Source organism: Brachyspira hampsonii, assembly GCF_001746205.1.
GTDB classification, from domain to species: Bacteria; Spirochaetota; Brachyspiria; order Brachyspirales; family Brachyspiraceae; genus Brachyspira; species Brachyspira hampsonii_B.
The window spans coordinates 468871-526541 of record NZ_MDCO01000001.1 but is presented as its reverse complement, the minus strand read 5'-3'; the positions used below and the strand labels follow the sequence as shown (position 1 = coordinate 526541).

Genomic DNA, 57671 nt, shown 5'->3' with positions numbered 1-57671 from the left:
AAATTTTCTCTATATTGGTTTTATTATTTTCTCTATTTACCTGAAGTTTATAAATTTTATACGAAGAATTTTGAAAATCTTCTCTATAATGAGCCCCCCTGCTTTCATCTCTCTCAAGCATACTCAAAGCAATCATCTTCACACTTTCAATAATCAAATAAATTTCTATAGAACCATCTTCAATATTTTCTTTTATACTATAATTGCCTCTAATCTCATCAATCTTACTTAAGAAATTTTCTATTTTTTCCCTGCTTCTTATAATAGATAAATTTTCACTTACTAATTCTCTTATTTTTATAAGAACTTCATTTTTTTTCAAAGTGTTTTCTTTATCACCTTTTGAAATATCATTAATCCAATCATTAAATTCTTTTTCTATAATATTTAATTTTTTATCATTATTATCAAATTTACTATTTTTAATATATTTATAAGCATCTTTTACAGCATTATTTCCAAATACCAAAGCACCTCCCACAGAATTTCCACCAAGCCTATTAGCACCCTCTATCGCAGATGATAATTCACCAATAGCATAAAGCCCAGCAACACCTGTAAATCCATTGCTGTCTATTTTAATGCCTCCATTACAGCTATGAGCAAAATGAGTTATTAAAGTCTCATCTTTAAGTAAATCAATATTCATTTCCATTTTAAGCCAATCTAAATAGACAGTATAAAACTCTTCTTTATCCTTGTATAAATCTTCAGAATATTTTAGTCTTACTCCGCTATAAGGTATTTTTAAATCTATTTCACTGCTTTCAAAATCTGTACTGAAAGGGGCATAACTGCTTCTTTCAATCCATAATAAGCAGGTATGAATTGAATAAACTCCATATTTTGTGCATAAGCTCCTGCATCTAATGCCGCAATATGACAACTGCCATTAATTTTTTTAGGATATAAACTATTTTTATAATTTCCTGCTATTCCTCCAGCAGCTAAAATTATTACTTTAGATTTTATAAAGAAAAATTTATCTTTATTTTGAAATATGGCTCCTTCAATTTTATCATTATTCTTTATAATCCTTATTAAAGAACTTCCTTCAAATATTTTCAATCTTTTATTTTTTCTAAAAATTTTATTTGCTCTTTTTCTAGCTTCATTCCAATCATTAATCAAAAAAATATTTCTTGAGTATTTAGCAAAACAAGCAGGTCTTGAATCTTTTCTAAGCCAAGGTTTAAAACCAATCCTTTTTAGAAGATAAACATCTTTTTTAATATTTTTTATATAAGTCTTTATAAGTTCAGGATTTTCAACACCTTTTCCCATATTAGTTATATCTTCATAATATTTATTATAATCATTTTTATCTTTTGTTACCTGTATACCTAATGTAGCTTTTAAAGGAAAATAAGAAGCTCCAGAACAAATCTTGGCAGAATCAATAATACATACTTTCTTAAAACTTTTTAATGCTCGTTCAGCAGCAATAAGTCCAGCTATTCCTCCGCCTACAATTAATACATCGCAATCAAACTCTTTGTTTATATTCATAGCAACACTCTTATAAAATAATCATTCTGTAATTAAAATATCGGCACTTCTATTTTTATATAATGCCAAAGAAACTATCAAAGTAAATACTTCGCTTATAGGCAAAACCAAAACCAAACCTATAAACCCAAAAATATTTGGAAGTGTTAATACCAATACAATAGGCAAAATCATACTTCTTAAAGCAGCAACAATTGCAGAAGCTCCTGCCTTTTGAACAGAAGTATAATATGCACTCATTATAATATTGATTCCAACTCCTATAAATGTAGGTATAGAAGTTCTCACGAAAAATAAAGCATCATCAAAAGTCTGATTATCTACTTCTTTTAAAAGAGTATTAACAAGCAGACTAGGATTAATCAAAAGTATAATGGAACTTAACACTGATATAAAAGTAATTAAAAATACTGATATCTTTAAAAAATCTTTCATTCTATTTTTATTTCCAGAACCATAAGAAACACTAACCAAAGGTTCTAATGCCTCACCTATTGAATATGCCAGCATTATAAAAAACATTATTGCATAATTAGCAACTGAATATACTAGTATGCCTCTGTTTCCTGAAATATTATATGCTGTTATATTAAAAAGCCAAGGAATGAGTCCTGATGAAAAATTGCTTAAAAACTCAGAAAATCCATTAAATGCCGCTTTTAATATATATATCCAGCCTCCGTAAACTTTTATTATCTTCAATCTGCAATTTGGTTTTAAAAAATATGATAAGCCCATTAAAAAAGCTGTTATCTGTGATATTGCAGTAGCCCAAGCAGCCCCAGAAATACCTAAATCAAATACTATAATAAAAATAGGATCTAAAATCATATTAGCTAAAGATGATATTATAAACATTGAAGAAGCAAATCTCGGAGAACCATTTAGCCTTACAAATTGACTTAAAACATAAGCCATTCCCCAAAAAAATGTAGCAAAAAGTACACCCTCTACATAATCCAATGATAATTCATAAACCTCACTATGTGCACCAAAAAAAGGAAGAAGGCTCTCTCTAAATATATATGCTATAACTAATGGAAAACTTGCTATAGTAAGAACTACAATCAAAGTTTGAGTAAATATTAAATTAGCCCGTCTTATATTGTTTTGTCCTATACATTTTCCGGCAAGGGCAACAGAGCCTATAGTAAGCATTACATAAATACCGAAAGATAAAGCTGTTATAGGCCACACTATATTGATTGCAGTAAAAGCCTCTGCAGATATGAAATGTGCTACAAAAAAACCGTCCACAAATACAGCAGTACTTCCCATTATCATACCCAATATACTAGGTATTGCAAATTTGGAAAATAAATTTATACTGCTGTTTTCTATTAAAGTTTTATTATTAAGTTCCATTTATTATTCCTTAAAAAAAGAAAATATATAAAAACTATAAAAACATATACTAAAGAAGATTATTAAGACATAAAAAATAAATAACAAATTATTAATAGTGTGTTTTTTGACTAAATATATTATAGTCATATTATAATTTTATGTCAATATTGAAAGTTAACATTAAATAATAATATTTTAATTAATATATAATAATGTATAATAATTCAATATTACTAAAAGGAATCAAAAATGAAAATAATCAAATACAATATAAAATATATTAAAGAAATTATAAAAATATGGAATGACACTATAAAAGAAGGAATATATTTTCCTCAAATAGAAACATTAACTAATGAAGAAGAAGCTAATAAATATTTTAGCTCTCAAGACTATACAGGTGTAGCTATAGATAATGATAAAGTTTTTGGTGTGTATATACTTCATCCGAATAATATAGGAAGATGCGGACATATATCTAATGCCTCTTATGCTGTAAGTAAGGAGTCAAGAGGAAAAGGAATAGGAGAAGCATTAGTAAGAGATTCTATGGAACAAGGCAAGAAATTAGGATATAAAATACTTCAATTTAATGCTGTTGTAATATCAAATATCAATGCAAATAAATTATATGAAAAAATAGGGTTCAATAAAATAGGGATAGTTAAAAAAGGATATATGAATAAAAATAATGAATATGAAGATATTGTTCTTTATTATATAGATTTATAAAATAAAAAACAAGGAAGATAATTATTAATTATCAACCTTGTTTCATAATTTTTAATTTTATGCTTTTTTTAAAGGTACAGGAAGGCTTTTTACTGAATTTACTCTTTCATCAGTAATAGCTTTAGTAGGACATTTAGCTATACTATCATTTGTAACAACATAATCATCATAATTAACTATAGCAAGATAATTGTCAACTTTCATACCGCCTTCTTTTGTATTTTTAACACATATATTACAGCCTATACATGCTCTATCGCAAGCTTTCTTAGCTATAGGCCCTTTATCTTTGGATTTACAATAAACATGTATATCTTGAGAAACAGGGTGAATCTCAATAAGTTTCTGAGGACAAGCTTTAACACAAGCATTGCATGAAACACATTTATCTTCAACGATAACAGGCATTCCTGTTTCTTCGTCTCTGATAATTGCCCCGAATTCGCAAACGTTCATACAATCATAAAAACCAACACAGCCATAAGAACATTCTTTATTTCCTCCCGCCATAACAGCAGATACACAAGTTTCAGCACCAGTGTAAACTTTATTAGTCTTAGCTATGCCATTATGTCCATGACAGAAAATATATGCTCTTGTTCTCTCTTTTTGAGGAGGAGCAACTTTACCTAAAAAATCAGCTACCATTGCAGCAGTATCAGCACCGCCTACAGAACAGCCGTCTACAGGAGCCTTATCATCAACTAAAGCCTTAGCAAATTGAGCACAACCAGGGAAGCCGCATCCTCCGCAGTTAGCACCAGGAAGTTTTGCTGTAAGTTCTGTTACTCTCTCATCAACTTCAACTCTGAAAATTTTTGAAGAAAATATTAATAAAACAGCCAATATCAAAGCAATTACGCCTGAAGATATTGAAGCTACTAAAACAGATGTCATCATTTTTATTATCCTTATAAAATACTTCTAACACTCAAAAATCATATTTTTATTATTCCGGAGAAACCATAGAAAATAAGTGCAAGTATACCTGCTGTGATAAAAGGCATAGCAGGACCTTTGAAAGCTTCCGGTATATCTGCAGTCATTAAACGCTCTCTTATACTAGCCATTATAACTAAAGCTAATGTGAATCCAACTCCTGCACCTAAAGCGAATACTATATTTTGTATAAAATTATATTTATATAAAACTCCGAATAAAGCTAATCCTAATACACAACAGTTAGTAGTAATAAGAGGGAGAAATATACCTAAAGCTAAATATAAACTTTCGCTTGTTTTTCTTACAACCATCTCTACAAATTGTACCAAAGCGGCAATTACTATAATGAAAAGTATAGTTTGTAAAAATTCTATTTTGAAAGGTACTAATATATAATATTGTATCATCCAACTAACAGCAGCCGTTAGAACTAATACGAAAGTAACAGCAATACCCATACTAACTGCTGAATCTAACTTATTAGATACTCCTAAAAACGGACATATTCCCAAAAATTTAGTTAAAACGAAATTATTAACTAAAACAGTTGCTACAAATAATAAAATTAAATTAACCATTAGCTTTTCCTCCTCTAGCATCTATAGCTCTTTTAATAGCAATTAAAGTTCCTAAAGTGAAGAAAGCACCAGGAGCCATAATCATAACAACCCAAGGAGTAGTAATTTCATTATATGCATTCAAAGCAAAAGGCATAGCAGACTCAAAGAAACCTCTTAAAGTACCAACTATATCAAATCCGAGCCAAGAACCATTACCTAAAATCTCTCTAATAGAAGCAAGTAATGTTAAAGCAATAAAGAAACCTACACCATTACCTAAAGCATCAAAAATACTAGGTATAATTCCATTTTTATTAGCAAAAGCCTCTGCCCTTCCTAATATGATACAGTTTACAACTATAAGAGGAATATACGGACCTAATGCCAAAGATAATGTATAAAACTTAGCTTTCATAACAATATCTGTCAAAGTAACGAAAGCTGCTATAACCACTATGTATCCCATAATTCTAACTTCATTAGCATAAATCTTCTTAATAAGAGAGATTAAAGCAGAAGAACAAACCAAAACGAATATAGTAGCTACAGACATACCTATAGCATTCATTACGCTGCTTGTAACTGCCAAACTAGGACACATACCAAGAACCTGAACGAAGGTAGGATTATTTTTCCAAACACCTTCCATAAATACCTGAGAATTTTTCATAATAATTTAACCTTGATTTAATTAAGATTACACTACTACATTGTATCACAAATCATAATTTTTTCAAGTAAAATTATGATTTACAAGCTATTAATTATATATAAATTTCAACAAAATTTGATATTAAAAACTATATTTTTATATATTTTCTCACTTAACATCATCTCTGATTTTGAAAAATGACATAGCTTCTTCCAATTTTATAGATAATTCCTCTAATTCTTCAGAAATTTCACTTACATCTTCTGCTAATTCAGTATTACTTCTTGAAGTATCTTCCATATTTAATATATGAGAACTAATGGAATCTATACCATCTTTCTGCAGTTTTAAAGCACTGCTGAAATTGGAAAGTAAAGAATAGGCTTTTTCTAGCTTTCCTTTCATATCATTGAATAATTCCTTAGATTGATTTGTAGATTTAGCTGCTAATTCTATACGCTTCTGGCTCTCCTCTATAAGAGAGGATATGTCTTTAACTGAACCTGATGTACTTTGGGCTAAATTTCTAACTTCATTTGCTACAACTGAAAAACCTCTTCCATTTTCACCAGCCCTTGCTGCTTCAACAGAGGCATTCAAAGCTAATATGTTTGTTTGAAAAGCTATATTTTCTATAACCTTTGTAATATCTTTTATTTTATTACTAGCTTCACTTACTGAATTAGCATTATCTGCAGCTTCAGAAATACTGCTGTCAGCCATATCTATGGAATTATTAGCATCTTTCATTATATCAATAAGTTCATTAGCATAATTAGTAGTTTCTAATACAGAATTCCCTATATTATTAGTTATGTTTGAAGTTTCCTGCATTTTATAAGAATTATTTTCTGTTTCGGCATGCAGCTTATTATTCTTTGATGATATCTCTCCAGCTTTATTCTTCGTATCTGCAGCAATACTATTGGCAGTATTAACTGCATTCATTAATGCTAATTTCATATTATAAAAGCTGCACATAAGTACGCCTATTTCATCTTTTCGAGTACTGCATGAAATATTATTATTATTAGCTATATGACCATTAGATATATTATCAGGTTCATCTACAACCATATTTAAAGGTAAAATTATAGATCTCGCTATCAATCTACCAATAAAACAAATTATAACAGACATAACTATTGCTATAATTATAACTATTTTGGTAAGTTTGTTCTTATCTCCGTAAATTTCATCTTGACTGTAGCTTACTATAAGATACCAAGGAGTATTATTTATAGGATTAAATAAAGATATTTCTGATACATTACTATCATCTACATATTCCAAAATACCCTCCTTATTATCTAAAACATATTGAAAAAATTTATCCTCTCTTTCTCTTATAGTTTCAGCCTTTCTCTCATAAGCAGATGCACCTATTATATTACTTTCATATATATAGAGTTTATTTGTATCATTATGTGCTATTATGTTTTTATTCTTATCTATAATGATTATGGAACCTGTTCTTCCAATTGACTTGGAGTAATATAATCTGATATAAACTTCATCCAATTAATAGAACTATTCAAAACGCCTACAACTTTTCCATTTTCATCTTTAACGCCTTTCCATATAACACATATAGCATTAAGCGGATTGGCTGAAGATGGCTGAATTAAATCTCTCCCAGCAAAATCATATCCTGTGTCTCTGAATCTAGTCCAATCAGATGAATTTTTTCCATAGTTTATATGAAGCAGTTTTCCGCCTATAGAATCAAGTATTATATTAGCATCAAAATTTACAAGAGAATAATTATAAAAAACCTGTGTATCTGAAACCTCTCTAGTAAATTCTTTTAATGATCCTTCCGCTGCCAATTTATTTTCTTCTGTTGGATTGACTAAATATCTTGAAAGATTGGGATCTTTAGAATATAAATCAATCATATCAGAATACGACTTAGCTGCAACTCTAAGACCTTTTATCGCCGTATCTTCTATAGAATTAGAACTTACTATTGTAATTATAAGAACTATAATAAACATACATAATATAAAAGTAATTGAAATTATAAAAGGTATTCTAAAGGAAAGATTATTTATTTTCATAATACATAAACCGCATAAAAATAAACTAAAAAAAATTTAGATATTTTTTAAAAACTAATTATTTTTTATAGAACATAATATAGTCAAAAAATATAAAAAAATCAAATTTATAATACAAAATTATAATAATAAAATATAAATGTAATGTAAATAATAAAATTTCATTACTTAAATATGTAATTGAGAAAAATGATATAAATATATATAAAATTTGGGCGGGCTTCTATAATTTCTAAATAAAGCATTAAGAAAATATTAAGCAAAATATTAAAAATAAGTAAAAAATCTAAAGGGCGGGGAATGAAAATAGATTAAAAATTTATTTACACACCCCATAAATTTAAAAATTTTTTCTGATTTTAATAGCATATTATTTTTTAAAAATCAATTTATAAATGGCACACCCACCCAAGTTTTATTTAAATTCATAACTTCCATAACGCACGCAGAGCAAAGTTATAAATATATATTAATTATAAATTCTAATTTTTATTATATTTGAAATTTTGCTAACCGTGCGTGTAGAAAATTTTTAAATTTAAAAAAATCTAGGGCTGGCTTCTATAACTTCCAAGTAAAGCATTAAGAAAATATTAAGCAAAATATTAAAAATAAGTAAAAAATCTAAAGGGCGGGCAATTATAAAAAGTAAAAAATCACTTGCTGTATTTTTCTAATATGCTTTTTATTTCATCATCGAAGATTATTAACGACTTTATATATTCATTATTAATAGATAAATCAGCCCCATTTTTTAGTAAAAGTTCAAATATGTAAGCATTTTTCTTTTGAGCTGCTATAACTAATGCCGTATTTTTAAAATGGTCTGTTATGTTAATATCAGCATTATTTTTTATAAAAAACTCTGTAAGTTCTACATGTTCCTTCTTAATAGCAACCATTAGAGGAGTATATCCATCTTTTCCTATTTTATTAATATCTGCATTATTATCTAATAGCATTTTTGCAATTTCTATATTTTCAACAAGAGTTAAAGCTGTATATCCATAATCATCTTGAAAGTTAACATCTATTCCTTTTGATATATATTTTGATACTTTTTCAGTTTCTCCATATGAAACACTATTAAGAAATTTGGAGTTTCTCTTATATTCTTTATCATGATAACTTTTAAAAATGTTAAACATATCATAATTTTCATTTTTACTCGCATAATATAATGCTCTTCTTCCATAAGCATCTCTCGCAAATACATCAGCTTTATTTTCTATTAAAATTTTTACTATATTAATATGATTATACACAGCAGCAAGAATTAAAGCACTAGAACCTAATTTAGTTTGAATATTAATATCAGCATTACTTGCTATTAATAAGTTTAATATTTTTTTAGCATTATAAGAAGCAGCACACATTAAAGGAGTAATGCCGTCATTATCCATAGCATTTACATCTGCTCCTCTTTTTATAAACTCTTCTGCTATATCAAAATCATTGTCATTATTAGAAATATATTCTAAAGCTGTATTATTTAAATAATTTCTAAAATTAACATCAGCATTATGTTCTAGTAATATTTTTATTATTTCTTTATAATGACTGCGTGAAGCTAAAAGTAATGCATTAAATCCGTATTCCCCGTATACAGCATTATTAATATCAACTCCTTCAGAAATATATTTCAAAACATCATCTATTTTATTTTCAATAACTGCATATAAAAATTTTATTTCTTTAGATGAAGCATCTAGTATTAATTTTACCATTTTCTCTTGATAAAGATTTTTATTATATGCTATATCTAATGCAGTTTTTTCATAGTTATTTTTTAATGTCAAATCAGGATTATATTTCAAAAGAAGCTCAGCAATCTCTATATTATGTCCATTTACGCTATACATCAGAGGAGTTTCTTTTCTATGATCTGATAAATTAATATCAGCATTATGCTCTAACAATATTTTTGCTATATCATAAGAACGATAATCACATGCAATTATCAAAGGAGTTCTGCCCCATTTATCTTGTACATTCGGACTTGCATTATATTCAAGTAAAGCTTTAACCATATCAATATTTATACTTTCACATGCATATATTAAGGCGGTATTTTCTTCATCATTATTTTTTATTTCTGTATCAGCATTATTCTCTAATAAAGCTCTTACAAAATCAGTTTTTCCAGCATAAGAAGTCCATATTAATGCTGTAAAACCTCTATTATCCTTTGCGTTTATATCTGCTCCATACTCTAATAATATTTTTATTATTTCTCTACTAGCTTTATTATTTTCCATTAAGGCATAATATATTAATGCCGTTTCTCCTTTTTGATTTTTATAATTAGGATCATAGCCGTTTTCAAGTAATATTCTCACTATTTCAGCATGATTTCCGCTGCAAGCTATCATCAATGCAGTTAAATAATTATTTTCTAATGTAGTCTCTATATACATATCAGCTTTGTGTTCAAGAAGAATTTTAACTACATCTGCATTACCATAAATACATGCATATATCAAAGCAGTATAATTATAATTGTTAGTCATATCTACAGAAGCATTACACTCCAATAAAAGTTTTACTATATCAGCATTTCCTTTGTAAGAAGCAATCATTAAAGGAGTATATCCGTCTTTATTCTTAAAGTCAATTTCAACATCTTTTTCTGAAGCAGCATTTTTATTATTTTTATTTTCAATTAGTATTTTTGCTATTCCAAAAATATTTATATTTATATAATTATTTTTGTTTAATAAATATTTTATATGCTGAATATTGCCTTCTTCTACAGCATTGAAAAATTCAACTTTTTCTTTATTTGTAAACATCATAAACCTCTAATATTTTTTATTTAGTGAAGTATATCAAAAATTATATAGTTAATCAATCTAAAATTAAGATATGTTCTTAAGCACACTAAAAGCAAGTTTTAATTAAATTAATAATTTCCGCACCGCACGCAGAGAAAAGTTATAAATATATGTTAATCATAAATTCTAATTTCTATTATATTTTAAATTTTGCTAACCGTGCGTAAATTAGATTCTAAAATTAAAAAAAATCTAGGGCGGGCATCTATAATTTCTTGATAAAACATTAAAAAAATTTAATCAAAAATTTCTAAATAAATAAAAAATCTAAAGGGCGGGAAATTAGAATAGATTTAAAACCTATTTACATACCCCACCCTTTTATACTTAATGCTGCAATTTGTAATAATGGCTTTCACATATTTCTTAGCTTCATTAGAAATTATAGCACCCACCCAAGTTTTTATTAAATATGAGAATTTTATTAACCGCACGATAAATAAATAGTAGTTAAATGATAAATTAAGAAGTAAAATTCATTTAATTATAGGATTATACTCTGCGTGCGTTAAATATAATATATATGTAATAAATTAAATTTTAACTCGTAAAATATTAACATAACTATATTAACATAATATTAGCATATATTTTTTAATAAAACTGAAGAAAAAAATTTTTATTTAACTAAAAAAAATTAATAATTAAAAAGCTATAACCGATAATAAATATGTGTTCAGGGAAGAACACATATAAATAATTCATGGAGGAACCATATGGTTATCAACAATAATATAAGTGCTATAAACGCACAACGCACTTTAAAATTCCGCCAAGTAGATCTTAAAAAAGATGCAGCTCAAATTTCTAGCGGTATGAGAATTAATCAAGCTGGAGATGATGCTAGTGGATTAGCAGTATCAGAAAAAATGAGAACTCAGATCCGCGGTTTGCGTATGGCTGAAAGAAATACTCAAGACGGTATATCTTTCATTCAAACTACTGAAGGATACTTAGAAGAAACTACTAACATTCTTCAAAGAATTCGTGAATTAGCTATACAAGCAGCTAATGGTATCTATACTGATGAAGACAGACTTTATGTACAAATCGAAGTTTCTCAGTTAGTAGACGAAATCGACAGAGTTGCTTCACAAGCTCAATTCAACAAGCTTAACATGTTAACTGGAAGATTCGCTAGATCTACAGGTGAAAACACTCCTACAGCTTCTATGTGGTTACACATCGGTGCTAATATGGACGAAAGAAAACGCGTTTATATCGGTACTATGAACAGCCAAGCTCTTGGACTTAAAAACCCAGTAGGTCCTGCTGTTACAGCTACATTCATCAGCGTTTCTAGCCCAGCTAAAGCTAACTCTGTAATTGGTATGGTAGATGAAGCTCTTCTTAAAGTATTAAAACAAAGATCTGACTTAGGTGCTTATCAAAACAGATTAGAAATGACAGCTCAAGGCTTAATGGTTGGATACGAAAACATGCAGGCTTCTGAAAGCAGAATTCGTGATACAGATATGGCTGAAGCATCAGTTAAACTTGCTAAAGACCAAATTCTTAACCAAGCTAACTTGTCTATGCTTGCTCAAGCTAATCAGTTACCACAAGGTGCTCTTAGATTATTACAATAATTAATTTTCAATTAGTTTTGTAGTATTAACCATATAGGGGACATTCTTAATTGAATGTCCCCTTTTTTATACTCTAATTAATGATCAAATTTCTTAATTATATATTTATTACCATATTAAACTGTTTTGATATCTCTCTTTTTATAGCACTTAAATATTGAGATACTGCCGACTGAGTTACATTAAGTGATTTTGCCAGCTCCTCCTGACTTCTCCCCTCTGCAAATAATTTCATTATTCTTTTTTGTTTTGGTGTAAGTATGGCTATTATTAAATTTGAAACCCTGCTGTATTCACTATCAGTTAAAGCATTCGTATAAAGTATATTATCCAGATCATCGTTCGTTAATATGCTCTCCCTACTGTCTGTCCTATCTAAATTAACTTTCCTAGTACCTAAACTCTTATTAATCTCTTTTAACACATCATTACAAAGCTTTTTACAAGTATCATATTTAGAACATAAGTTACACATTATATTAATACTCCTCTAAAATACATAATATTTTATCAAGAACTTCAGGCTTATAATTTTCTGCATCAATATCTTCTAACTGTCTAATGGCATTCTTTATATCAACACGCATTATAACCCATTCCTCCCAATTAGTTTTTTTGTTGTAAAAATAATCATCCTCCTTAATATTATCTAATATGTTTTTTATGAGTTTTTTGTAATAGATGTTTTTTTGAAAAGTTTTCATATCGTACTCCTATTACAGTATTTTTCTATACTGTATAATAATACTATATATTAAACACCAATTTATTACAACTATCTATATTATATTTTTATATATTATATTTAAATTTATTATATAAAATATCATAATATATTACATTTCATACATATAACTTAAAATTTCTATTATATAATTAAAAATGGTTTCAAAATTAAATTGATTAATACTTAGTTGTTATAATTTAATATTATTTATATATCAAAAAATAGGTTTAAAAAGTTATTTACATACCCCGCCCTTTATACTTTTTGTATTAATTTGAATTTTTTGGCTTTATTTATACTAGATACTTAAACAAAAAAAGCATGCCCGCCCAAGTTTTTTATTTAATTTATGAATTTATACATGAAAAAAGGAGGCTTAAAAAATGCCTCCTTTGAAATTTTTTAGTTTAGATATTAAGAATCAAGAAAATCTTTTAATTCTTTTTTCTTTGACTGAGCCCTTAATCTTCTTATAGCCTTAGCTTCTATCTGACGAATACGCTCTCTAGTAACTTTGAATACATATCCCACTTCTTCAAGAGTATGAGAATAACCATCAACAAGACCAAAACGCATTCTTATAACCTTTTGTTCTCTGTCAGGGAGGCTATCAAGTATTGAGTCTATTTGCTTTCTTAAGATTTTGAAAGTAGTAATATTTTGAGGACTTTCAAATTCTTTATCCTCTATTAACTCACCCAAAATAGTATCTTCTTCATCACCTATAGGAGCGTTTAGAGAAACAGGATCTTTAGCAACATTTCTTACACTTTTAACCCTGCTTTCAGGCCAGCTTAAAGCCTTTGCTATTTCCTGAATAGAAGGCTCTCTGCCATGCTGCTGCATATACTGCCTTAACACCCTTTGAACTTTGTTAATTTGTTCTATCATATGAACAGGAACCCTTATAGTCCTAGCCTGATCACTTATAGAACGAGTAATAGCCTGACGAATCCACCAAGTAGCATAAGTAGAAAATTTATATCCTTTTTTGTATTCAAATTTATCTACAGCCTTGATAAGTCCGATATTACCTTCCTGAACTAAATCAAAGAAATGAAGCCCTCTATTAACATACTTTTTTGCTATTGCTATAACAAGTCTTAAATTAGCTTTAACAATATGATCTTTAGCCTGAGCGATCTTTCTTCTTGATGAATCTATTTTACGAACCCATTCAACCAAAGTTTCTTTATCAATACGAACTTCATCATAAATATCAGCCATACGAACCTGTGCTTTATGAAAGCTAGTTATAACAGCCTCTATAGCTTCAGGAGTAATATTAAAGTCATCTACAAGTCTTATGTATATATCTTTATTACCAGCTTCTATCTCTTTATAATAATTTTCAAAGTCAGATATTTCTTTATAGTATCTTTTTTTAAGTTTTTCAAAATACTCTTCTATCTGATTTATTCTATGCAAATAGAACTTTAACTTTTCAGCTATTCTGTCTATTTCCATTCTGTTTAATCTTACTTTACTTAAAAGTTTTACTATACTATCTTTAACTTCCTGCTGTTCCTTAGTAAGAGCTTTAATAGTCTTTTGAGTTGTAATTTTCTTTATTCTCTTATCCAAAGCAATGTATTTTTCAGCTAATAATACATACTCTTTTTCAAAGTTTTTATACTTTCTCTCTAATTTTCTCTTTTCCTGAGTAGAAACATTATATATCCTAGGAGGTTCTAATATTTCATGTATAGAAACTTTTCCTATCTGTACATTTTTAATAGTATTCAATACTTCCCCTACTACAAGATGAGTATTTAAGATTATATTTTCAATTTCAGATTCTCCTGATTCAATCTTCTTTGAATAATCTACCTCGTCATCATGAGTAAGCAGACTAACCTTTCCAATTTCTTTAAGATAAAGCCTTATAGGATCATCATTATTTCCAACCTTATCCTCAACATGTATGAATTTAGCAGCATCATCAATTTTATTTTGATTTTTAGAAAGGCTTTCAAACTCTCTTTTGTCTTCAACGATAACAATTTTTCTTGCAGCTAATAATTGAAAAAGTATATCCATTACATCAGTATCCATATTATCAATGGCACCGTTAATCTCTTTAAATGTAAGATATTTATTTGCATTTCCTTTTTCAAGTAATTTTCTAATCTTTTCATTATTTTTAATCAAAAGATCGCAATCTTCTTCTGTCATCATAAATCACTTCCTTGATGTAATTTTTCTTTTTGCTTATTAAGTAAACTTATTCTGCGAGCTGCCTCATAAATATTATCTAAATTATCCAAATTGATACTATTTTGTACTTCTTTTTTTTCGGAGTCTATGCAGCCGCTTTTAATTTTAATAATAAGCTCCTCCAGTTTTTCATATATATTTTCACTATATAATTTTTGCTTGCTCAAAATCTGCTTGGCTATATGCTCATTTCCTAATACATTAAGAGCATCTTCAACACTTGCATCTTTATTAAGAGTTAAGAGTCTTATATAAAATTCTCTTGTTATATCTTTTTTAATAAGATCTACACTAATTTCTCTTTCAGCCTCTTTAATTAAAGAAGGATTCAGAGCAAGTAAATATATTAAACTATTTTCATAATAAAATTTATTATCTACATTTTTTACTTTTTTGTCATCTTTTATAACGGAAGCATGCTGATTTGCATTATATGTATTTAAATAGTCCTTATTAAAAGCTTCTCTATCAACATTAAGTTTAGAAGCTATATATGAAATTATCATTTGTTTCTCTGTTTCACTTTTTACAGCATCTAAATATTTATAAAAACCATTAATAATATCTAATTTTTCTGCTATAGATAAGGAAAGAATATCTTTTTTTATCTCACTATCTATAACAAAATCATACCAATTTAGTTTATTATTATGTAATATATCAAACCGGCTTCTGCTATAAACTGTAAAAAATTCATCTAAATCTTTAGTTTCTTTTACACATAAAATAGTCAATTTTAAATCAGACTTTAACAATGTAATTACAGCAGATTTAGCAGCTTTTATACCAGCTTCATCGCTATCTAAAGCAAGTACCACATTTTTAGTGTATTTTTTTATTTCTCTTGCATGCTCCTCTGTAATTGCCGTACCCAAAGTACCAACAACATTTTTTATCCCCATTTTATGGCATGCTATAGTATCCATATAGCCTTCAACTAATATTACTTCATCTTGCTTCATTATGTATGATTTAGCAATATTTATTCCATATAATGAAGATTTCTTTTTAAATATTAGGCTTTCTTTAGAATTAAGGTATTTAGGCTCTTTACCATCTATACTTCTTCCTCCGAAACCTACTATCTCCTCTCGTTCATTTATTATAGGAAACATTATTCTATTAACAAATGTATCATAATAATGATTAGGGTTATTCTTGCTTACGCTAACCAAACCCAATATATTCATATTATTTACTGTAATTTTATTCTCTATTAATGCATTCATCAAAGCATTCCAACTAGGAGGTGCATACCCTATTCTAAACTCTTTTATAATAGAGAATGGTATCTTTCTTGATTTCAAGTATTTTTCAGCATCTTTATAGAAATAATTACCATTCTTATCTTTTAAAAACAGGTTTTTCCCAAAAAAGTTGCATGCTATTCTGTTAATTCTTCTGCTTTCTAAATATATTTTATCTTTTTGTGTAGTTTTTGCAGAAAAAAATCCGCTTACATCAACTGAAAATCTATTGCCTAAATACTGTACAGCCTCTTTAAATGATTTATTCTCTTTTTCTTTAAGGTATGTAATAACATTGCCTTTAGCCCCGCAGGTAAAACATTGATACACGCCTTTAGAATCATCAACCGACATAGAAGGATTAGTTTCTTGTCCGTCTTTATGAAAAGGGCATTGTACAGTATATTGACTTCCCCCTCTATGTATTACTTTATATCTATCACTTAATATGTCAATTAAAGATACCCTAGACAATAGATTATTTAATTTTTCAATAAATAAATTATCCACAATAAATAAACTCAAACTTTAATATCTATATATTAATCGGATACAGCAATATTAAAAATTATATATTATCCACATAAATAAATATCCATAAATATAAAAATATTTTAAAAAAAGTCAAGTATTTTTAATATTTATTAATAAAACTATATAATTCAGAATCAATTTATTTTAGATATTTATTACTTGACAAAATTTTGTTTTTTATTATTATAGTATGAATATGTTTTGCGGAGACCTACAGTGCATAGTTATTTTGAAAAAAGTGAGAAAAGAAGAAGGATCTTAAACAAAATAAAATCAAGAAGGATTATTATAGATAAATTTAATATACCATTAGGCATAGTGCCTAGTGAATATGTTTACCCAATGGAGGGTACAAAAATAGAATTAAAAAACACTGATAACGGTGATATATATTCATATAAAATATCCGTTTCAGCAGAAAAAATATTTTCATTGTATATGAAATTATTAAAATTATTTCCATCTTACGGTACCATGGTTATAGAAAGAATCAGTGAAGATGTTAATAGAGATTTCGATGTTCTTATGAGTGATCCGGATATCTCATTAAATGAAATAAGAAAAGTATTTAAAAGATATAATGAATTATGGATTGAATGCGGATTCGTTGGATTTGGCGTTATAGATGAGCTTACTGAATTTGAAATTTTTATCAATTTAAATAAAGAAATAGAAATTAACACATCATATAAAAATATAAAAAAAATTAACCGTATATTAAATTCATATAAACTCTTTAATGATGAAGTTTCTTTCATCAGCGATTATGAACATATACATTATTCTTTATCATCTATAGTGGCAGATGAGGGCTGTTCTGAGAATTATGAATATATTTTTGATTACTATGATATCATAAATAATCTAAAATCAGATTATGGATTCACTACTGTCAATTTAAATGATTTAAATAATATTATAAAAATGCCTAAATGGTGGAATGTTACGGTTAAGGGCTTAGGAAAATGTCAGAAAAGAACCTTTATGTCTACATACTATATAGTGGCAAGTACAATAGAAGAAATGGAAACTTTAATAGATGAAAAAATGAATGATATGAAAGTAGACTACTATTATATATATGATTTTTATAATGTAGATCCTAATAATTATAACTATGAAAATGTAAATGTTGCTGATATTCATAATGTATCTTTTGAAAGAGCACCTTTTGGTATATGGGGACAATCTGATGTATTTATATGCAAAGCTAAAAATATAGCTTCATATTATATTAATAAAAATTATGCAAGAACATACTAATAATAATTTTACAAATGCGTTAAAAATAAAAGAACATATTAAATATCAATTTAAATATTGTCCTTATTGCGGAGAAAAAGATTCTTTTATTTTTAATGATATAAAGATTTTTCAATGTTCAAAATGTAAAAGAACATATTTTATTAATCCGGCATCAGCTGTAGGAGTTGTAATAGAAACACCAAATGGGATAGTATTCGTTGAAAGGAAATTTGAACCTAAAAAAGGTTATATAGATATGCCGGGAGGTTTTTGCGAGCCTTATGAAAGGGCTGAAGACACTGCTGTTAGGGAAGTTTTTGAGGAGACAAATATAAAATTAAATGATATACATTTTTTTATGAGCGGAGCTAATGAATATATATATGATGGTATTATGTATGTTACAACAGATATATTCTTTTATTCAAAATTAGATTATATCCCAGATGCTGCTGCGAATGATGATGCTTCAAAAGTTATTTTTATAAAAAGGGAAGATATTGATTTTGAAAAAATAGCTTTTGAATCTGCAAAAGATGCTTTTTCTTATTACATTAATAATTTTTAATTTTTTATATGACAAATAAAAAACAAATTTTAGAGATAATATTAGCTTCATTAAGTGCCGTTTTGATAGCCGGATTTATTAGAATATTTTTCTTTGATACATATATTGTTACTAATAAATCTATGGAGCCTACTTTTTTTGAGGGAGATCAAATACTCCTTTTAAAAAAGAATTTTATATTTAATAGAATTAAAAATTTCGATGTTGTAGTATTTAATTATCATGATACAAATCTCGTAAAAAGAGTTATAGGAATAGAGGGCGATAAAGTAGAAATAAAAGACGGCGGACTTTATTTAAATGACAACCTTATAGAACATGAATATTATATATTTTCAAGCGAAGATGACGGACTCTATATTTTAGGAAATAATCAGTATTTCGTTTTGGGAGATAATATAAAGGTAAGCGAGGACAGCAGATATTTTGGGCTTATAGATGAAAAAGATATAAAAGGACAAGTTATACTAATCTTCAGCCCTAAAAAAAGATTTCAGCTATTTAATAATATTTTTCATCATAATAATATTTCAGAATAAAATTATTATACAAATATCACCTGCACCAAAAACATATAAATTATAGTACCTGCTCCTATACTTATTAAAACATTTCTTTTTATTACATGCAAAATGATTATAATTGCTATAGATATTAATTCCGGCAATGCATAAGGAAATTTTATAATATTTATATCTTTCAAACAATATATTACAAGAAGTGCTATCATAGAATAAGGAAGCACTTTCCCTAAAAACTGTACATATCTATTTTCAGATAATGATTTATTTATTATGATAAAAGGAAGAAACCTTAAAAAAGCAGTTGCTATTACAATCATCAAAGCTGTTACAAATATTTCTGTATTATTCATATATTTTTCCATCTTCATTACATTTATAAATTATACTTATAGATATGAATATCAATACCATAGCAAGTATTATAAATATATTAGTTTTAAATATTAAAATAGGTATAGAGCATATAAGCCCAATCAAAGCACCTCTATGATCTTTACTTTCAAGCCATTGTTCTGTAAATATAACTACGAATAAAGCAGTTAAAACAAAATCAAGCCCTTTAGTATTGAAAGTAATAAAAGAGCCTATTAAACAGCCAAGCAATGTACCTATATTCCAATACATGTGATTTATAAAAGACACAAAAAAAAGAAATGCATTTTTATTTATATTTTCTGGTATATCTGCCGAGCATAATATAGAAAAAGTTTCATCGCTTAAAGTATATATTAAATAAGGTTTTATAATTCCTGTATTTTGAAATTTTGATGCAAGGGATATTCCATAAAAACCTACCCTTGAATTAACTATTAATGTAAGCATAAAAGCATATAAAGGGTTAAAAGGGGCTAAAAACAAATAATTAATAGCAGTATACTGCATGCTTCCGCAATAGGCAAATAAACTTAAAAAAACGGCAAGCCAAGTATCAAGACCTTTAGCTTTCATAAGTACACCATAAGCCATACCCAAAAATATATACCCTACAAGAACAGGTATAGTAAAAGGAAAAGCATATTTTAATGCCGAAATTAAATCATGTTTTTTAGTATTCATATTATTTATAGCTTTGATTTTATATTCTTAACTTTGTTCTCATCAGTATATTTTACACTGAACTCAGGAGGTCTTAAAGCTGCTCCCATAAATACATTTTCATTTCTGTATTCCATTAAACTATTAACTGTTTTATTTGCTGTCATATGATATTCATTAGCTTTTAGAGTGTCTTTTATATATTCAATATTTCTTTCATTTATTCCGCTTCCGGGCATTATTGTTATTTTATCATTATATTTTGAAACTAATTCTTTTAATTTGATTATACCGTTCATAACATTAGCCTCTCCTCCAGAAGTGAGTATTCTCTCAAAACCAAGCGATATTATATCTTCGCATGCTTTATTCAAATCATAGCTTACATCTATTGCCCTATGAAAAGTAGCTTTACTGCTTCCCCATAAATCTAATAGTTCATCACACCTTTCTTTATCAACATTTCCTTCTTTCGTAAGTATGCCGAATACTATGCCGTCAATTTTTAATTCTTTCATGAGTTTTATTTCTCTTTTCATTATTTCAAACTCTGTATCATCATAGCAGAAATCTCCGCCTCTAGGACGCACCATTGCATATATTGGTATATTCACTTTTTCTCTTGCTAATTCCAAAACACCATAACTAGGAGTTGTTCCTCCCTCAAACATATTACCGCAAAGCTCAAGTCTGTCAGCCCCGCCTTTTTCAGCATTTATACAGGATTCTATAGAATCAACGCATATTTCTATTTTGGTATTCATAATAATGCCTTTTATCAAATTATTAAAATGTGTAAATTATACTAGAAATTTGCTAATTTTCAAAATATATTATATGATACTTGTTTATTTAATAATAAGGACTAAGTTTATGAAAAAAATATTTGTAATGTTACTTTTCAATATAATGTACATATCTGCTTTTGCTGATAGCACTAATATAACAAAGCATTTATTTTTTACTCTTGAAGGGACTATTGACAAATATCCTATTACAATAAATATACATATTCAAGATCCTGATAATATTACAGAAAATAAAAAGTCTAATATAGATGGATATTATAAATACAATAATGTTAATACTCCAATACCTATAAACGGACAAATTGATAAAAACACTATTAAATTTACTGCCTTTGATTATGATAATTCTGATAAAAAGGAAGAATTTAGCTTTAAAATAAATAATAGTCAGTTAAATAATATTATTGATTTAGGAAACGGCAAAAAGAATATTAGTTTAAAAGGAAGCTGGCAAAATAACAATAAAAAATTAAGCTGTAATATAGATACTGTAAAACCCTTAGGAGATAAAATACATACTGTTTATGATATAAAAGTTTCTAAAGAATATAAAGATAATACTTATGGTTTATCTGCACTTTATATAGAAAATTTAAAATCATCTATATATGAAGGTAAAATCATAAACAAAATAAACAATACCAATGAAATGATAAAAAAAATTAATGATGATATTCTTCAAGTAAATCTTAATAATGAAGAAGAAATTTTTTACGAAGTTAATTTTTATAATTTTGATAACAAAGTTTTTAATGATAATATTTTATGTTTTACAAGCAGGACAGAATACTATTATGGAGGACCATATCCTGATACTGCAATATCACTTTTGACATTAGATATTAATAAATTAGAAACAAAAATATTAACTTTATCAGATTTTGTCAATGACAGTTATAAATTTAGAAAAACTTTGCAAAGCGAAATTGATAAATATTATAAAGAAATTGGAGAAGATGATTTTACCATTGATGTAATAAATAAACCTGATAGTTTTTATGCTGAAAATTTAATGTCAAAAAATGTTTCAATTAACGGATATTCTGATGGTATTAGTTTGCATATAAGGTTTGAACTTCCTCATGTTGTTAGAGCACTTGATGATTTTGAAATATCTTTTGAAAAATTAAAGCCTTATTTAAAAAAGAATATTTATTCATTATTATTGCTATTTTCATATAAATAATCAAAACTTTACTTTTATAGTTATTTTTAGTATAATAATACTATGAAAGATTTAGATAGATTAAAACATATATTAAATGAGCATGTTACAGTTAATAATTTAAATAGAATTAATGATTATTTTGTACTCTATTTATTTTCACATGCGGGTAATGAAAATATAGCTTTGAACTTTATTAATGCAGTATTTAAAGATTTAAACTTTGAAACTTTTAATAAAATAGAAATATTAAATCCATCGCTGAAGGCGGCACGCAAGGTGGACAGATGTCGCAGTCGCATTAATATTGCAGAAAATTATGATGAAAAAGAAAGTAAGCACCGAAGGTGGGCAGACGCCTAGATATAAAAGCTACTACAGAAACAGGCATCACTGTTTTAATAGAGATACAATCTAGAGGAAATGAAGATTTTATAAAAAGAGCTTTATATTATTGGGCTTATAATTATAGTTCTAGTTTAAATAAAGGTTCTTTTTATGATGAATTAAAACCAACTGTGAGTATTAATATTACAAATTTCATATTAACAGATGAAGATAAAGTACATAGCTGTTATATATTAAAAGAGTTAAATAATAATAAAATTCTAACAGATCATTGTCAATTGCATTTCCTCGAGCTTCCTAAATTCAATTTAAAAAATATTTCTGCAATAGAAAGTTTAGATAATATACATAAAGAATTCATTTCTTGGATAAAATTTTTTAAGGGGGAAGACATGTCTATTTTAATGAAAGAAAATACTATATTTGAAGAAGTAGAAAAGAAATGCCTCACTTTTGTTAATGATAGTCCAGTAATGGATAAATATAAAAAACGAGAAGTAGATACTTATTTTTTTAATAAGAGTATAGAATTAGACATGAAGAAAGCTAAAGAAGAAGGTATAAAAGAAGGTATAGAGAAAGGTATAGAACAAGGTAAAAAGGAACAAAAAATATCTATAGCTAAAAGCTTCAAAAATGCAGGCATAGATATAAAAATTATAAGTGAAAATACAGGATTAAGTATACAAGAAATAGAAAAACTATAAAAGCGTTTTAAGTTCTAGCAAAATTGGACTAAATCACTTTACAAATATTTTCAATCAATAAGTTTTTCATATATAAAATATAAATAAAAAAGGCTTCTCATATATTATGAAAAACCTTTTTTATCATAAATTTATTTTATTATGGCACTACATAACCAACTTCTTCTTCACCATACATATCTCTATACTGTACTTTTACATTCAAAGCCCTAAACTGCCCTGACTGAGCTAAATTTTTAAAGCTATTATAGTATATGAAATATCTTCCAAAATCTATATTCTTCATCTTATTAAGCTCGCCTGCATAATTTATAGAGTGATCAGCATTTATAACATAACCATAAGTACTTTTAGTCATTAAATCCAAGAAATAATTAGATTTATTCGTACCGATATAAACTTGGTTTAATGACACAGCATTATTTTTAGCAAAACTTGCCACATCATTAAAGTTCATCATATCAAATACTCTGTCATCAGGACTAGTTACTGAAAAATGTATAATAGCAGTTTTCTTAAAACTATTTCCTGAAAGTCTTACCGCTTCATAATAAGCATCATCTAAAGCTGATATTCCTCCTGTAAAATGGAAAGCATTAGCATTTTCAAGTATTCTTAAATTTCTTGCATCATAATTATCAGCCTTATAAACCTGATCATTATAATGTATAACTAAAACTTCATCATTATTAGTTAAACTCATAGTGAAGTTGCTGATTTCTTCTTTTATTTTACTCTCATAAGGTTTAGCAGCAAGGCTATCCTCTATCAAATATATAAATCTGTATTCATGCAATTCAGGAGCATCATAGAAATTAACTTTATGAGCTACAGTTGAATTCTCACTAACAAAGAAATTTTCCGGAGTTAATCCAATAACAGGATTCATAGCTCTATCTCTTACTGTAACAGAAGCTACAACAACAGGAAATCTATTCAAATATTCTCTGTCTACAAATACATCTAAGTTAGCATAATACTCTTCTTTTCTAGTATATACATCTATTCTTCCAGACATAAAGTCTGTCAAATATATATTTCCATTACCCCCCTCAGCAACAGAAGTAGGCGTTACAGTATATCTCTCGGAATTATTAAATACTGTAAAATCAGATTCAATTATATCATAATAAAAAACTTTACTTCCATCAGCTATATAAAGGTTTCCATCTATGGCAAAAGATAAACCTCTAGGCTCATTAAATAAATTATGTCTGATAGTTTGAATATAGTTACCGCTCAAATCAAATTGCTGTATTCTTTTATTACCCATATCTGCAACATAAATATATTGATCATTAACAGCTATACCTGCAGGAGAAAAGAACTCTCCTTCATTTTCACCAAGTTTTCCAAAACTAAATAAGAAATTTCCGTCAATATCAAATACCGCTATTCTATTATTTCCTGTATCAGAAACATATAAATTACCATCTTTATCAAGAGCAACTGAAGAAGGACCAAGAAGCTGTCCATTACTTACACCAGATACACCAATATTTGTAATATAATTATGATTAGAATCATATTTTAATATTTTATCTTTTTTTGTATTTGCTATATATATATATCCGTTTGCATCTATATCAAAACCTCTAGGATTTTCTAATTTTTCATAAGGATAAACTTTAGCTACAAACTGAAGTACATTTCTCCACCAACTAGTCTGCTGTCTTTCCAACCTCTTTCCATGAGATATCTTACCGATTAAATTTCCATTAATATCAAATTTTTTCAAAGCAGAATCACTGTAATCCAAGACATATAAACTTCCATCAGGCATTACTTTTATCTGTATAGGCTGATTTATATTTTTTCTAAAATTAAGATTAGTAGAGAATGCTTTTAAATATATGAAATTACTCAAAGTATTCTTTTTCTCTTCAACAACATTTGCCGAATCATATTTATTAATTTTAGAAAGTATTATAGGATCTTCATAACCCATTCTGGTAATATTAAGCCATTCATTAATCGCCAAAGACATATATCCTGCTTTATATAAAGCCTTACTATACCAATATCTTATGAACTTGTCAGTAGGATTTGTATTAAGAGAGTTTCTAAAACTAGCTATGGATGCATCATATCGTTCCTGATTATAATAATGCACACCTCTTAATAACTCTCTGTATGAGTCATAAGTTTCTGTGTTTACATAATACGGAGTTTTGTCGAAAGTGTATGAAAGCGATATAGTCATTAAAAATAAAACTATAACCGCTAGAAGTTTTATTCTCATAAATCCTCTTTTATAGTTTGTGATATTTTTGCTTTATAATAGTGAACAAAAGCCCGCTATCGGGATTGAACCGATGACCCTCACCTTACCATGGTGATGCTCTACCTGCTGAGCTAAGCGGGCAAATTTGTAAAATATTATAAAATTACAGAATAAAAAAGTCAAGCAAACACAATTAAATTTTATTATGTTAACTTACTTTATATACCCTATAATGTTTTTAACATAATTCTGAGTTTCCTCTATATTAGGAATCCTCTGTAATCTATCTACCAAAGCAGGTCCTGCATTATAAGCTGACAGCGACAAATCAAGTCTTCCATTATACCTGTTTAGCATTTGAGATAAATATCTGCTTCCAGCCATAATATTAGTATACGGATCTTTAAGCATCTGTTCATCTGTAATGCCTAAACCAACACCTGTCTTAGGCATTATCTGCATCAAACCTACAGCACCCTTATGACTAACGGCATTAGGTACATAGTTTGATTCCTGCTTTATAACTGCTTTTATCAAATTTTCAGGCAAAGAATATTTTTCAGCTGCCTCTTTAATTATATCATCATACTTAGTAGGGAAACTTTCTACCGAAGCCTTCTTATAAGCATTGATAGCCTTAGCAAAATTATTTGTATTTCCTTCATAAACTCCAAAAGATATATTTCCCTTAAAAGCATCTGAAGAAGTATCTCCACTAATAACCTTGCCGTTATCTAATTTTTTATTTGTATCATTAACTATAGAACCATCAATATTATTTATTTTGTTTTCAGTATTATTTTCAGCCATAGCATCATTCAAATGTTCAGCAAACGGTTTTGAAGGAAGCGGAGTATTAATAGGAGCAAATCCTAGTTTATTAAAAGTTTCCTCAATCTCACCTATTCTTGCTTGTATTCTTTGTACAGATTCTATCATAATAATACCTCTTAATATTCATAAGCATCGCTAGCAATATACTCTTTTTTCCATTCATCTAGCTTAGCTTGTTCTTCTTTATTCATTAATTTTTTATATTCTAATAATTTCTTTTCTTTCAAAAGTTCAACTGCCCTTCTCTGTCTTGAAGCCTCCTGCAAAACTTCCTGCCTTTTTCTAAGCTCCACACTTATTTCAGCCATATTATCTTCATGAATAGTTATCTGTGAGTTTAAGGCTGTTATATATTCCCCCAAATAAATACTCATAGTAAGCATTTCATTATCATCTTCTATACTATCTACTATCCTTATTCCATCATTAATTTTTGAAATGCAGCTTTCTTTTCCATCTTTTTCTTTATTATATAAAGCAGAAACCTCAGCTACCTCAGCCTGTTTTTGCTTTTCTATATTTTTTCTAAGTTTATATAAAGGCTCAAGTTTAAAATCAAATCTCTTCATACTAAAATAAATCCAACAATTTTTAATTTATCTAAAGTATAACAACATCATTATTAGCATATTCTACATTGTCGGAAATATTTGTTCTCTCTTCTGCTCTTTTTACATCTCCGCTGTTTACTAAATCTTCTTCTATCTCTTCCTGAGAATAGAACATAGATAGAAGAGCCTCTTTACTGTCAGCAAAACTTGAAACCTCATATACATCTTGCTGCAAATATCTATCCATCATAGGCTTATAATCAATAGCCCTGTCAACATCAGGCATACTGCCCTTAGCATAACCGCCAATCATTATAAGTTCTTTAGCCTCATTATAGTCAGCACTCATCTTTAAAAATTCTCTTGCTGCCTTTTTATGCATATTGGAAACTACTTCATTCATAATCCTCGATATGCTTTTATTAACATCAATAGCAGGAAAATGCCCTCTATTGGCTAAATCTCTCGATAAAACTATATGCCCGTCTAATATACCTCTAACAGTATCAGTGATAGGTTCGTCCAAATCATCACCTTCAACTAATACATTATAAAAAGCAGTAATAGTACCTTTATTAGAAGTACCTGTACGCTCCAAAAGTTTAGCAAGCTCTGAAAATACACTTGGAGTATAACCTCTGGTTGTAGGAGGCTCACCTCTTGAAAGCCCTATCTCTCTTTGAGCCAAAGCAAAACGAGTTACAGAGTCAACCATAAACATAACATTCTTGCCTTTATCTCTGAAGTATTCAGCTATGGTAGTGGCAGTATAAGCAGCACGCACTCTCAAAAGCGGAGCATCATCGCTTGTAGCAACTACTAATATACTTCTCTTTAATCCCTCTTCTCCAAGGTCTCTTTCTATAAAATCTCTTACCTCTCTTCTTCTTTCACCAATTAATGCTATAACATTAACATCAGCATTAGTATTTCTAGCTATCATAGACAAAAGTGTAGATTTACCGACACCCGTACCGCTCATTATAGCCATACGCTGCCCCTGTCCTACAGTAAGAAGTCCGTCTATAGCTCTCACCCCTGTCTGTATATGTTTTTTTATTCTAGGTCTGTTCATAGGGTTTACAGCATTATGTGATACAGGAACAGGTGTTTCATAGAAATTATGTCCGCCCCCTGCAAGAGGTTTACCTCTGGCATCAAGAACTGTACCCAATATCTCATCACAGCACATGACAGATAATGGTCTTTCAAAAGAATAAACCATATTACCGAAAGTTATTCCATTAACAGGTCCGTAAGTAGCCAATAATACATCTTGATTTCTAAAACCTATAGCCTCAGCATCAACATAAGTATTATCATTCATATATATACGGCACATATCGCCAAGCCGGCAGAAAGGTCCTTCGCTAATTACCAATGAACCTATAACTTCTTTAACTTTTCCGTAAGATTTTAATAAAGCTACATCATCAACTACTTTTCTATATTTCTCAAATGTCTTTTTTACTTCTTTATCAAAATCTACATTTTCATCTTTAAGCATCATATTATCAAGCCCTAAAATAAATTATTATAAATTAGAAACCTTTTATAGGCTCTACTTCTTTAATAGCAGTTTCTATTTCATTTAATTGAGTATTTATTCTAGCATCAATATCGCCGAAGTCAGTTTCTATCATACAGCCGCCAACATCAACATTAGGGTCTTCAAGAACAGTTACACCTTCTATCTTATCAAGCATTTGATAAAATTCATCTTTATGTCTAGCGGAAACTTCCAAATCATCAATATTAACTCTAATAGTGATTTTTGTTCTTCCTTTAATTCTCCTTAAAGCTTCCTGAATATTTCTAATAACTATACCCTTATCTCTTTCTGTAAGCATTTTTACAACGCGTTTAGCTATAAGTACAGCTACTTCAATAACTTGAGATTCTGCCGCATCTATTATTTCATTTCTTTTATTAATAGTTTCAGCTAAGATTTTTTTCATCTTTTCTGTTAATTTTATTAAATCATTATTGCTGTCAGAAAAAGATTTTTCAAAACCTTCATCATATCCTTTGGCATAGCCTTCTTTGTATGCTGCATCTTTTATAGATTCAGATTCGCTTTGTATTTTTTCTTTTTCAGCATTAGCATCTTGTATTATTCTAGAAGCATCAACTTTAGCCTGCTCAGAAATAACATGTGCTTCATTTTGTTTGGATTTAAATATCTCAAAAGCCTGTGTTTTAGCATCTTCAATAATCCTGTCAGCCTCATCAACGGCTTTTCTTCTCATATCTCTTAAATCTTCTTCCCATTGAGCTCTAAGTCCCGCAATCTCAGCTTCAATTTCTTCAATAGAAGGACCTTTGTATTCTTCTTGTGCCTCTTCATAATCTAATTCTTCCTGCGATTTATGATGAGGTACAGCAATATTTACCTTCTGAGTAAGTTCAACAATACTTTTGGATTTAAAAACCTTTTCTGGCATAATTTACTCCCAATTATTATTATATTATTATCCTAAAAAATCACACAACCATTTCATCTTCACCGGCACGGGCAACAACGATATCACCTTGCTCTTCAAGCTTACGAATGATATTAACGATTTTCTGCTGAGCTTCTTCAACATCTTTAAGACGAACAGGTCCCATAAAGTCCATATCTTCTTTAAGCAATGCCGCAGCGCGTTTGGACATATTTCTGTAAACTTTATCCTGAGCATCTGTGTCAACACTTTTAAGTGCCTTAGCCAAATCGCTTGAATCAACCTCACGAAGCACCTTCTGTATAGCTCTGTCATCAAGCAATACAATATCTTCGAATACAAACATACGTTTTTTAATCTCTTCTGCAAGTTCCGGATCATCCTCTTCCAAGCTCTCAATAATACTTTTCTCAGTAGATCTGTCAACACTGTTAATAATTTCTACTATAGAGTCAATACCGCCGGCAGAAGTAAAGTCTTCACTAGCAAGAGTAGAAAGTTTTCTCTCAAGTACCCTTTCAACCTCTCTTAAAACTTCCGGAGATGTTCTGTCCATTATAGCAATTCTTTTAGCTACATCAGGCTGAATCTCTGTAGGCAAAGCTCCCAATATACTAGCAGCTTTCTGGGCTTCCAAATAAGCCAAAATAAGTGCTATAGTTTGAGGGTGCTCACCTTGTATGAAGTTGAGCAAGTGTGCAGGGTCTGTACGGCGTATAAAATCAAAAGGTCTTACCTGTAATGAAGAAGTTAATCTATTGATTATATCGCTGGCTTTCTGACTGCCCACAGATCTTTCAAGCAAGTCTCTTGCATAATCTATACCGCCTTGAGTTATGAAGTCCTGAGCTATCATCATCTCTTGGAATTCTCTAAATACTGCATCCTTATCAGCGGATTCTATATTTTCAAGTCTGGCAATATCAAATGTTATCTGCTCTATTTCTTCCTCTCTCAAATGTTTAAATATTTCACTTGAAGTTTCCATTCCGAGAGATACTAAAAATATAGCAACTTTTTGACGGCCGCTTAGCACTCGTTGTTTTTTATCTTTTTCTTTCTCTGCAGGCATAATTTATACTCCTAATTTTTATTATACTCAATTTTATTATTTACTACATTAATTAGCTTTTATCATCAGCCATCCAAGTACGAAGAAGCTGAGCAACATCATCAGGTCTTTCATGACTTACTCTTATAACTTCGTCCATAAGTTTCTTACGAGCTGCATCTTCTAAACTCATTTCGCTTATAGGCTCTTCATTAGCATTCATCATAGCCTGTCTGCGCATTTCCATCTGTTTGCGTTCAAGCTCTTCTTCTCTAAGTCTGCGTCTTCTAGCAAGTTCTTTCTGTATAGCTCTTATTGCCAATGCTAATACAAACAGTATAAGCAAAGAAATCATTGTTATGATTAATGTTTTTCTTATAAATCTATCACGCATAAGTTTAGCATCTTCAGCATTAAATCTGTCCCAATGGTCAAACTGAATATGTGTTACGCTTACTTGGTCTCCTCTTTTCAAATCATAACCAATAGCAGCCTGTACTAATGATGTAACATTTCTTATCTCCTCTGTAGTTACAGGGTGATACTCTCTTACATAACTATTTCCATTAGTTATGATAGGATCTCCATTCTGATCATAAGCCTTAGTCCATCTTCCGTCTAAAGCAACTGCAGCAGATATTTTTCCTATTTGATAACTTCCTTTCTTAATAGCTTCATATCTTTTGCTTAATTCATAATTGTCCTGTGCATCTGTTTTTGTATATGTCTGCCATCTGTCGCTTTTATCTTTATATCCCGGAGGTACATTTTCTTCAGCTCCTGCAGCACCTTGAGGTATAAATTGCTGACCTTTCCAATCCTCTGTTACTGTACGGCTTGATACTTGAACCTTATTAGTAAACTGACTGTCATCATAAGGTGTTGTAGGATCATCTTCTTTTAATATTATTGGAAGAACTAAATTATTTGTTATACTAACATCGTCCCATATAAGTTCTAATGCTATTGTTGTTTCTACTCTGTTAGTATATATTCTTCCCAATGTTTGTCTTATTTTATTTTCTATCTTTTTTCTTTCTCTGTCAACTATTTTTAATTCTTCCTGAGCTACTTTTAATTTTAAATTTGCAGCTTCATCTGTAAAATCTGTTAATACATATCCGGTACTGTCTGTAATTGTTACATACTCTGGTTTTAATTTATCAACACCCATTGCTATTAATTGCTGTAAGCCTCTCACTGTTTTAGGGTCTCTTAAAATATCCTCTTTAAAAGGCTGTGCTCTAATAACTACTGATGCTGTAACAGGTGAATCTATATCTGTTAAATATTCTTTCTTAGGAAATGCCAAATCAACTGTAGCTTCCTGTACAAAGTCTAATTTAGTTAAAAGCTGAGTTATAGCTTTAGTTAAAGATCTTCTTTTATTAATATCAAGTTCAACATCTGTTATACCAATACGAGGGGCATCGAATAATTCCCAGCCGTCAACTCCTGTAGGCATTCTTCCCTCTTTTACCAATTCTAATTCTGCTTTAGCCTTATCAGCTTCGCTATTAAGTGTAATGAATCCGTTTCTGTATTGATATCTTATGTTATTTGCATCCAAAACTGCTATAACATTTCTAGCATCTTCCTGAGTCAATGCCTGCTGAAACAATAATGTTCCTGTTCTTCTTGATGTAAGCATTATTGTTGCTATTATTGCTCCTAGACCTATTACTAAAATACCTATTAAAACGGCCTTTTGCAATGTTGTTGTTTTAGCAAAAATATTCTTTATTTGACTTGTTAATTTATTTATAAAGTCCTGCATTAGAAACCACCTAATAAAAGTTATCTTTAGAATTTATCGGATATAGTTATGTTTACTTTATGAAAAAATTATGAGGTTACATAACTATTTTTCTTTTTTTATGAATATTAGTTTACATAATTATTTTTGTCAACAAGTAAACATAATATTTTTTAAATTTATATTGGACTTTTTAGATTTTTTTGTTAAATTCATTAATTTAATATTAATGTTATTACAGACTAACATTTTTTTATGAAATTCTCAACTAAACTCAAAGAAAATAACACGCTTTGTTCTCTTACTGATTGTCTATCGCCTGAAAATATATTTTTATAAGCCTTAATATAGCCTTCTGCCGCTAAACATATCCATACTAATCCTACAGGTTTGTCAGCAGTTCCTCCGGAAGGTCCTGCTATTCCGCTTATTGATATTGATATATCACTTTTCATTATTTTTCTAGTATTTTCTGCCATTTCTAATACGCATTCTTCACTTACAGCTCCATATTTTTCTAATGTCTGCTTCTTAACATTTATAATCCTATGCTTAATTTCATTGGAATAAGTTACGAAAGAACCTTCAAAACATTCAGAAGAACCTGAAACTGATGTTATGCTTGAAGCAAATAATCCGCCTGTACATGATTCGGCTGATGTTATTTTCAATTTTCTATTTATTAAAAGTTTTACAACTTCAATAGATTTTTCTTCTATTGATTTTGATTCTATAGCTTTCATTACTTCATTTATTTCACTTGATTCATTATTCATAATTAATACCTAAATTTTAATAATATAATTATAAATATTTTTTATTCTTTGTCAAAATTATTTTTTATGATATTACAATTTTTAATTTATATTGTAAAATTTTTTTATTTCATCTGCAGTTTTATGCAAATCATTTTCATTTATTCTTCTATGCTCTTCTCTTCTAAACCAAGTAAGCTGTCTTTTAGCAAAATTTCTAGTTCTTTTTTTTATAAGTTCAATAGTATCTTCTAAACTCATAGATTGATTAATTAAATAATCATAAATTTCTTTATATCCTATAGCCTGCATTGAAGTATAAGTATTATCAATTCCCATATCAATAATTTTTTTTACCTCATCAAGCAAACCTTTTTCAAACATTATATCAACACGCTTATTAATATTATCATAAAGAGTTTCTCTATCAATATCAATAACATAGCTTAAATAATCCAAATCAATTACAGGTTTTCTTAATTTTTTTAACTCAGAGAATTTTTTTCCCGTATTGTAATAAACTTCCAAAGCCCTTACAACTCGTCTTGCATTAAATCTGTCTATATTATCAGCAGCCTCTTTATCTATACTCAAAAGTTCTAAGTATAAACTTTCAAGCCCATATTTATCTATTCTTTCATAAAGCTCTTTTCTAATTTTTTGCGAGGATTCCTGATTATCATTTTCTTCATCAAAAATACCATACTTTATAGCATCTATATAAAAACCTGTACCTCCTACACCAAATATAGGAACATTATCTATGCTGTTTATTACATTTTTAAATATATCAAGGTATTCTTTTATATTAAAATTGACTGAAGGTTCTAATATATCTACCATTTTATAATTGTATTTTTTTATTTCTTGTGCGGAAGGTTTGGCAGAGCCTATATCCATATATCTATAAACTTGTATGGAGTCTATAGATATTATGGCGGCATTATTGAAATAGTTATCTATTAATTTATGGGCAAAACTGCTTTTACCTGAAGCTGTTGCCCCTGATATAAATACTATCTTTTTCACTATTTATTTATTCATCTTTTTTCTTTGAAGATTTTTTCTTCTTTTTGGATTTTTCTTCATCTTCAGAATAATCGTCATCATAATCATCATCGGCATCATCTGAATCAGCAGCTGCATATTCAGAATCATTTTCCTCTTCTGAAGAATCATCTTCTGAAGCATATTCACTTTCATCATAAGCAGCCTCAGAATGTTTAAAAGGTGCTTCTTCATCTACAATCATATCTACACCATCTTCATATTCATACTTAATTTTTCCGTCAAGTATGTTTTTCATAACAGTAGGTATATATTTTCCGCCTCTGTATTTAGTTTCACCTTTAAGAAGCGTACCGCCGTTTTTAGCTAATTCAATCATAGCTTTGCTAAGTTCATAGCGGTTTCCTTTATATTCTATAAGTTTCTCTAACGGTATTATACCCATATATTAAACTCCATGTATATATTTAAATTTATAATTTTGAATTGATTGCTTCTTCTAATTTTTTATAAGCTTCTTCAATATCATCATTTTCTATGATAACATCAAATTGATCTTTATACTCTAATTCTCTTTTGGCATTCCAAATTCTGAGTTTTATACTTTCTTCAGTTTCGGTTCCTCTGTCTTCTAACCTTTTTTTTAGAATTTCCATAGAAGGAGGAGTTATGAATATATAATTAGCCTCTATTCCTTTTTCCTTTATATATAAGGCACCTTGAATATCTATATCTAGTATCAAAATATTATTTTCATCATCAGCTTTTTCTAATTCTCTAAATGAAGTTCCGTAATAATTATCATGAACTAATGCCCATTCTATGAAATCGCCCTCTGATATCATCTCTTCAAATTTTTCTTTATCTATGAAATAATAGTCTTTACCGTCAACTTCATTTTCTCTTTTAGCTCTAGTGGTATGCGAAACACTGAAAACTGCATTAGAATGATTAGCCATATACTTCTTTATTAAAGTAGTTTTGCCGGCTGCCGAAGGGGCTGTAATAACAACGATATTGCTCATAATACACCAAATATAGAATTGCATTTCATTATATTATATTAATAAAAATATTTCAAGTTTTATATTAAAAATATTCATATATTTATAGAGCTGCTATCAATATATCATACATATCACACATTAAATAAACAAGTTTGCTTAAAAATTTATTTCTGCATAAAACTGTTATATTAATTGATATTTATTTATTTTAATGTATAATAAGTCAAGTTCAAAAATCAAGGGGTTAATTTTATGTCAGAAGTTAGAGTTCGTTTCGCTCCGTCTCCAACAGGTTTTTTACATATAGGAAATGCCAGAACTGCATTATTTAATTGGCTGTATGCCAAAGCTATAAAAGGAAAATTAATTTTAAGAATAGAAGATACAGACCAAGAAAGAAGCACTAAAGAAGCTGTTGACATGGCTATAAAATCATTAAAATGGCTTGGAATAGATTGGGACGAAGGTCCTGAAGTAGGAGGAGATTACGGTCCGTATTTTCAGTCTGAAAGACTCGATATATATAAAAAATACACTGAAAAACTAATGGAAGAAGGTAAAGCATACTATTGTTTTTGTACTTCCGAAGAATTAGAAAAAAAATCTAATATGCAGAGAACTCTCAATCAGCCTATTATTTATGACGGCAAATGCAGGGATATACCTTTAGAAGAGGCTAAAAAAAGAGTTGCAAATGGAGAGCCTGCTAAAATAAGATTCAGAGTTCCCAAAAATCAAACAGTTACTTTTGATGATTATGTAAGGGGCGTTGTAAAAACAAATAGTGATGAAATAGGTGATATCATTATTGTAAGAGAGAATGGATTTCCTACTTACAACTATGCTGTAGTTATAGATGATATGCTCATGAAAATTTCTCATGTAATAAGAGGTGAAGATCATATATCAAACACTCCTAAACAAATACTTATTTATGAGGCATTAGGTTCTGAAGTGCCTAGATTTGCTCATACTTCTTCAATACTTGGAAATGACAGAAAAAAATTATCTAAAAGGCATGGTGCTGCTACTTTAATGGAATATAAAGATGAAGGATTCCTACCTCAGGCTATGAGAAATTTCTTAGCTTTGCTTGGTTGGACTCACCCAGATGCTTTAGAGACTATGGTTGATGATGATATGATTAAAGCTTTTAAATTAGACCGTTTCTCTAAAAGTCCTGCAATCTTTGATACTGCTAAATTAAGGCATTTGAATGCTTGGCATATTAAAAATACAAATTTAGATGAAATTACAGAACTATTCATACCATATCTAGTAAAAAGCGGATTTTTAAAAGAAAATTATACCGAAGAAGAACATGCCTGGGCTAAAAAACTTGTTTCTGTTATAAGACATAACTGTGTTGTTTTATCCGACATTGTAAAATATGTTCCTGTTTTCTTTGAAAATGATTTTGAGCTTACTGATGAAATGAAAGAAATGGTTAATAAAGAAGAAAGTAAAAAACTTCTTCAGTTTATCAAAAATGATATAGAAAATACTGATGAAATTACCGATGAATATATGAAAGCATTAATCAAAAAAGCTCAGAAAGAAACAGGATTAAAAGGTCCTAATCTATATCACCCTATAAGATATGTATTGACAGGAAGTTCTGCCGGAAGTGAATTATCACATATATGCGAGCTTCTAGGCAAAAAAAATGTTCTATACAGATTATCTAAATATATTTAATATAATTGGGGTAAAATATGATTAATGGTAAACCTTTAATACTTGCTGTAGATGATGAAGAATCTATTAGGGATCTTATTAAATATACTTTTGAACCTCATGATTTTGAAATCGTTACAGCAGAAAATGGTAAATCAGCTATAACTATATTAGAACATAACCCTGTTGATGTTATTATCACCGATTTGCTAATGCCTTCTATGACAGGACTTGCTCTTATAAGAGAAATGAAAAAAAGAAAAAGTTCTATACCTATTATAATAATTACAGCTTATGGTAATACTGAAATGGTAAAAGAGATTATTGCCGAGGGTGTTTTCAGACTAATAGAAAAACCATTAGATTTTGACATATTAATTCCTATAGTAAATGAAGCTATAGAATATAAGAAAGATCAGGAAAATAAATAATTAATTTCATTATAAAAATAAAAAAGGCTTGAGTTATTAAAACTTGAGCCTTTTATTTTTTATTTATATACATTTTGCTGCATAAAAATCTATGAGTTAGTTTGTGCTATTCTGTTATAATATTTAAAACTTTCATAAAAAATATTATAAAAAATATTGACATGATAAAATATGAATATATAATGATTTTATGTTTAATTTTATTAATAATATAATTACATCCAAGCTCCAAGCTCCAAGCTCCAAGCTCCAAGCTCCAAGCTCCAAGCTCCAAGCTCCAAGCTCCAAGCTCCAAGCTCCAAGCTCCAAGCTCCAAGCTCCAAGCTCCGCCATAAATTTATAGTCTTCAATAATAACCTATCAATTAAAAATATATACTTAATCAATAATATCTTATCTTTTGTCATTGCAAAAATTTTAATTAATAAAAATTTAATAAATATATTTTTTAAGGAGAAAAATATGAAAAAACTTTTACTTACACTAATGATATTATTATCTTTATTTGCTGTCGGATGCGGAAATAAATCTACAAACCCAAATACTACTAATAACAATACAGTTCATTCTCAATCCTTTACAGGTAATTTTACATTCGGAACATTTGGAAATGCTTCTGCTTTATCTATAAATGAAGACGGAAGTATTTATATGAATATGGATAATCTTTTATTAACTATAAAAAAAGAAATGGTTACAAAAATATCCGATTCACAGTATACAATAAAAGGTCAAATGCCTACTATAAAATATGATAATACTTCATCAGCAGCTGCAAAATCAGTAATGTTTGCTCAAAGTGCTTCTGATATGAATACTGTAGATGTTTCACTTAATTTAAGCGGCGGAAGTTTATCATTATCTGGTCAAGTTAATAGTGATAATGTGAATGCTAATTTAACAGAAGTAAGCGGATATATACCAAGCGATTATGCAGGTATATATTACTTGGAGGGTACTCCGAATACTGAAATTGAAATAAAATCTGATGGTTATGTAAGTCTAAAAAGAATACAAAATGGTAATACTAGTTTAGAACAAAATTATACTGATAAATTGATAAAATTATATGAAAATGAATATCTATTAAATGAAGGTTCTTTAGAAAATAATTCATTGTCTTCAGGTCAAATGACTACTAGTGATGCCGAAAGTATTTTAGTGGCAGAAACTTTGAAATATTATAATATATATACAAAATCTACTTTAAAATTTGAAAATAATATCATTACAATGGAAACCAAAAGGCTAAATATAGATTACAAAGATTATAATACTATTAATAATTATATTCAAGAAATAATTAAAGATATATCATATACAAACCAAATTGACTATTCATTAATTACAGTAAAATTTGAAAATCCAGAGTCTTTAAAATTTATAAAAAAATAATAATTATGATAAAGTAAAAATAATAAAAGGCTTGAGTTTATTAATAACTTAAGCCTTTTTTAATTTTTAAAACAAAATATTAACAAATCAATCAAAAAGATTCTCTATTTTTTCTCCTGCTTTATCTAATGCATTTTCAGCCTTTTCACCAGCTTTTTCCATATTTTTTTCTGCTTTATCCATTGACTTTTCTATCTTGTCAGTAACTTTGTCTATACTTTTTTCAACCTTATCATCTTCACAAGACACAAAAACAAATGATAAAATAATAAAAGCAATAAAAATAATTTTTTTCATAAAGTTTTCACTCCTAAAATATTTTATTCTGCTAATGAACAGTAAAGTATAGCCCAATAAGTGTTTTTAGCATTCTTATATATTCCAATACCAATATGAGTATAATCCATATCCAATATAGAAGAAGAATCGCTTGGATCTTCAATCATAGCTTTGAATATACCGTTTGCTGTTTCATATCCTGTTCTTATAGATTCTCCGTAATAAGCTACTTTTATACCATTTTCTAAATATACAGTATGCATTTCGCTTCCGTCAGGTCTTTTAGATTCAAAAACTTTTGATATCTCTTCTGCTCTGATAGCTGCTGCTTTTTGCAAATCTTCACTTGTTTGATATGCTTCAAGCCCTGCTCTTTGTCTCTCCTCATTTATTAATTTAAGAAGTTTAGCAGACTGCTCAGGGTCTTGGGAAAATAAAGGCAATGCTAAAAATAAAATACTAAATGTGATTAAAATAATTTTTTTCATAATAAAATCCTGAAATATTTATATAATATATAATCATTATTAATCATAATCGTAAAACACTTTATACTATTTTTACATCAAATAGCCGCCGCTTTTTTCTAAGACTTCAGCATATTTTTTCACGCCCGTATTAACATTCATAAAACTCTTATCATAACCAATAGCTCTTAATTTCTTTAAATCCGCCTGTGTATATTTCTGATATTTACCTTTCAAAGCATCTGGAAATGCTATATACTCTATTTCAGCTGATTTATAAACTTCTTTTAGTGCCTTAGCAATCTCTACAAAACTCTCAGCATTTCCTGTGCCGCAGTTGAATATACCGGATTTATTTTCATTCTCAAAAAAGAAATTATTAACAGATACAACATCATCTATATGTATAAAATCTCTTAAAAAATTCTCACTTCCTTCAAATATTTTCATTCTCTCCCCTGCTTTTATCTGATTAAACAAGTGAAAAGCAACAGAAGCCATTCTTCCTTTATGATTCTCCTTAGGTCCGTAAACATTGAAATATCTAAGTCCTACAACCTGACTTTGAACTTTATTTTCTTTGAATAATTTATTTAAATATCTGTCAAACTGATATTTTGAAAAAGCATAAACATTCAAAGGATATTCATTTTTTTCATTCTCCTCAAAACCATTTTCACCATTACCATATACTGAAGCACTTGAAGCATATAAAAATCTTATTTTTTTATACAAACAAACATGAAGTATATTTTTTGTATATTCATAATTATTTTTCATCATATATTTTCCGTCTGTCTCCATAGTATCAGAACAAGCTCCCTGATGAAATACAGCCTCAACTTTATTATCATTGACAAATGAATTTAAATAATCCGAATTAAAATCTTCTTTATCAATATAATCCCTGAATTTAATTCTATTTAAATTCTTATGTTTAGAAGCGTTTTTCAAATTATCTACTATTAATATATCATCAATTCCTAAATCATTTAATCCCCTTACTATATTAGAACCAATAAATCCGGCTCCTCCTGTTACTATAATCATATTAAATCCTCCGATTTTTATAATTTATATTATTAACTATTAATTTTTTTTATAATATTAGTAGTAGAATATCCATCTACAAAATCAATTAATACAGTTTCCTTTGAATATTCTCTTCCGACAACATTTTCTATTTTATAATCGCCGCCCTTTACCAAAATATTCGGTCTTACTATTTTTATAAGTTCAAGCGGTGTATCTTCATCAAATATAGATATATAATTAATGCATTCTAAAGCAGAAAGAACAATAGCTCTGTCAATTTCATTATTAATAGGTCTGTCATTTCCTTTTAAACGCTTTACAGAATCATCGCTATTAAGTCCCAATATGAGTAAATCCCCAAGTTCCCTAGCCTTCTGCAAATACTCAACATGTCCGCGATGTAGTATGTCAAAACAGCCGTTTGTAAATACTATCTTTTTATTCTCTTCTCTATATTTATTTAATACACTGTCTAAATTATTTCTTTCTATGAGTTTTTTATTTACCATTATTGATTTATTCCAATTCTATATTTATTGTATTAATTATATCATGTAACATATTAATAACAAGAACTTAATAAAAACATAATTAAACTTTATATTCTAAAAAAGAAATAATCTCTATATGATAAGTATCAGCAAACATATCTATAATATTTAAATCTGATAAATTATAATACTCTTTTAATAGGTTAACATCACGGGCAAAAGTCATAGGATCACAAGAAACATATATAATTTTTTTAGGCTTTATTCTTATTATTTCATCTATTACTTTTTTATTAATTCCCTCTCTAGGCGGATCTAATATTAAAACATCAATATTATAATTAATATTTTTTAATGTTATTAAAGCATCTTCATTTTTTATATTAAAACCATATTTATTTGCTATAAGTACAGAATCTTTATTTATCTCTGAGGAAATAAATCTATAATTATTATTAAAACTTTTTATTCTATTTTCTAAAGCTGCTGTGAAAAATCCGCTTCCTGCATAAAGCTCAACTATAGTACTGTCATTATTATTTAAATACTTAATGACATTATACTGAAAATCATCAAGAAGATATAAATTACTTTGAAAAAATGTTTTATGCCCTATCGGAATATTACCGTATTTAGTTTTATAAAGTATAGTGTCAGCTCCATAACTTTTAATATTTTTATTATGCCTTACAGTTATTCCTTTAAAATATTTTTCAAAAGGCTTTATGTTTATTTTTTTATTAAGTTCAATAAAAGCAAGAGCTTCACTGTTATTATTTTCTATAGCATAAATATTTCCTGTTATATTGTTTTCAGATGCAAAGTTTTTTATTCTTTTAAATAAACTCTCTTTTAAAATAATGCATTCATCAATATTGACAAAATCATTGCTTTTAAATCTACAAAAACCTATTTTCCCATTATAGGCTATCATATTAACTCTAAGTCTGTAATTAAAATTATCTCCGAAAATTATTTTTATATCTTTGTTAAAATTAATATTTCTAAGAGCATTTAAAACTATATTCTTTTTTATATCTAATTGTTTATTATATTCTATATGATTAAATAAACACCCTCCGCATATACCAGAATACTTGCATTTTGGTTTTATTCTATACTTAGAAGATTCTATTATTCTATTTATAGATGCATAAGAAAATTTTTTGCTTTCTTTAGTTATAGTAATATCTAATATATCCTCTTCAACACTATGAGGTATAAATATAACCTTCCCATTTTCATCTTTTGCAATTCCATATCCGCCGTAAGCAGTATCTATAATTTTAACTTCCATAAATTTATATTAAAGTTTATCTATTTCCTCTATAGTTAATCCTGTATTATCGCTTATAAATTTTACATCCAAACCTGATTTTTTAAGACTTCTAGCTATAGATAATGCCTTATTTTTCTCTCCTTTCTCTATACCTTGTTCTATTCCTTGTTCTATACCTTTCTCTATACCTTCTTTTATGCCTTCTTCTTTTCCTAATCTTCTCTCCTCATCAAGCATTATTTGATTACCGTATAAATACGCCTCTTTTTTCTCATATTCCATCATCATTAATTTACTTTTGACAAAATTATTATATTTTTTCTGCACTTCTTCCATTATAGGTTTTTCTTTTACTATTTCAGACATAGATACCTCCAAATTTTTACTTGTAAATATTTTAAGCCAATAATTTAAATCTTTAGATAATACATTTTTCTTAAACTTTTTTAATTCTATTATATGTATTTGTAAATGGTCAGTCAGAAGTTTTTTATTATTCATCTCATAAAGCATATAGCATGAATGTATATTTTTAGTTTTATCTAAATTAAAATTTAATAGATTTATACTTATTACAGGAGTAAGCTCATCATATCTTTCACCATGTTTTAATAATTTACTATAATTAGCAGCCCAATAATAAAGTATGCGTTCTGGAAATCTTGAATTACCTTGTAATTGAATCTCTATAATAACAACAGATCCATTTTGAGTAATGCACTTGACATCAACAATAGTTTCTTTCAAATTTTTATTTTTTTTCAAGTTGAACGGAGTCAGTATTTCCACAGAACGAAAAGTCTTCATATTAGCATTAATCATTATAGAATTAATAAAATCTAAAAGTATAGCCTCACTGCTGCCTTTATCAGTAAATAGATATCTTATAAAATAATCATTTAAAGGATTAAAAGTTTTTGCAGTATTTAAATTTTTTCTCATGAATATATTATACTGAAAATCATAAAGTTTGTCAAAATAATATTTCAGTATTAAAAATAATCAGAAAAATAAACCTGTTCTTTAGGTATAATAGATTCCAATAAATTTATTCCTTTTAAACTAGATTCTATTCTTCCTATTTTGTACAAATAAGAAGGAGATTTATAACTCATAAGCATTGTTGTAAGAGTTTGAATATTCATTCTTATAATGTATCTGTCTTTGCCATTTCTTTTATATTCTTTATTAAGTCTTTTACAAACAGTATTTTTATTCTCATCCCAATAAATTAAAAAACTTCCGTTATTCCATTTAGCCATATTATCTTTTATTATTAAATTGATTTTTTTATTTTTAGGCTTTCTTAAAAAAGGATAATCATTAATAAATGCCTTAACATCAGTAATTCTCGCCATTATATAAGGTCTTATAGTTTCTTTTATTTCGCTGTCCTCAAGCAAAAATGCTATAGGCTCATTAGTATAATTATAACCTTTAACTTTATCTACCATAGAGAAATGTGCCGATATATAATTCCAAAGTCCGAGTCTCGCTTCAAAATTAAGATAAACAAGTTCTTTTATATGAAACACATCATTTTCTATAATATAAACCAAAAAACCTTTAGCCTCTTCTTTTTCATCATAATATATTGCAACTATAGTATCATCTACTTCCCATCGCCAATACTCTTCCCATTCTAAATCTCCTCTGATTAAAGCACCATGCCTTGTACTAGAAAATTCATTATAAAGATTTATTAAATCTTCGCTGTCAGAAGCAACTCTCTCTACCCTTCCCCTATCTGTTATGTTTTTTGGAAGCTGAGTATCTTTTATTTCAAAACTCATCTTATCGGAAATAATCTCCCAGCCCTTTCTTCTATAAAATGGTATTGAATAAGGATATAAAACAGATATGGTTTGACCTTCCTTTTTCATATTCTCAATACTCTTTATCATTAAATCATTCATAAGTCCGAGATTAGAATATTCTGGATAAGTAGCAACTCCTGTAACTCCTCCCATTTTATATATAACCCCATGTATATTCATTTTCATAGGATAAACAGCAATTTGAGAAGCTAACTTTTCACCGTCAAACCACCCCAAAACTTTAGCCTTACTTAATACAGCAGATTTCGCCTGTTTTATTTCATCAATATCATAACCTAAATTTATAAGCTCATTATTGCTCACTTGAAATGCATATCTTAATAAATTATTAAAATCATCTAAATCTTCTAATGTTAAATATCTTATTCTAAATTTATCTTTTTTCTTCTTGATTATATTATATTTACTATTATGAATGCTCATCGATTTTGTACCTATATTTTACATAAAATACAGTTAATATAAATAAATTACTATCAATTATTTTCTGAATTTTCTATATTAGCCATAAACAATTCATCTGAAGGAAGAACTAAATTTTCAATATTATCTTCTTTTCCCTGACATAATTTAAAGAAATCACAAAACTCACAATGTCTTCCAACCTTTTTATCGAAAGCTCTGTCATATCTTATGTCATCAACTATCTCATCAAACCATTCCCTTAGATAATTAATGGATTCAGGAGTAAACTCTATAGTATCTAATTTATCGTCTTCAAAATGGTAATAGGAACCGCTTGTAACCTTACATTTAAGTCCGTCCAATATACAAGCATATAATTTAAGCTGTATTGTCTTTCTTTCTCTCTCTTCATTATCTTCACCGACATCATAATACTTTGTTGTTTTATAATCTACAATCTGTAACGTTCCATCGGCAGATAAATCTATTCTGTCTATTCTTCCAAATAAAATATAATCCCTAACCCTATTTTCCATGTAGCTTTCTATTCTATAAGGTACTTTCTGTCCGAATGAATTAAAGAAATTAGAAAGCATATAAAGACCTCTTTCACCAAGTTCCTTCTCTTCTTCCCTACTATTGAAAAATGCCCTTATACCGCTTCTTTTCCATACATTTCTGAATATATTATATAAATTATCTAAAGTCCTTTCTTCAGCCCTCTGTTCATAAAATTCTTTACAAGCTAAATGTATAGCATTACCAAATATAAAATAAACATTAACACTTCTTTTTTGCTTTTTAAAAGGTTTTTCTATATAAGTATATCTATACTTTCTAGGACAAAGCAAATATGTAGACATGCTGTATTCACTAAATCTTTGTAACTTTTTAGCTTCCATAATTTTTTATTATTACTAATAAAAATTGCATCAAATAGAATTGATAGCACTAACAATTATTTATTATTATTTCCAGATTCTGCTGAAGTATATTTATTGAGCAAAGCTTTTATATCGGTATCAGTAGTAAGATCCACAGGTTTTTTACCTTCTATGTCAGCTATATTGGCATCTGCATTATTTTTCAAAAGAATCTCTACAGCTCTATAACTATCAGAAGCAGCCGCAAAATGCAAAGCAGTCCAACCATCATCATCTTGAATATTAACATCTGCCTTATATCTAATTAATACGGCTATAACTGTTACTTGATTATTCATAGAAGCCCACATTAAAGGAGTAGTGCCTGTACTGTCTCCAACATTAACTATATCTATACCTGAATTTTTTGCTGCAGCAGATTCTAATATTGCAGCAACTGCATTTGGATATCCCCTTGCTGAAGCAATATGAATAGACATAGCATCATCTATATTATCTTTAGCAAGTACATCAGCACCATAGCTCAAAAGCATACTCACTATATCAGCATATCCGTAATATGAAGCAAGCAAAAGAGGTGTCTGACCATCAGCATACCATTTATTTTCTCCATTATTATTTTCTTCATCAATTAATATTGTATCAGCAGGAAGTACAGGATTCATATCAATCCTTTTATGGGATAATAATTCTTTTACCACTAAAGTATTATCAGATTTAACTGCCAAATGTAATGCCGACCAACCTTCAGAATTAGTGCTATTAACATTTGTTCCTTTTGATAATAATTCTCTGACTTTATTAATATCACCTTTTTCTATATAATCAAAAAATTCATTGTTGGAGTTGGTAAGTGTATCATTTTCCAAAGTTTCAGAATTTGTCATATTTTGCGAATATAATATAAAATTAAATAAAAACAAACTAACCGCAACAAATATTTTTTTCATAGGAATACCCTCAACTATATTATATTTTTATAAAATTATAGTATATATTTAAAAATATACAACAATTAATATAATAATTTTCATATTTTACTACTTGATATATTATAACATATAAACTAATATATCTAAATATTTTAAAAAAGGAGATTCTTTTTATGAATAACTATAATAAAAAACACTATAAAAACTTAATTGGTAAAATTAAGTTTTTTTATTTCTCTATTTTTTGTATTATGTTAATTAGCTTAAATATTAAAGCATATTCTCAAACTACAAATACCAATGATATAAAAAGATACGGACAATTATCAGCATCTTTAGAAATGGTTGCTTATGGAAGAATGAGCGATTTAATAGAACAGACAGGAAATGAAGATACATTAGGAGTTTTATTATACGGAGATTTGCATTACATAAAAGAATATAAATATGCCTCAATAGAAGCAGCATTCAATGCCAGATTCTATGAGCCATTATCACATAAAGCAAGATTTTATCAAAATATGTCTCCTCCTGTTTTTGATTTCTCTAAGATGAATATATTTATAAATTTTAAATATGTAGGAATAAGAGCAGGAGTTCTGGAGCCGTACACAAAAAATATCCCCATGACATCATACTTCCCTACATTATTTTATTATCACACTGTAAGCAGCAATAAAGCAACGGTACTTTCAGGACCAAGAGATATGCCTATAGGTTATGAAACACAATTCATACCAAGATATGATACAGGTTTGATGGTAGAAGCAAATTTCTTTGGAGTTTTTATCGGAGTTGGTTTAGTTAATGGAGAAATGGGGCTTGATGCCAATTCATCTAAAGGCTTAATGGCTAAGGTGGCATACAGTAATGATTATATTAATACAGGTGTAGCAGGCATTGTTACAGAAATAGGTTCTCAGCCTATTAAAGAATGGGGAGACAGTGTTAATGCATTTTTCTATTTTAAGAACGGAAAAGACGGAAGATTTACAGTTGGAATCGAAGGCTTTTGGTTCAGACATGGTATAAGAGTGGATAATGAATATTTTCCCGGAGAAGCAAATACAAATAAGCCGCATTTCAATAATGGATATTATACAGATTTTTCAGTACAAACCTTCAATGGAGGAAACCCGTATTATGGTATGAGCGGATTCATATTTTTTGAGGCTAGAAGATTATGGAAGTTTGATATAACTGCTCATTTTGGCATACATGATAATAATATATTTTCTGATGCACAAGATATTTACCAGCTTAAATATAGGGCTTTCTTAAAAATAACTTTTAATGTAACTGATGACTTTAAAATAATGATTTCGGATACATTTACTTATGATCCTGTATATAAAAATAATTATCAATATTATGAATTAGAAAACAGAAATCAGGTTGGAGTTATTTCTTATAATGAAAAAAACGGACATTATACTGTAGACAATGATTTTTATTTAGGGTTAAGTTTTAAATTCGGAGGAGTATGGGGTAATAAATAGACTATTAAAAAATAATTAAAAATTAAATCTTTATTTTTTTATTATATAGTTTATAATACTTCGCATGAAAAGTATAGATTTAAACAAGATAAATAGAATAGTATTCAAATTCGGTACTAATGTTTTAAGAAATGATGACGGTTATATATCTTTAGCTAGAATATATTCATTTATAGAAGCCATTGCCAAATTTCATAAAATGGGAAAAGAAGTTTTAATAGTTACTTCAGGAGCTGTGGGATTAGGTGCTAAAAAAATTAATGCTGTAGATTTAGATGAAGTAGCTTTAAAACAGGCTTGTGCCGCTATAGGACAATCGCAGCTTATGTCAATATATGAAGACGGATTTTCAAAATTTGATATAATCACTGCACAAATACTTCTAACTGAAGAAGATTTCTCAAACAGAAGAAGATATTTAAACTTGCATTCTACTTTAAGCATGCTTTTAAAATATAAAGTTATACCTATCATAAATGAAAATGATACAGTATCGAGCGATGAGCTTAAACAATTATATGATGTTACTCAGATAAGTTTTTCTGATAATGATAAACTTTCTGCCCTGGTAGCAAGCGAATTGGATGCGGATTTACTTATAATACTATCAGATATAAATGGACTTTATGATGATAATCCTAAAACCAATCCTAATGCTAAATTCATACATGAAGTATTTGAAGTTACAAAAGAAATAGAAGATTTAGGACTAGATGCTTCAAAAGGCGGAAGAGGCGGAATGAAAACAAAACTTCAGGCTGCTAAAATAGTTACAAGATCCGGATGTGCATTATTCATAGCTAATGGTAAAAAACCTAATGTACTTAATGATATTTTTGAAACAAAAGATAAAACAATATTCTATCCTGTTGAAGAACATGATGAGCTTTCAACAAAAAAGAGATGGATTGCTTATGCCACAACAATAATAGGTAAATTAATGATTAATGCTGGGGCTAAAAAGGCAGTTTTAGAAAAAGAATCAAGCCTTCTTCCTATAGGAATAACAAAAGTAATTAACACTTTCAAAAAAGGCGATATTGTAAGTATAATAGATGAAAACGGAAACGAGTTTGCCAGAGGAATAATTAATTACAATTCTAATGATGTAGAGAAAATAATCGGACATCACTCTGATGATATATTAAAAATACTAGGCTATAAAAATTATGATGCTGTTATTACAAGAGATTATATAGTATTATTATAATATAGTTCTTAATTGATTGGCAGCATCTTCAGGAGTAATAGAATTAATGAACACTCCGCTTCCTAATTCATATCCTGCCAATTTACTCATTTTAGGCATTATATCTAAAAACCAATGGCTTGAATTTTTATATTTATTTTCAAGTGTAGGTAAAAGAGTATGAAGCACATAATTAAAACTAATTTCACCCAAAAGTTTATATAATCTGTCGAATATATCTTTCAATATACTTGCAAAGTCCAAAATATTAGAACTAGAAACATGTATAATGCTGTCTGCATGCTCTTTAGGGATTACATATATCTGATACGGAGATCTTGAAGCAAATGGACATATAGCTATAAAGTTTTCATTTTCGCATATTACCCTTTCATTTAAAGATTTTTCTTCTTTTATTATATCACAGTATACACATCTTTCATTTTCATTATAATATTCTAAAGCACCGCTAATCTCCTCATACATTTGAACCGGTATAAAAGGAGTTGTTATAATCTGAGAATGTGAATGATAAAGACTTGCTCCTGCCTCCGGTCCGAAATTTTTAAAATAAAGACTATACATCATATCTTCATTTTTTCCTAAATCTTTAAGCCTCATCATAACAGCTTTAAAAATATAGAAAAAATCTTCTGTTTGTGCATGATAAAAATTAAAATAATGATTAGGATGTTCTATAATTACATCATGAAACCCCTTAGAACTGCTGGCATAAAAAAGCTTATTTTCTTTAGGCAATTCATTTTCATGAGTTTCAGATATTATAGGATATTTATTAGGTACAATTCTAACCTGCCAAATTTCTTCTTGTTCAGCATAAACAGTATAAACAGGATCCGGAGTTTTCATCTCATGCCCTCTGCAAAAAGGACAACTGAGTTCAGAATTAACTATATGCTTTTTATCTAAATTAACATAATCACTAGGTCTTCCTGTTCTCTCAGATGAAATAATTACGGACTGTTTTGTTACAGGGTCTTTACGAATATGCGGCATAAAAATATCAACCTATTAATCTTTTTATCTTATCTTTAATCTCTGTAAGATTTCCTGATTTTAATATATAGCCGTCAGCATTCCAAACAGAAAACTCATGTCTGTAATTGTTATATGCTGTACATATTATAATAGGTAATTCTCTATGTTTTTCTCTAACCTTAGCCAAAAAATCTAAGCCGTCCATTTTAGGCATTTTTATGTCTAAAGTTATGAGATCAATATGAGGAGTACCTTTATCAAGCATTTCTAAAGCTTCCTCCCCGCTATCTGTGGATACAACATCATATCCTTCATCTTTAAACTCTTCTTCAAAAAGAGTTCTAATGCTTTTTTCATCATCTAAAACTAAAATTGTCTTCTTAGCCATAGTATTCTCCAAGTATCTTATACTCATATTATAATAATTGAGTTAAAAAAGTCAAATAGAATTTTTTAATTTGATTATTACAATTATATTTTTTATCAATAAACGATTATAAAAAAACTGCATTCTATACTACAATTTTTACTTTTTTTCACTTTCTATAGATTTATTATAGCTTGCAATAATACTTTCTATAATACCGCTTCTAAGTCCCTTTTCTTCCAAAACCTCAACTCCCTTTATAGTAAGTCCCCCAGGAGTGCATACACCATCTTTTAATTGAGCAGGGTGCTTTCCTGATTCCAATACCATAGCTCCCGTTCCCTTAAAAACCTGTGCCGCCATTTCTATAGATGTTTTTCTGTCTATTCCCATAACAACTCCTGCATCGCTCATAGCCTCTATTAATATATACATAAAAGCAGGTGAACAGCCAGCCATAGCATTATAAGCATGTATTTCTTCCTCTTTAATGACCTTAACCATTCCTACTTTTTTCATCAATTCTACAACACCATTCTCAACAACCTTATTTTCTGTTTCAACAACAGATGTAAAACCATTACATGTCTTAACAGGTGTATTAGGCATTATCCTCACTATTCTGCTTCCGCTGAAATATCTAGATAAATCCTTTTTAGATACAGAGGCCGCCACACTTATAATGGTAGAACCAACCTTAATAGATGTTGATATCTCAGCAGCAACAGCAGGAATCATATAAGGCTTAACTGCCAAAAATAAAACATCTGCCTCACTAGCTGCTTTTCTATTATCAGTATAAACTTTTATTCCTAGATTCTTTTCGAGATAATCTTTTTTCTCCATAGTTTTTACGCTTGCTACAATATTGGTATACTCTATTCCGGATTTGATAAATCCTTCTATTAAAGCTCCGCCAATAGCTCCGGCACCAATAAATCCTATTATCATATTAACTCCTTTTCATATAAAAATTCAAACTTATATAAAATAATATCAAAATATTCAAAAATGTAAAAATATATTTTATTAAACTTTCATAAATAATTATATAACAATAATAAAAATTAAATATATACTTTTTAGCAATTTTGATATAAAATAAACCGCATTAAAAATAAGAGGATATAAAAATGGAACTTTTAGCACCTGCTGGAAATAAAGAAAAATTAGAAGTAGCATACCATTACGGAGCTGATGCGGCATATATAGGCGGAGCATTATTTAATTTAAGACATCAAAGCAAAAATACAACTATAGATGAACTTGCTGAATGTGCACAGTTAGCTAAAAAATTAAATAAAAAAATGTATTTAACTTTAAATGCTTTTCTGCATGAATATGATAAAAATAATTTAAAAGCATATTTAAAAGAAATACAAAATTTAAATATAGATGCATTTATAGTATCTGATTTAGGAGTATTAGGTATAGTTAAAGAAACAATACCGGAAGCTAATATTCATATAAGCACTCAGGCTTCTGTTACAAATAGTTATTCTTGTAAAATGTATGAAAGTTTAGGAGCAAGCAGAATAATATTAGCTAGAGAACTTTCTTTAGATGAGATAAAAGAGATTAGGGCGAATACTGATTTAGAATTAGAAAGTTTTGTTCATGGAGCTGTATGCATGTCATATTCCGGAAGATGTTTGTTATCAAATTTCTTAAATAATAGAGATGCCAACGGCGGAGAATGCTCTCAGGTTTGCAGATGGAATTTCAAAACATATATAGAAGAAAAAACAAGACCCGGAGAGTTTATGGAAATTGAAGAAGGAGAAAATCATTCTACAATATTAAGCAGCAGAGATTTACAGATGGCTGAATATCTGCATTTACTTCAGAAAGCCGGTATTGATTCTATAAAAATAGAAGGCAGAATGAAAAGCGTATACTATGTAGCTAATACGGTTAGAGTTTATAGAATGTTATTGGATCTGCTTGAAAGAATCGGTTATGATTCATATCCTGAAGCTATAAAAAAAGAACCTATTGCAAGCTATTTGAAAGAGCTTGAAACTATAAGCAGAAGAGAAAGCGACACAGGATTCTATTTCGGCAGGGATAATATAAAACCTACTCTCAAAGGTTATCTCAAAGGAAGAAGACTTATGGGTATGATTTCTGATGACAGTGAGGAATATGCAAAAATTACTGTATATAACACTATAAAGAAAGGAGATGATTTAATATATATAGGCAGAGATTTTATAAAACATAATGATAATAGATTTAAACTATTTATAAAAACAGAAGAAAATGAATTTGCAGAGACAGATAGTATTAGAAATATAGATAATGCCTATATTAAATCAGGAGTACATGATTTCAAAAAATATGACATTATCACTATAGAAGAAGATTAATAATAAGAAAATTAAATTATGATACTAGGTGTTGACTTCGGAAGAAAAAAAACAGGTACTGCTTTTATGGATATGGATATAAAAATTCCTTTTCCATGCAGGCTCATAGAAGAAAGCAATGCTAGAAAAGTAAAACGGGAATTGATGGATATAATAGAAGAAAAAAATATTGATACTGTTGTTTTTGGTCTGCCTTTATCTGATGAAGGAAAAGAAAGTGAATGGTGTTCAGAAATAAGAAGATTTTCTGAGTTTCTTTTAAAAAGTGTAAAAGTTGATATTGTATTTGTTGATGAATACGGTACTTCAAAAGAGGCGGATTTTATATTAAGAGGAAAAAAGAAAAAAGTTAAAGATAAAGCTAATGATTTAATTGCAGCTGCTTTGATATTAGAAAATTATTTGAATGTTCTTAATATGAATAAAAAAAACCAATAATATAACTATTTACTATTTTTATTATTAAATAGTTATATATATTAATAAAAATATAAAAGGTAATAAAAATATGAATAATAATATAACTAAAAAATATATAACATTATCATCTATAATTGCAGTTTTAATAATAATATTAATTGCTGTAACATTCATGAAAAACAGAGGATATTCACTGCCCGAATTAAAAAAAATAAACTCAAATATATCTGAAATAACTATAAAAAGAGGAGCAAATGAAACTATATCTATAAAATACAATGATAATAAATGGACTGTAAATGATAAATATAATGCTGATAATAATTTGATAAATACAATTACAAATGCTTTGAGCAGCATACAGCCTATAGAAATAGTTTCAAGGGGAGATGATAACAGCATTTTAAAATATAAATTAACAGATGAAGAAGCATTAACAGTTTCAGCATTAGACAGTTCATCGAAAGAAGTAAGAAATATAAAATTCGGCATGAAATCCGCTTTCGGAAATAGCGTATATGCCAAAATAAATAATGACAATAATATATATCTTCTTGGAAATACTACTTCAAATCCTAAAGATATATTCGATAAAACAGAAAATGATCTTATAAACAAAACTATATCTCAAGTGAGAAATGATGATATAGAACAGATAACTATAGAATACAATAATAATTCATATACATTGGCAAAAAATACTAATGACACTAATAATACTTGGATAAAAAATTGGAATAATAATACTATAAAAGCAAATGATGCTTATACAAGCATATTTACTTTGGCAAATTTAAATGCTGACGGTTTAATAACTAATGCTAATACAAGTAAAAACGCATCATTATATAAAATCAATATACAGGCTTTGAATGGTAATGTATCTTATGAAGTATTAAATAAACTCGATGACAATAATTATGAAATAGTAAGCCATAATGATAATAACAGATACTATATGACAGAGAATTCATTTAATACATTTATAGAAGCAGTAAATTATATAATTAATTGATTATAATTGAAAATAATAAAAATAATAAAATAGGGGCTTTAATAAGCTCCTTTTTTTATATAGAAAATAAGAATCACATAGTGAAAGATTCGCCCAAATAAACTTTACGGGCTAATGGATTGTTGACTATTTCTTCAGGAGTGCCTTTTACCAATATTTGTCCGTTACCCATTATGTACGCCCTGTCAGTAATTCTTAAAGTTTCTCGTACATTGTGGTCGGTAATCAGTATTCCTAATCCCTTTTCTTTTAAAGAAGCTATGATATTCTGTATATCTATAACGGCAATAGGGTCAACTCCGGCAAAAGGTTCATCTAATAATATGAATTTAGGATTAACAGTCAAAGCTCTTGCTATTTCGCATCTTCTTCTCTCACCGCCGGAAAGAGTATAGCCGTTCTGTTTTCGTACATGCGTAATATTAAACTCTTCCAGAAGCATATCTGTTATATCCATTCTATCCTTAGCAGACAATGCTTTGTTATATTCCAATATGCTAAGCAGATTATCCTCAACAGACATCTTACGAAAAATAGAAGCCTCCTGAGGTAAATATCCTATTCCTAAAGTTGCTCTTTCATGCATGTGAAGTTTTGTAATATCAAGATCATTGAGATATACATTTCCTGCAGTTGCTGTAACGAATCCTACAGTTATATAGAAACTAGTAGTCTTTCCAGCCCCATTGGGTCCTAAAAGCCCTACAACCTCACCCTGCTTCACATTATAGGAAATATCGCCTATTATCTTACGCTTTCCATAATATTTAGTGAGATTAACAGCACGAATCTCATAAGGGTTTGATTTATCATAATTAAAAAAATTCTCAGCAGTTACAGGAGCAGAGGGCATATTATTTGTATTATCCTGTTTTTTGAAAATATTAAGAAATTTACTAAACATATACCCTCACTTTATTATTATTATTAATTATTATTGTACATTTATATCGAGTCCGCCTGAATGCTTTTCAGTATTCAAAGTATTCATAGCCTTATCAAATGTATAAAGGTTTCTGCCTTCTAAATTACCGCCGCCTAGCATTTTAATTTTTTCCATAATATCATTGAATAATTCTTCTTCTTCAAGCTGTTCTTGTATAAACCAATCTAAGAACCTAGATGTAATATAATCTTTATTCTCCATAGCTTTTCCGACTAATTCATTTATGCATGAAGTTATATATTCTTCATGTTTCAATACAGTTTCAAACAAATGCTCTACAGAATTAAATTCGCTTTGAGGAGCATGCATATCGCTAATAACAGCTTGTCCGCCAACTTTATTTATAAAATCTCTAAATTTTTCAAAATGCTCTAATTCTTCTTTATAGTGTCCGTATAGAAAGCTGCTGCATCCTTTCAAACTTTTCTTATCGCACCAACCTGCCATATTAAAATAAAAACTAGCAGAATATAATTCTTTATTTAACTGCACATTTAACAATTTAATAATATCCTCTTTTATTATGGACATAATAAACTCCTTTTTAATATTTTATAACCTTTAAGTATTCTATAATATGTTTTAAAATTATCAAGAAAAAAATATAATATTCTTTATAAATTCATAAGCCTAGGAGCCGTTACCGCACACCAAGCAGCACGGTATCGCCTAACCTTTAAGATAGTACAATGTAAGTGCGGCATCGTACTTTTCATTATACAATTATATTCAAAACTTTAAATCCTCACCTCACCGGTTAGAAGCCTCTGCATAAGCCCTTTCTTCTGCTGTTTGCGAAGCTCCAACTGCTTTTTAAGATCTGCTCAACTCCTGTTTCATCTATAATTATTAGACGATAAGCACTAGGCATTGTATTATTATTATCCCAATATATGCCTGCAAGATAAACTTTTCCATTATATTCATAAGTAACATTTTTTATATATTTAGTTCTAATTTCAGGTTTAGCAGTCTGAAAATCATTTCCTATATCATGATAATTACCTTCAGCGTCAAATTGTCCTGACTTAAATGAATAATTTGAACTGTTATAAACAAATTGATTAGCAACTAATCCTACCCATAATTCTTTTAATTTAGTTTGATCAGAAGTATTCACTTCAATAGATTTGCTTCCATATTGTATGGTGAGAGTCGTTCCGCTTCCTGAAATACCACTATCTGTATTACCATTTTGAGTTGGGTTATTTGGGTTGTTCTTAGCACATGATACTGCCAAGAATAAAGCAATTAGAAGTGTTAATAAAACTTTGATTTGTTTTTGCATAAAATGCTCCTTTATTTAAATTAAAAAATTAAAAGCAATTTAATAAAGGAGTGCAGGATTTTTTAGATAGTGCACTCGACTATTTTAATGGTATCCGACTTCGTTAATTCTTTTAAGAGATTATTAATAGCTCAAATTTAAATAGAATTAAACTTTACGGTTGCGTGCCAGCGAAGGATTCTCACCCTCATTCCCATAATATTAATTTATGTTATATATTAATTATATACAAAAATTTTTCTTATATCAAGTAATTTTGTAAATAAAGCTCAAAAAATAATATTATTTTCAAAAAAATATATTTTTTATATAAATCTCATAAAAATTATATTCTTAATACAAATATTTATATTCTTTTTATTTATGTAAAAAAATATGACTAAAATGTAAAAAAAAAGATTAATAAAAAAGGAACGGCTTTATATAACCGCCCCTTTATATATTTCATAATTTTTAATTAATAATTTTGTAAATATCCGAAAACAAAATCATATTTAACCCATTGAGTATTTTCATCTGGTATAACATTTTCATCGCTTCCGCCGCCGTACCAAGCCTGCTCAGTTCCTGTTTCATCTATAATTATTAGACGATAAGCACTAGGCATTGTATTTTTATTATCCCAATATACAGCTGCAAGATATTTTTTACTATTATATTCACATACTATGCATTCTATAAATTTTGTTCTTATATTTACTGTATCGGTACTGTCATAATAATTGCCTTCAGCATCAAATTTTCCGCTTACAGATGAATAATCAGTTGATTTATAAACAGTTTTTCCAGATACTATAGTAATCCATAAAGTTTTTAACTGAGCTTCATCTGTTGCATCAATTTCAGAAGTTTTACTGCCATATTGTATAGTATGAACTCCAGAAATTACAGCTTTTACAGACGATGAAGTATTTTGATTATTATTGTTATTAGGATTTGTAGAAGGATTGGAACAAGATATAATTAATGTAAATATTATAATTAATAAATATGATTTTTTAATTTTCATAGGAGTCCTCAAAAGTATAATTTATTGTTTTACAGTACAAGCTGAATAGTAACCAAAGTAACCATTAGCTTCAGTAAATTTTGTCTTTGCTTCTTGTAGGGTTTCTGCTGAAGAATCATATGAACCATCTTCCAATTTTTTAGAAGCACCGCAAATAGATATACTTGTATCTGTTAAATTTTTAAAAGAAACAGCATACCATTTTCCAAGATTTTTATTATTATTATTGTTATCTATTGTATATTTGCCGTATATAATTCCAGATGTATTATCAGAATTCCAAGAGATTTCTTCTATAGAAATTTGATAACCAACTGTCTCTGGTGAATTATTGTAAGAACCAGCACTTTCAAGTGAATTTTCTGTAATATTATACAGTTCATATCCTGTTCCATAATCATTAATCCATTTTTGCTGAAGCATTTGTTCTTTAGTTTTTATTGGATTTGTTACATTGTCTTTAGAACAAGATACTG

Annotated in this window: 57 protein-coding genes, 1 tRNA gene and 2 pseudogenes (2 of these 60 only partly in view); 15 read left to right on the top strand and 45 right to left on the bottom strand. The window is 28.4% G+C overall.

Annotated features, from left to right (window positions below; translation table 11 throughout):
• The 3 genes from BFL38_RS15320 to BFL38_RS02350 form a co-directional block, all read right to left on the bottom strand.
• On the bottom strand, window positions 1-649 hold the 5' portion of the coding sequence (locus tag BFL38_RS15320; protein WP_256097187.1) for an FAD-binding protein. 14 nt of this gene lie to the left of the window's left edge; 649 of the gene's 663 nt are visible here — the first part of the coding sequence; it begins with the start codon at window positions 647-649; its stop codon lies beyond the left edge, outside the window.
• 104 nt (window positions 650-753) lie between these two features.
• Entirely contained in the window at window positions 754-1509 is a 756-nt protein-coding gene (locus BFL38_RS15315) for an FAD-binding protein (RefSeq protein ID WP_256097170.1), read from the bottom strand.
• Between the two features lie 21 nt (window positions 1510-1530).
• The gene (locus tag BFL38_RS02350; protein ID WP_069725544.1) at window positions 1531-2874 is read right to left on the bottom strand and encodes an MATE family efflux transporter; all 1344 of its coding nucleotides are present in this window, start codon (window positions 2872-2874) and stop codon (window positions 1531-1533) included.
• Window positions 2875-3105: 231 nt separating this feature from the next.
• Here BFL38_RS02350 and BFL38_RS02345 point away from each other — a divergent pair, with 231 nt between their 5' ends.
• On the top strand, window positions 3106-3588 hold the full coding sequence (locus BFL38_RS02345; RefSeq protein WP_069725543.1) for a GNAT family N-acetyltransferase: 483 nt from the start codon (window positions 3106-3108) through the stop codon (window positions 3586-3588).
• A gap of 57 nt (window positions 3589-3645) precedes the next feature.
• Here the strand turns inward: BFL38_RS02345 and BFL38_RS02340 are convergent, their stop codons facing one another.
• The 5 genes and pseudogenes from BFL38_RS02340 to BFL38_RS02320 all read right to left on the bottom strand — a co-directional run bounded on the left by BFL38_RS02340 (window position 3646) and on the right by BFL38_RS02320 (window position 10594).
• The gene (locus BFL38_RS02340; RefSeq protein ID WP_069725542.1) at window positions 3646-4488 is read right to left on the bottom strand and encodes an RnfABCDGE type electron transport complex subunit B; all 843 of its coding nucleotides are present in this window, start codon (window positions 4486-4488) and stop codon (window positions 3646-3648) included.
• 38 nt (window positions 4489-4526) lie between these two features.
• On the bottom strand, window positions 4527-5108 hold the full coding sequence (rsxA, locus tag BFL38_RS02335; RefSeq protein ID WP_069725541.1) for an electron transport complex subunit RsxA: 582 nt from the start codon (window positions 5106-5108) through the stop codon (window positions 4527-4529).
• Window positions 5101-5760 carry an electron transport complex subunit RsxE gene (rsxE, locus tag BFL38_RS02330; RefSeq protein ID WP_069725540.1) on the bottom strand — a complete coding sequence of 220 codons (660 nt, stop codon included), beginning with the start codon at window positions 5758-5760 and terminating at the stop codon, window positions 5101-5103. Before rsxE ends, rsxA begins: the two co-directional genes overlap by 8 nt.
• A 150-nt stretch (window positions 5761-5910) precedes the next feature.
• A pseudogene (locus tag BFL38_RS02325) lies at window positions 5911-7802 on the bottom strand (methyl-accepting chemotaxis protein).
• Window positions 7803-8458: 656 nt separating this feature from the next.
• Window positions 8459-10594 carry an ankyrin repeat domain-containing protein gene (locus BFL38_RS02320; protein ID WP_069725539.1) on the bottom strand — a complete coding sequence of 712 codons (2136 nt, stop codon included), beginning with the start codon at window positions 10592-10594 and terminating at the stop codon, window positions 8459-8461.
• A 758-nt stretch (window positions 10595-11352) separates the two neighbouring features.
• On the opposite strand from BFL38_RS02320, the gene BFL38_RS02315 reads away from it, so the two are divergent.
• The gene (locus tag BFL38_RS02315; RefSeq protein ID WP_008730936.1) at window positions 11353-12225 is read left to right on the top strand and encodes a flagellin N-terminal helical domain-containing protein; all 873 of its coding nucleotides are present in this window, start codon (window positions 11353-11355) and stop codon (window positions 12223-12225) included.
• 97 nt (window positions 12226-12322) lie between these two features.
• Here BFL38_RS02315 and BFL38_RS02310 read toward each other — a convergent pair whose 3' ends face one another.
• The 4 genes from BFL38_RS02310 to dnaG all read right to left on the bottom strand — a co-directional run bounded on the left by BFL38_RS02310 (window position 12323) and on the right by dnaG (window position 16926).
• On the bottom strand, window positions 12323-12700 hold the full coding sequence (locus tag BFL38_RS02310; RefSeq protein ID WP_008724452.1) for a helix-turn-helix transcriptional regulator: 378 nt from the start codon (window positions 12698-12700) through the stop codon (window positions 12323-12325).
• A gap of 4 nt (window positions 12701-12704) precedes the next feature.
• Complete coding sequence (locus BFL38_RS02305) at window positions 12705-12929, bottom strand: hypothetical protein (protein WP_069725538.1); 225 nt, start codon at window positions 12927-12929, stop codon at window positions 12705-12707.
• 437 nt (window positions 12930-13366) lie between these two features.
• Window positions 13367-15130, bottom strand: a complete 1764-nt coding sequence (gene rpoD / locus BFL38_RS02300) for an RNA polymerase sigma factor RpoD (protein ID WP_008724448.1) — start codon at window positions 15128-15130, stop codon at window positions 13367-13369.
• Entirely contained in the window at window positions 15127-16926 is a 1800-nt protein-coding gene (gene dnaG, locus BFL38_RS02295) for a DNA primase (RefSeq protein ID WP_069725537.1), read from the bottom strand. Before dnaG ends, rpoD begins: the two co-directional genes overlap by 4 nt.
• Before the next feature lie 240 nt (window positions 16927-17166).
• Between dnaG and BFL38_RS02290 the strand changes: the two genes are divergently transcribed.
• The 3 genes from BFL38_RS02290 to lepB are packed head-to-tail and all read left to right on the top strand — an operon-like array spanning window position 17167 to window position 19302.
• Window positions 17167-18213 (top strand): hypothetical protein, encoded by a 1047-nt coding sequence (locus BFL38_RS02290; protein WP_069725536.1) that lies wholly within the window; start codon window positions 17167-17169, stop codon window positions 18211-18213.
• Window positions 18197-18763 carry an NUDIX domain-containing protein gene (locus tag BFL38_RS02285; RefSeq protein WP_069725535.1) on the top strand — a complete coding sequence of 189 codons (567 nt, stop codon included), beginning with the start codon at window positions 18197-18199 and terminating at the stop codon, window positions 18761-18763. Before BFL38_RS02290 ends, BFL38_RS02285 begins: the two co-directional genes overlap by 17 nt.
• Window positions 18764-18771: 8 nt before the next feature.
• Window positions 18772-19302 (top strand): signal peptidase I, encoded by a 531-nt coding sequence (gene lepB, locus BFL38_RS02280; protein ID WP_069725534.1) that lies wholly within the window; start codon window positions 18772-18774, stop codon window positions 19300-19302.
• 5 nt (window positions 19303-19307) lie between these two features.
• Here lepB and BFL38_RS02275 read toward each other — a convergent pair whose 3' ends face one another.
• From BFL38_RS02275 to BFL38_RS02265, 3 genes are read right to left on the bottom strand one after another with little or no spacing between them, the layout of a single operon-like run.
• Complete coding sequence (locus tag BFL38_RS02275) at window positions 19308-19637, bottom strand: branched-chain amino acid transporter permease (RefSeq protein WP_069725533.1); 330 nt, start codon at window positions 19635-19637, stop codon at window positions 19308-19310.
• The gene (locus tag BFL38_RS02270) at window positions 19630-20343 is read right to left on the bottom strand and encodes an AzlC family ABC transporter permease (protein WP_069725532.1); all 714 of its coding nucleotides are present in this window, start codon (window positions 20341-20343) and stop codon (window positions 19630-19632) included. Before BFL38_RS02270 ends, BFL38_RS02275 begins: the two co-directional genes overlap by 8 nt.
• A 5-nt stretch (window positions 20344-20348) precedes the next feature.
• Entirely contained in the window at window positions 20349-21086 is a 738-nt protein-coding gene (locus BFL38_RS02265) for a copper homeostasis protein CutC (protein ID WP_069725531.1), read from the bottom strand.
• A gap of 109 nt (window positions 21087-21195) precedes the next feature.
• Between BFL38_RS02265 and BFL38_RS02260 the strand changes: the two genes are divergently transcribed.
• Both BFL38_RS02260 and BFL38_RS02255 read left to right on the top strand, forming a co-directional pair.
• A complete protein-coding gene (locus BFL38_RS02260; RefSeq protein WP_069725530.1) occupies window positions 21196-22317 on the top strand; it encodes a hypothetical protein in 1122 nt (373 codons plus the stop codon).
• 42 nt (window positions 22318-22359) lie between these two features.
• Window positions 22360-23351, top strand: a pseudogene (locus tag BFL38_RS02255) (Rpn family recombination-promoting nuclease/putative transposase).
• Between the two features lie 139 nt (window positions 23352-23490).
• On the opposite strand, the gene BFL38_RS02250 reads toward BFL38_RS02255, so the two are convergent.
• The 12 genes from BFL38_RS02250 to gmk all read right to left on the bottom strand — a co-directional run bounded on the left by BFL38_RS02250 (window position 23491) and on the right by gmk (window position 34999).
• Window positions 23491-25593, bottom strand: coding sequence for a 6-bladed beta-propeller (locus BFL38_RS02250; protein WP_069725529.1), 2103 nt, complete (start codon window positions 25591-25593; stop codon window positions 23491-23493).
• Between the two features lie 50 nt (window positions 25594-25643).
• A tRNA-Thr gene (locus tag BFL38_RS02245) sits at window positions 25644-25716 on the bottom strand.
• A 72-nt stretch (window positions 25717-25788) separates the two neighbouring features.
• A complete protein-coding gene (locus BFL38_RS02240) occupies window positions 25789-26514 on the bottom strand; it encodes a lytic transglycosylase domain-containing protein (RefSeq protein WP_069725528.1) in 726 nt (241 codons plus the stop codon).
• 11 nt (window positions 26515-26525) lie between these two features.
• Window positions 26526-26978 (bottom strand): flagellar FliJ family protein, encoded by a 453-nt coding sequence (locus BFL38_RS02235; protein ID WP_069725527.1) that lies wholly within the window; start codon window positions 26976-26978, stop codon window positions 26526-26528.
• Between the two features lie 31 nt (window positions 26979-27009).
• The gene (locus BFL38_RS02230; RefSeq protein ID WP_069725681.1) at window positions 27010-28467 is read right to left on the bottom strand and encodes a FliI/YscN family ATPase; all 1458 of its coding nucleotides are present in this window, start codon (window positions 28465-28467) and stop codon (window positions 27010-27012) included.
• 34 nt (window positions 28468-28501) lie between these two features.
• Window positions 28502-29404 carry a flagellar assembly protein FliH gene (gene fliH, locus BFL38_RS02225; protein ID WP_069725526.1) on the bottom strand — a complete coding sequence of 301 codons (903 nt, stop codon included), beginning with the start codon at window positions 29402-29404 and terminating at the stop codon, window positions 28502-28504.
• Window positions 29405-29444: 40 nt separating this feature from the next.
• Window positions 29445-30476, bottom strand: a complete 1032-nt coding sequence (gene fliG / locus BFL38_RS02220; RefSeq protein WP_008724563.1) for a flagellar motor switch protein FliG — start codon at window positions 30474-30476, stop codon at window positions 29445-29447.
• 52 nt (window positions 30477-30528) lie between these two features.
• Window positions 30529-32232 (bottom strand): flagellar basal-body MS-ring/collar protein FliF, encoded by a 1704-nt coding sequence (fliF, locus tag BFL38_RS02215; protein ID WP_069725525.1) that lies wholly within the window; start codon window positions 32230-32232, stop codon window positions 30529-30531.
• Between the two features lie 221 nt (window positions 32233-32453).
• A complete protein-coding gene (locus BFL38_RS02210) occupies window positions 32454-32954 on the bottom strand; it encodes a CinA family protein (protein ID WP_069725680.1) in 501 nt (166 codons plus the stop codon).
• Between the two features lie 114 nt (window positions 32955-33068).
• Complete coding sequence (gene miaA, locus BFL38_RS02205) at window positions 33069-33995, bottom strand: tRNA (adenosine(37)-N6)-dimethylallyltransferase MiaA (RefSeq protein ID WP_069725524.1); 927 nt, start codon at window positions 33993-33995, stop codon at window positions 33069-33071.
• 7 nt (window positions 33996-34002) lie between these two features.
• Entirely contained in the window at window positions 34003-34419 is a 417-nt protein-coding gene (locus BFL38_RS02200) for a DNA-directed RNA polymerase subunit omega (RefSeq protein WP_069725523.1), read from the bottom strand.
• A 28-nt stretch (window positions 34420-34447) separates the two neighbouring features.
• The gene (gmk, locus tag BFL38_RS02195) at window positions 34448-34999 is read right to left on the bottom strand and encodes a guanylate kinase (protein ID WP_069725522.1); all 552 of its coding nucleotides are present in this window, start codon (window positions 34997-34999) and stop codon (window positions 34448-34450) included.
• 234 nt (window positions 35000-35233) lie between these two features.
• On the opposite strand from gmk, the gene gltX reads away from it, so the two are divergent.
• A complete protein-coding gene (gltX, locus tag BFL38_RS02190; protein ID WP_069725521.1) occupies window positions 35234-36679 on the top strand; it encodes a glutamate--tRNA ligase in 1446 nt (481 codons plus the stop codon).
• A gap of 17 nt (window positions 36680-36696) precedes the next feature.
• Complete coding sequence (locus BFL38_RS02185; RefSeq protein WP_008731011.1) at window positions 36697-37089, top strand: response regulator; 393 nt, start codon at window positions 36697-36699, stop codon at window positions 37087-37089.
• Between the two features lie 215 nt (window positions 37090-37304).
• Here BFL38_RS02185 and BFL38_RS15310 read toward each other — a convergent pair whose 3' ends face one another.
• On the bottom strand, window positions 37305-37439 hold the full coding sequence (locus BFL38_RS15310) for a hypothetical protein (protein ID WP_256097167.1): 135 nt from the start codon (window positions 37437-37439) through the stop codon (window positions 37305-37307).
• Window positions 37440-37551: 112 nt separating this feature from the next.
• Between BFL38_RS15310 and BFL38_RS02180 the strand changes: the two genes are divergently transcribed.
• Window positions 37552-38484, top strand: a complete 933-nt coding sequence (locus tag BFL38_RS02180) for a hypothetical protein (protein WP_069725520.1) — start codon at window positions 37552-37554, stop codon at window positions 38482-38484.
• 87 nt (window positions 38485-38571) lie between these two features.
• Here BFL38_RS02180 and BFL38_RS02175 read toward each other — a convergent pair whose 3' ends face one another.
• From BFL38_RS02175 to BFL38_RS02135, 9 genes are all read right to left on the bottom strand, one after another.
• On the bottom strand, window positions 38572-38781 hold the full coding sequence (locus tag BFL38_RS02175) for a hypothetical protein (protein ID WP_069725519.1): 210 nt from the start codon (window positions 38779-38781) through the stop codon (window positions 38572-38574).
• A 23-nt stretch (window positions 38782-38804) separates the two neighbouring features.
• On the bottom strand, window positions 38805-39251 hold the full coding sequence (locus tag BFL38_RS02170; RefSeq protein ID WP_069725518.1) for a CAP domain-containing protein: 447 nt from the start codon (window positions 39249-39251) through the stop codon (window positions 38805-38807).
• A 72-nt stretch (window positions 39252-39323) separates the two neighbouring features.
• A complete protein-coding gene (gene rfaD / locus BFL38_RS02165) occupies window positions 39324-40280 on the bottom strand; it encodes an ADP-glyceromanno-heptose 6-epimerase (protein WP_069725517.1) in 957 nt (318 codons plus the stop codon).
• Window positions 40281-40312: 32 nt separating this feature from the next.
• A complete protein-coding gene (gene rfaE2 / locus BFL38_RS02160; protein ID WP_069725516.1) occupies window positions 40313-40774 on the bottom strand; it encodes a D-glycero-beta-D-manno-heptose 1-phosphate adenylyltransferase in 462 nt (153 codons plus the stop codon).
• Window positions 40775-40856: 82 nt separating this feature from the next.
• A complete protein-coding gene (locus tag BFL38_RS02155; protein WP_069725515.1) occupies window positions 40857-42053 on the bottom strand; it encodes a class I SAM-dependent RNA methyltransferase in 1197 nt (398 codons plus the stop codon).
• A gap of 9 nt (window positions 42054-42062) precedes the next feature.
• Entirely contained in the window at window positions 42063-42977 is a 915-nt protein-coding gene (locus BFL38_RS02150) for an Rpn family recombination-promoting nuclease/putative transposase (RefSeq protein ID WP_069725514.1), read from the bottom strand.
• A gap of 50 nt (window positions 42978-43027) precedes the next feature.
• Window positions 43028-44296, bottom strand: coding sequence for a GNAT family N-acetyltransferase (locus BFL38_RS02145; protein WP_069725513.1), 1269 nt, complete (start codon window positions 44294-44296; stop codon window positions 43028-43030).
• Window positions 44297-44349: 53 nt separating this feature from the next.
• Window positions 44350-45180 (bottom strand): RecB family exonuclease, encoded by an 831-nt coding sequence (locus BFL38_RS02140; protein WP_008731817.1) that lies wholly within the window; start codon window positions 45178-45180, stop codon window positions 44350-44352.
• A gap of 56 nt (window positions 45181-45236) precedes the next feature.
• Entirely contained in the window at window positions 45237-46112 is an 876-nt protein-coding gene (locus tag BFL38_RS02135; protein ID WP_069725512.1) for an ankyrin repeat domain-containing protein, read from the bottom strand.
• Between the two features lie 233 nt (window positions 46113-46345).
• Here BFL38_RS02135 and BFL38_RS02130 point away from each other — a divergent pair, with 233 nt between their 5' ends.
• Together BFL38_RS02130 and proB are read left to right on the top strand one after the other, a co-directional pair.
• Window positions 46346-47593: a hypothetical protein gene (locus BFL38_RS02130; protein WP_069725679.1), complete on the top strand. Its 1248-nt coding sequence runs from the start codon at window positions 46346-46348 to the stop codon at window positions 47591-47593.
• 64 nt (window positions 47594-47657) lie between these two features.
• A complete protein-coding gene (gene proB, locus BFL38_RS02125; RefSeq protein ID WP_069725511.1) occupies window positions 47658-48803 on the top strand; it encodes a glutamate 5-kinase in 1146 nt (381 codons plus the stop codon).
• On the opposite strand, the gene galT is transcribed toward proB, so the two are convergent.
• The 3 genes from galT to proC form a co-directional block, all read right to left on the bottom strand.
• Complete coding sequence (gene galT / locus BFL38_RS02120; protein ID WP_069725510.1) at window positions 48798-49799, bottom strand: galactose-1-phosphate uridylyltransferase; 1002 nt, start codon at window positions 49797-49799, stop codon at window positions 48798-48800. The two genes, proB and galT, sit on opposite strands and share 6 nt — an antisense overlap.
• A gap of 7 nt (window positions 49800-49806) precedes the next feature.
• Window positions 49807-50169 carry a response regulator gene (locus BFL38_RS02115; protein ID WP_008724512.1) on the bottom strand — a complete coding sequence of 121 codons (363 nt, stop codon included), beginning with the start codon at window positions 50167-50169 and terminating at the stop codon, window positions 49807-49809.
• A 138-nt stretch (window positions 50170-50307) separates the two neighbouring features.
• The gene (gene proC / locus BFL38_RS02110) at window positions 50308-51099 is read right to left on the bottom strand and encodes a pyrroline-5-carboxylate reductase (RefSeq protein WP_069725509.1); all 792 of its coding nucleotides are present in this window, start codon (window positions 51097-51099) and stop codon (window positions 50308-50310) included.
• Window positions 51100-51281: 182 nt separating this feature from the next.
• Between proC and BFL38_RS02105 the strand changes: the two genes are divergently transcribed.
• From BFL38_RS02105 to BFL38_RS02095, 3 genes are all read left to right on the top strand, one after another.
• Entirely contained in the window at window positions 51282-52517 is a 1236-nt protein-coding gene (locus BFL38_RS02105; protein WP_069725508.1) for a peptidase U32 family protein, read from the top strand.
• An 18-nt stretch (window positions 52518-52535) separates the two neighbouring features.
• Entirely contained in the window at window positions 52536-52955 is a 420-nt protein-coding gene (gene ruvX / locus BFL38_RS02100; protein WP_069725507.1) for a Holliday junction resolvase RuvX, read from the top strand.
• 70 nt (window positions 52956-53025) lie between these two features.
• Complete coding sequence (locus tag BFL38_RS02095; protein ID WP_069725506.1) at window positions 53026-53952, top strand: DUF4340 domain-containing protein; 927 nt, start codon at window positions 53026-53028, stop codon at window positions 53950-53952.
• 73 nt (window positions 53953-54025) lie between these two features.
• On the opposite strand, the gene lptB is transcribed toward BFL38_RS02095, so the two are convergent.
• From lptB to BFL38_RS02070, 5 genes are all read right to left on the bottom strand, one after another.
• Window positions 54026-54856 carry an LPS export ABC transporter ATP-binding protein gene (lptB, locus tag BFL38_RS02090; RefSeq protein ID WP_069725505.1) on the bottom strand — a complete coding sequence of 277 codons (831 nt, stop codon included), beginning with the start codon at window positions 54854-54856 and terminating at the stop codon, window positions 54026-54028.
• 30 nt (window positions 54857-54886) lie between these two features.
• Window positions 54887-55429 carry a ferritin gene (locus tag BFL38_RS02085; RefSeq protein ID WP_069725504.1) on the bottom strand — a complete coding sequence of 181 codons (543 nt, stop codon included), beginning with the start codon at window positions 55427-55429 and terminating at the stop codon, window positions 54887-54889.
• 226 nt (window positions 55430-55655) lie between these two features.
• Window positions 55656-56186 (bottom strand): hypothetical protein, encoded by a 531-nt coding sequence (locus tag BFL38_RS14870; protein WP_069725503.1) that lies wholly within the window; start codon window positions 56184-56186, stop codon window positions 55656-55658.
• A gap of 457 nt (window positions 56187-56643) precedes the next feature.
• Window positions 56644-57195: a hypothetical protein gene (locus tag BFL38_RS02075; protein ID WP_069725502.1), complete on the bottom strand. Its 552-nt coding sequence runs from the start codon at window positions 57193-57195 to the stop codon at window positions 56644-56646.
• A 21-nt stretch (window positions 57196-57216) separates the two neighbouring features.
• On the bottom strand, window positions 57217-57671 hold the 3' portion of the coding sequence (locus BFL38_RS02070; RefSeq protein WP_069725501.1) for a hypothetical protein. 52 nt of this gene lie beyond the right edge of the window; 455 of the gene's 507 nt are visible here — the last part of the coding sequence; its start codon lies beyond the right edge, outside the window; it ends in the stop codon at window positions 57217-57219.

What these genes read in the sequence shown, in the direction of transcription:
- BFL38_RS15315 (WP_256097170.1), bottom strand. Translation starts at nt 1,509, where the DNA reads ATGAATATAAACAAAGAGTTTGATTGCGATGTATTAATTGTAGGCGGA.
- BFL38_RS02350 (WP_069725544.1), bottom strand. Translation starts at nt 2,874, where the DNA reads ATGGAACTTAATAATAAAACTTTAATAGAAAACAGCAGTATAAATTTA.
- BFL38_RS02345 (WP_069725543.1), top strand. Translation starts at nt 3,106, where the DNA reads ATGAAAATAATCAAATACAATATAAAATATATTAAAGAAATTATAAAA.
- BFL38_RS02340 (WP_069725542.1), bottom strand. Translation starts at nt 4,488, where the DNA reads ATGATGACATCTGTTTTAGTAGCTTCAATATCTTCAGGCGTAATTGCT.
- rsxA (WP_069725541.1), bottom strand. Translation starts at nt 5,108, where the DNA reads ATGGTTAATTTAATTTTATTATTTGTAGCAACTGTTTTAGTTAATAAT.
- rsxE (WP_069725540.1), bottom strand. Translation starts at nt 5,760, where the DNA reads ATGAAAAATTCTCAGGTATTTATGGAAGGTGTTTGGAAAAATAATCCT.
- BFL38_RS02320 (WP_069725539.1), bottom strand. Translation starts at nt 10,594, where the DNA reads ATGTTTACAAATAAAGAAAAAGTTGAATTTTTCAATGCTGTAGAAGAA.
- BFL38_RS02315 (WP_008730936.1), top strand. Translation starts at nt 11,353, where the DNA reads ATGGTTATCAACAATAATATAAGTGCTATAAACGCACAACGCACTTTA.
- BFL38_RS02310 (WP_008724452.1), bottom strand. Translation starts at nt 12,700, where the DNA reads ATGTGTAACTTATGTTCTAAATATGATACTTGTAAAAAGCTTTGTAAT.
- BFL38_RS02305 (WP_069725538.1), bottom strand. Translation starts at nt 12,929, where the DNA reads ATGAAAACTTTTCAAAAAAACATCTATTACAAAAAACTCATAAAAAAC.
- rpoD (WP_008724448.1), bottom strand. Translation starts at nt 15,130, where the DNA reads ATGATGACAGAAGAAGATTGCGATCTTTTGATTAAAAATAATGAAAAG.
- BFL38_RS02285 (WP_069725535.1), top strand. Translation starts at nt 18,197, where the DNA reads ATGCAAGAACATACTAATAATAATTTTACAAATGCGTTAAAAATAAAA.
- lepB (WP_069725534.1), top strand. Translation starts at nt 18,772, where the DNA reads ATGACAAATAAAAAACAAATTTTAGAGATAATATTAGCTTCATTAAGT.
- BFL38_RS02275 (WP_069725533.1), bottom strand. Translation starts at nt 19,637, where the DNA reads ATGAATAATACAGAAATATTTGTAACAGCTTTGATGATTGTAATAGCA.
- BFL38_RS02270 (WP_069725532.1), bottom strand. Translation starts at nt 20,343, where the DNA reads ATGAATACTAAAAAACATGATTTAATTTCGGCATTAAAATATGCTTTT.
- BFL38_RS02265 (WP_069725531.1), bottom strand. Translation starts at nt 21,086, where the DNA reads ATGAATACCAAAATAGAAATATGCGTTGATTCTATAGAATCCTGTATA.
- BFL38_RS02260 (WP_069725530.1), top strand. Translation starts at nt 21,196, where the DNA reads ATGAAAAAAATATTTGTAATGTTACTTTTCAATATAATGTACATATCT.
- BFL38_RS02250 (WP_069725529.1), bottom strand. Translation starts at nt 25,593, where the DNA reads ATGAGAATAAAACTTCTAGCGGTTATAGTTTTATTTTTAATGACTATA.
- BFL38_RS02240 (WP_069725528.1), bottom strand. Translation starts at nt 26,514, where the DNA reads ATGATAGAATCTGTACAAAGAATACAAGCAAGAATAGGTGAGATTGAG.
- BFL38_RS02235 (WP_069725527.1), bottom strand. Translation starts at nt 26,978, where the DNA reads ATGAAGAGATTTGATTTTAAACTTGAGCCTTTATATAAACTTAGAAAA.
- BFL38_RS02230 (WP_069725681.1), bottom strand. Translation starts at nt 28,467, where the DNA reads ATGCTTAAAGATGAAAATGTAGATTTTGATAAAGAAGTAAAAAAGACA.
- fliH (WP_069725526.1), bottom strand. Translation starts at nt 29,404, where the DNA reads ATGCCAGAAAAGGTTTTTAAATCCAAAAGTATTGTTGAACTTACTCAG.
- fliG (WP_008724563.1), bottom strand. Translation starts at nt 30,476, where the DNA reads ATGCCTGCAGAGAAAGAAAAAGATAAAAAACAACGAGTGCTAAGCGGC.
- fliF (WP_069725525.1), bottom strand. Translation starts at nt 32,232, where the DNA reads ATGCAGGACTTTATAAATAAATTAACAAGTCAAATAAAGAATATTTTT.
- BFL38_RS02210 (WP_069725680.1), bottom strand. Translation starts at nt 32,954, where the DNA reads ATGAAAGCTATAGAATCAAAATCAATAGAAGAAAAATCTATTGAAGTT.
- BFL38_RS02200 (WP_069725523.1), bottom strand. Translation starts at nt 34,419, where the DNA reads ATGGGTATAATACCGTTAGAGAAACTTATAGAATATAAAGGAAACCGC.
- gmk (WP_069725522.1), bottom strand. Translation starts at nt 34,999, where the DNA reads ATGAGCAATATCGTTGTTATTACAGCCCCTTCGGCAGCCGGCAAAACT.
- gltX (WP_069725521.1), top strand. Translation starts at nt 35,234, where the DNA reads ATGTCAGAAGTTAGAGTTCGTTTCGCTCCGTCTCCAACAGGTTTTTTA.
- BFL38_RS02185 (WP_008731011.1), top strand. Translation starts at nt 36,697, where the DNA reads ATGATTAATGGTAAACCTTTAATACTTGCTGTAGATGATGAAGAATCT.
- BFL38_RS02180 (WP_069725520.1), top strand. Translation starts at nt 37,552, where the DNA reads ATGAAAAAACTTTTACTTACACTAATGATATTATTATCTTTATTTGCT.
- BFL38_RS02175 (WP_069725519.1), bottom strand. Translation starts at nt 38,781, where the DNA reads ATGAAAAAAATTATTTTTATTGCTTTTATTATTTTATCATTTGTTTTT.
- BFL38_RS02170 (WP_069725518.1), bottom strand. Translation starts at nt 39,251, where the DNA reads ATGAAAAAAATTATTTTAATCACATTTAGTATTTTATTTTTAGCATTG.
- rfaD (WP_069725517.1), bottom strand. Translation starts at nt 40,280, where the DNA reads ATGATTATAGTAACAGGAGGAGCCGGATTTATTGGTTCTAATATAGTA.
- rfaE2 (WP_069725516.1), bottom strand. Translation starts at nt 40,774, where the DNA reads ATGGTAAATAAAAAACTCATAGAAAGAAATAATTTAGACAGTGTATTA.
- BFL38_RS02155 (WP_069725515.1), bottom strand. Translation starts at nt 42,053, where the DNA reads ATGGAAGTTAAAATTATAGATACTGCTTACGGCGGATATGGAATTGCA.
- BFL38_RS02150 (WP_069725514.1), bottom strand. Translation starts at nt 42,977, where the DNA reads ATGAGAAAAAATTTAAATACTGCAAAAACTTTTAATCCTTTAAATGAT.
- BFL38_RS02145 (WP_069725513.1), bottom strand. Translation starts at nt 44,296, where the DNA reads ATGAGCATTCATAATAGTAAATATAATATAATCAAGAAGAAAAAAGAT.
- BFL38_RS02140 (WP_008731817.1), bottom strand. Translation starts at nt 45,180, where the DNA reads ATGGAAGCTAAAAAGTTACAAAGATTTAGTGAATACAGCATGTCTACA.
- BFL38_RS02135 (WP_069725512.1), bottom strand. Translation starts at nt 46,112, where the DNA reads ATGAAAAAAATATTTGTTGCGGTTAGTTTGTTTTTATTTAATTTTATA.
- BFL38_RS02130 (WP_069725679.1), top strand. Translation starts at nt 46,346, where the DNA reads ATGTTAATTAGCTTAAATATTAAAGCATATTCTCAAACTACAAATACC.
- proB (WP_069725511.1), top strand. Translation starts at nt 47,658, where the DNA reads ATGAAAAGTATAGATTTAAACAAGATAAATAGAATAGTATTCAAATTC.
- galT (WP_069725510.1), bottom strand. Translation starts at nt 49,799, where the DNA reads ATGCCGCATATTCGTAAAGACCCTGTAACAAAACAGTCCGTAATTATT.
- BFL38_RS02115 (WP_008724512.1), bottom strand. Translation starts at nt 50,169, where the DNA reads ATGGCTAAGAAGACAATTTTAGTTTTAGATGATGAAAAAAGCATTAGA.
- proC (WP_069725509.1), bottom strand. Translation starts at nt 51,099, where the DNA reads ATGATAATAGGATTTATTGGTGCCGGAGCTATTGGCGGAGCTTTAATA.
- BFL38_RS02105 (WP_069725508.1), top strand. Translation starts at nt 51,282, where the DNA reads ATGGAACTTTTAGCACCTGCTGGAAATAAAGAAAAATTAGAAGTAGCA.
- ruvX (WP_069725507.1), top strand. Translation starts at nt 52,536, where the DNA reads ATGATACTAGGTGTTGACTTCGGAAGAAAAAAAACAGGTACTGCTTTT.
- BFL38_RS02095 (WP_069725506.1), top strand. Translation starts at nt 53,026, where the DNA reads ATGAATAATAATATAACTAAAAAATATATAACATTATCATCTATAATT.
- lptB (WP_069725505.1), bottom strand. Translation starts at nt 54,856, where the DNA reads ATGTTTAGTAAATTTCTTAATATTTTCAAAAAACAGGATAATACAAAT.
- BFL38_RS02085 (WP_069725504.1), bottom strand. Translation starts at nt 55,429, where the DNA reads ATGTCCATAATAAAAGAGGATATTATTAAATTGTTAAATGTGCAGTTA.
- BFL38_RS14870 (WP_069725503.1), bottom strand. Translation starts at nt 56,186, where the DNA reads ATGCAAAAACAAATCAAAGTTTTATTAACACTTCTAATTGCTTTATTC.
- BFL38_RS02075 (WP_069725502.1), bottom strand. Translation starts at nt 57,195, where the DNA reads ATGAAAATTAAAAAATCATATTTATTAATTATAATATTTACATTAATT.